Consider the following 57,671-nt stretch of genomic DNA (forward strand, 5'->3'; position numbering starts at 1 on the left):
GTGGTGGCGCATTATAGGGACTATTCCCGTGCTGGCAAGCGTTAATTGAAAAAACTTTACCATTCGCTTACTTTTCAGGCATAACGCTTAATTTACTGGCTTTTTGGGCGTTAACCGCGCAATTTCATGAGCGAAAACCGATACGTCTTTCCAGTCTGTATAAACAACTTCTTTACTTGTATCCGTCTCTCCGCCCGTCATTTTCATAATAAGGCGGATCATAAAACGGTCATACCATGTATAACGCGGATAGCGCAGCGCGCCTGCAAAAACAGAGCAAAAATCGGGGCGCCACGGGGAATCAAGCAAAAATTTACGCGTGTAGGCATTGGTCTGCGGTGAACGTTTCTGCGGTTTACGCGCCACAAGATTAACACTAAAAAACGCGCTCGCTCTGGCATTCAGCGCCACTGCATGCTTTTTCACAAAAGAAGCCAGCAAGGGATGAAAATGTCCGTACCGGATAGATGCGCCAATCACCACTTTATCGTAGCGCTGCCAGTCCAGGCGCTCGGTGTGATGGAGATCGAGCAGCGCCGTATCAATCCCGTTTTCCTGCAATTCTCTTGCAATGAAGGCCGCAATCTCCCGGGTTTGCCCATCCCGGGTTGAGAACAATATCAGGGTTTCCACATTCCTCTCCCTTTATTCGCGCCAGAAAGTTGGCGTAAACAGCACCAGCAGTGTGAACACCTCCAGCCGGCCAAACAGCATATTGGCAACCAGAATCCACTTCGCTATCGGGTTCATGCTGGCAAAGTTATCGGCTACCACGCCAAGACCCGGCCCAAGGTTGTTAAGCGTCGCCGCCACGGCGGCAAACGCAGAAAAATCATCAACGCCGGTCGCGATAATGGCCAGCATGCTGACAATGAACACCAGCGCATAGGCAGAGAAGAAGCCCCATACGGCTTCAAGTATGCGCTCAGGCAATGCGCGATTACCGAGTTTAATACTGTAAACAGCGTTTGGGTGAACCAGACGCTTAAGCTCCCGGTTTCCCTGCTTACACAACAACAGAATCCGAATGACTTTCAAGCCGCCGCCGGTTGAACCGGCACAGCCGCCAATAAAAGCAGAACAAAGCAATAATACCGGCAGGAATAGCGGCCAGCGGGCAATGCTGTCGGTCGTAAAGCCCGCGGTAGTGGCCATTGAGACAACCTGAAAAAACGCCTGATTCAGCGTTTGCGCCACAGATCCATAAACTTGATGAAACCAGAGTACCAGCATACAGATTACGACCAGCGAAAACTGCACCCCGATAAACATACGAAACTCCGGATCGCGCCAGTAAACACGAAGGTTACGCCCACTGAGCAAAGCAAAGTGCAGGCCGTAGTTACAGCCGGAAATCAGTAAAAATACGGCGATAATATTATTAATGGCAGGGCTGTCGAAGTATCCCACGCTGGCATCATGGGTAGAGAACCCACCGATAGCGATTGTGGAAAAACTGTGCCCAATAGCGTCAAAAGCGGGCATACCGGCGAACCACAGCGCCAGCGCGCAAGCCACCGTAAGCAGGACATAAATCAGCCACAATGTTTTCGCTGTCTCAGCGATACGTGGCCGCATTTTATTATCCTTGAGCGGACCGGGCATTTCGGCACGATAAAGCTGCAACCCGCCCACGCCAAGGATAGGGAGTATTGCCACCGCCAGCACAATGATTCCCATCCCCCCAAACCACTGCAGCATCTGGCGGTAAAATAAAATAGCATGGGGTAAGGAGTCCAGCCCGACAAGCGTTGTCGCTCCCGTCGTGGTCAATCCGGAAAAAGACTCAAAAAAGGCATCGGTAACCGAAAGATTTGGCCGCTCAGAGAAGATAAACGGCAGCGCGCCTACGCTGCCCAGCACCGTCCAGAACAGCGCAACAATCAGAAATCCTTCACGCGGTTTTAATTCATTTTTTTGATTCCGGTTCGGCCACCAGAGTATCAGACCGATAACAACGGCCACAAAAAACGTTTGAGTAAACGCGCGCCCTGCGCCATCGCGATAGATAAGCGCCACCAGCCCGGGAATAAACATCGTACCGGAAAAAAGGATAACCAACAGGCCCACAATTCGGGTTATGGCGCGAAAATGCATCTCAGCCGCTTCCTTTGAAGTCGAAAAATGTGAGGGAGGGATTATTATTCAACGGGCGATAAATACAATACGCCCCGACTCATATCCGCAAGCCGCGCTGAAAAATCCGCCGTCTGGTTGCGCGGCATCGCGACACGCAGGACGACCTCTACGCCAAAATGACTTCGCACAATCAGCCCCTCAAACTGTTTGAGCAACGCTTCAATGCCGGCCAGTAACGCATAATCACAGCGCAGGGTATATTCCGTCAGCGGCACTTTACGGCAGGTCGTCAACTGGCCTATCGCCTGCTGTACGCCGCCGCCGTATGCTTTAACCAGGCCGCCCGTACCCAGCCTGATACCGCCGTAATAGCGTACCACCACTGCGGTGATTTCTCCCACGCCGCTGCCCATCAGTTGCGCCAGTATCGGTTTTCCGGCGGTGCCGGCAGGCTCGCCATCGTCAGAAAACCCCAGTTTCTGAGAATCATCCGGCGCACCCGCCACCCACGCCCAGCAATGATGACGTGCGTCAGGATGATTAGCGCGCGCCCGGTCAACAAAGGCCTTCGCCGCTTCCAGGCCGTCGGTATGCGCCAATAGCGTAATAAAACGGCTTTTCTTGATTTCTTCCGTTACGCTTACCGGCGCCGCCGGTATCAGCCAACTATCCATCAGTCCAGCTTCAAATCCCGCGTCATATTTTCAACGCCGTTTTCATGAATAATAACGTTATCTTCTATGCGAATACCGCCGTATGGTTTCAGGGCATCGATCTTTCGCCAGTTGAAGTGCTTGCTATACTGGCCCTCACGCCACGGCCTAAGCAACGATTCGATAAAATAGATGCCAGGCTCAATTGTTAACACCATACCGGGCGCCAGTACGCGAGTGCAGCGCAGATAGGGATATTTCGCCGGAGCAGCCAGGTGGGCGCCGCTGTCATCCTGCATAAAACCGGCTACATCATGCACCTGCAACCCCAGCGGGTGCCCAATGCCGTGCGGCATAAACGGCCCTGTAATATTCGTTTCCACCAGGGCCTCTTCGCTCATACCAGAAACTATATCGTGGCGCAGCAGCAGCTTTGCGATACGCTGATGAAACTGCTCATGATACTCGGTATAGCGCACGCCAGCCTTCATCGTCGCGATGAGGGCCTGCTGCTCATCATTAACGTCTTTAATCAGCTTTGCAAAACCACTGTCGCCCTGCGCCGCCCAGGTGCGGGTCAAATCGGCGGCATAACCATTGTATTGCGCGCCAGCATCCAGCAGGAAACTGCGCATCTCAGCCGGCGCTTTGTGATCGAGGCGGGTATAGTGCAGCACGGCCGCATGTTCATTGAGCGCGACAATATTACTGTAAGGCACGTCGGTATCACGGTGGCCGGTTGCGGTCAAATAGGCCTGATTAATATCGAATTCACTCATGCCGGACAAAAACGCCTCATGCGCAGCGCGGTGGCCTGCCACCGCCGTTTTCTGCGCCTCGCGCATACAGCTCAGCTCATAATGGGTTTTATAAGCGCGATAATAGTGCAGATAATCAATCACGCCCTGCGGGTTAATATTTTTCGCAGAAATCCCAAGCTGTAGCGCGCGTTCAGGCACCGGGCCAATATAGGCGATATTGCCGCGCGAGGCAGGCAGCAAGCTGCCGATGCCGTCCGCTTTTGGCAACGCCGCCAGTTCAACGTCATCTGTCCAGAAACTTTTCGGCAGCGGTTCTACGTTGTGCCAGTAATCAACCGGCAGGTAAAACCACAGTTTCGGTTTGCTTACGCCATCTACCAGCAGCCAGCAGTTGGGTACCTGTGTAACCGGCACCCAGGCTTTGAATTGCGGGTTCACGTTGAAAGGATAAGGATGGTCGTCAAGAAAAACATTAAACAGCTCACCTGAATGAATCAGTAGTGCGTCAAGGTTAAAGCGCGCAAGCACGTTGCGAGTCCGTTCCTGTAGCGTTGCCAGATGTGCTTTGTACTGTTCAGTCAACGAATCCATAATCCACCCTTCTGTTTTTACCTGTAAGCTCCCCGCATCTTAGCACAGCCAACGTGGCGCAGAGTGATTTCAACTATACGTGATCGCCACTACAAATAATCAAACTTAAATTTGCATTTTTTTAACAAAAAAACCACACTCCGTTTCATCTGGTAAGACCAGATCTCATTGCTGGTTTCAGGAGACTGACATGCTCTATCAAGGCGAAACGCTGCACCTCAACTGGCTGGAAGACGGCATTGCCGAACTGGTCTTCGATGCTCCCGGCTCGGTAAACAAGCTCGATACCGCTACCATCGCAAGCCTGTCTCAGGCGCTTGATGTACTTGAAAATCAAACCGGTCTGCGCGGCCTGTTGCTGCGTTCTGCCAAAGCCGCGTTTATCGTCGGCGCAGATATCACCGAATTTCTCGGGCTGTTCCAGGCGCCTGCCGCTCAGTTTGCCGAGTGGTTACGCTTTGCCAACGGCGTTTTCTGCCGCCTGGAAGATCTGCCGGTACCCACGCTTTGCGCCATGAACGGCTATGCGCTGGGCGGCGGTTGTGAATGCGCGCTGGCTACAGACTACCGCATCGCTACTGCGGATGTCCGAATCGGCCTGCCGGAAACGAAACTCGGCATCATGCCGGGGTTTGGCGGTTGCGTGCGTCTGCCGCGGCTACTGGGCGCCGACAGCGCGCTGGAAATCATCGCCGCAGGTAAAAATATTAATGCCGCCGATGCGCTCAAGCGCGGCCTGGTGGATGCCGTAGTCACGCCCGAAAATATGTACGCCGCCGCGCTCGGCATGCTGCGCCAGGCTATCGCAGGCGATCTTGACTGGCAGACCAGGCGCGCGCCCAAATACCAACCGTTAACGCTAAGCAATATCGAGGCGGCCATGTGCTTCTCCACCGCCAAAGCAATGGTGATGCAAGTTGCAGGCAAGCACTACCCCGCGCCAATAACCGCAGTAAAAACTATAGAAGCCGCTGCGGGACTGGGGCGTGATGATGCGCTGGAGCTGGAGAATAAAAACTTTGTGCCTCTGGCGCGCTCTGATGAAGCGCGCGCGCTGGTAGGTATATTCCTTAACGATCAATATCTCAAAGGGCTGGCGAAAAAGTTAACCCATAATGTGGAACCACCACACCGGGCCGCCGTATTGGGCGCTGGCATTATGGGCGGCGGCATCGCTTATCAGTGCGCGTGGAAAGGCGTACCCGTGCTGATGAAAGATATCAGCGATAAGGCGCTGGCGCTCGGCATGCGCGAGGCCAGTAAGCTACTTAACAGGCAGCTTGAACGCGGCAACATCGACGGCCTGAAGCTGGCGAATGTGATTACAACTATCCAACCAACGCTGGACTACAGCGGCTTTGAACATGTTGACGCGGTTGTGGAAGCCGTAGTGGAAAACCCGCAAGTGAAAAAGACGGCACTGGCCGAACTGGAAGGAAAAGTCAGGCCGGACACGATTATCGCCTCTAACACCTCAACGATTCCTGTCAGCGAGCTGGCAAGCGTACTGCAGCGCCCGGAAAACTTTTGCGGCATGCATTTCTTCAACCCAGTGCATCGCATGCCGTTGGTTGAAGTTGTTCGCGGTGAAAAAACCTCGCAGGCGACTATCGCCCGCGTTATTGCCTGGGCCAGCAAAATGGGCAAAACACCGGTCGTTGTTAACGACTGCCCCGGATTTTTTGTTAACCGCGTGCTGTTCCCTTACTTCGCCGGATTTAGTCAGCTTTTGCGTGATGGCGCAGATTTCCGCCAGATTGACGAGGTGATGGAGAAAAAATTCGGCTGGCCGATGGGGCCGGCGCAGTTGCTGGATGTCGTCGGCATTGATACAGCGCACCATGCGCAGGCGGTCATGGCAGCTGGTTTTCCGCAGCGTATGAATAAAAATTACCGCGACGTTATCGATGCAATGTTTGATGCCGGACGCTACGGCCAGAAAAACGCTAAGGGCTTCTGGCGCTATGAAGACGATAAAAAAGGCAAACCGCGCCGTGTGGAAGATGCGGATACCGACGCGCTGCTGGCCGGCATTTCACAGCCGCGCCGCCGCTTCAGCGATGAAGAGATTATTGCTCGGATGATGATTCCGATGGTTAACGAAGTGGTCCGCTGCCTTGAAGAGGGCATTATTGACAGCCCGGCAGAAGCAGATATGGCCCTGGTTTACGGTCTCGGTTTTCCACCTTTCCACGGCGGCGCTTTCCGCTGGCTGGATACCCTGGGCTGCGCGCGCTTTCTGGATATGGCCCAGCAGTATCGCCAGTTGGGCGCGCTCTATGACGTAACCGACGGACTACGCGACAAAGCGCAGCGCCACGATACATATTATCCCCCCGTCGCTCCGGCACAGCCGGTCAGCGCAGCGAAACAGGCCTGAGGAGCGAGCTATGGAAAAGGTTGTCATTGTTGATGCAATACGCACCCCGATGGGCCGTTCAAAAGAGGGCGCATTTCGTCACATGCGGGCGGAGGATCTCTCTGCTCATCTGATGCGCGGCCTGCTGGCGCGTAACCCAGCGCTGGATGCACATACGCTTGACGATATTTACTGGGGCTGTGTACAGCAAACGCTGGAGCAGGGTTTCAATATCGCGCGTAATGCGGCGCTGCTCGCCGACATTCCTGTTACCGTACCCGCCGTGACGGTAAATCGTCTGTGCGGTTCCTCTATGCAGGCGTTACACGATGCGGCGCGCGCCATCATGACCGGCGACGCGCAAATCTGCCTTGTGGGCGGCGTGGAGCATATGGGCCACGTGCCGATGCATCACGGCGTCGATTTTCATCCCGGGTTGGGACGAACTGTGGCAAAAGCAGCGGCCATGATGGGCCTGACGGCGGAAATGCTGGCGCGAATGCACAGCATCAGCCGTGAGATGCAGGACGCCTTCGCGGTACGTTCGCATCAGCGCGCATGGGCCGCTACGCAGGCCGGGCGTTTCAGAAATGAGATCCTGCCGACAACAGGCCACGATGCCGCTGGCGCACTGGCATCTTTTGCACGTGATGAAGTCATTCGCCCGGATACCAGCCAGCAAAGCCTTGCCTCACTGAAGCCCGCATTCGATCCCGTTAACGGTACCGTGACGGCTGGCACATCTTCCGCGCTTTCCGACGGCGCTGCCGCGCTGCTTGTCATGAGCGAATCCCGCGCAAATGCGCTGGGACTCACGCCAAAAGTAAGGATACGTTCAATGGCCGTGGTGGGCTGCGATCCGTCAACGATGGGTTACGGACCGGTACCCGCATCAAAAACGGCGTTAAAAAAGGCCGGTTTGAGCATAAATGATATCGACCTGTTTGAGATGAACGAAGCATTTGCCGCCCAGATTCTGCCGTGCATTAACGATCTGGGGCTTATGGATAAAATCGATGAGAAGGTAAACCTGAACGGCGGCGCAATTGCGCTTGGTCATCCGCTGGGCTGCTCGGGCGCGCGTATTACCACGACATTGATTCATCAGATGCTGCGCCAGGACGTGCAGTTTGGGCTTGCGACGATGTGTATCGGACTGGGCCAGGGGATTGCAACCGTCTTTGAGCGCGCCTGAAGCGCGCCGGTTATTCAGGCTGAAGTACCGTTTTTCCCGCCTCCCGGAGGCGGGCTTTTTACCGCTTCAGATAAATGAAAAAGCGTCACCGAACATACGGTCTTCACGCGCGTCGCGTTCTTCGCAGAATAGCTCGCGCGCAATTTTCGCCATTTCAAAACGCCCGGCAATATAGATATCGCACTCCGCCAGCGAACCGTAATCCTGCATCACAGCGCTGACTACTGTGCCAGTTCGCCCACGCCAGCCTTCTTCCGGCTGCTCCACTACAGCTTCAATACGCAGCCCCGGATGGACCAGAGATAGCGCTTCCAGTTCGCCCAGATCGTAGAGGTGCTTACTCTGACGCCCCCCCCAGTAAAGCGCAATTTGGCGCTGTGGGTTGCGCTCCAGCGCGCTGAGCAAAATAGAGCGTACATAAGAAAACCCGGTGCCGCCGGCAACCAGCACCAGAGGACGTTCTTCTTCCTCACGAAGCCAGGCGTCGCCGTGTGGGATATCGACTTCGATTTCCTGACACGCCAGTATGCGCTCCATCACCGCCATCGCGTACAAATTCAGTTCAGACGCACCGATATGCAGCTCGATAAACTGGTGCTCTGATGGCGTGGACGCCATTGAAAATGGGCGCTTATCGCGCTCGTCCATTACGACCATCAGATACTGACCTGCGCGAAAAGAGACGGCGCTTTCTGGCTTCAGGCGAACCCGATAGACAGTATCGGTAATCGCATCCACCGATGCCACTTTACAGCTTAAGATTGTCATGCGCTCCCTCTGTCAGATCGTCAAAATAGAACCCCGGAGCGAAGCGGCCTGCTCCGCAGCCGTTACTTAAAAATCGCCAGCTCATCCCAGAGCGCATCAACGCGCGCCGTTACCTGCGGATCTTTCCTGATAGGTTGGCCCCATTCACGGTTCGTTTCACCCGGCCACTTGTTGGTCGCATCCAGCCCCATCTTCGACCCCAGACCGGAAACCGGCGAAGCGAAATCCAGATAATCAATTGGCGTATTCTCAACCAATACCGTATCACGCGCCGGATCCATGCGCGTGGTCATTGCCCAGATTACGTCGTTCCAGTCACGTGCGTTGATGTCCTCATCGCACACAATCACAAATTTGGTGTACATAAACTGGCGCAAAAAAGACCATACGCCCATCATTACCCGCTTAGCGTGTCCCGCATACTGCTTTTTCATCGTAACGACGGCCAGACGGTATGAGCACCCTTCCGGCGGCAGGTAGAAATCAACAATTTCCGGGAACTGCTTTTGAAGAATAGGCACAAACACTTCATTGAGCGCCACGCCGAGCACCGCAGGCTCATCCGGCGGCCGCCCGGTGTAGGTAGAATGATAGATGGCGTCGTGACGGCGCGTAACGTGAGTGACGGTAAATACCGGGAAGCTATCCACTTCGTTATAGTAGCCTGTGTGGTCGCCATATGGCCCTTCCGGCGCCGTTTCACCCGGTTCAATGTAACCTTCGAGAATAATTTCCGCGCTGGCCGGCACTTCAAGATCGTTAGAAAGGCATTTCACGACCTCGCTCTTCGTACCACGCAGCAACCCGGCAAACGCATATTCCGATAGCGTATCCGGCACGGGCGTCACCGCGCCGAGAAGAGTCGCCGGATCGGCGCCCAGTGCGACAGAAACAGGGAAACGTTCGCCCGGATGGGCTGCACACCACTCCTGAAAATCCAGCGCGCCGCCGCGGTGAGACAGCCAGCGCATAATCAGCCGGTTCTTACCCAACAACTGCTGGCGATAGATCGCCAGATTTTGCCGCTCTTTTTGCGGCCCACGCGTCACCACCAGGCCCCACGTAATCAGCGGCGCAGCGTCCTGCGGCCAACATTGCATAATGGGAATTTGAGTCAGATCAACCTCGTCTCCCTGCTGAACCTGCTCCTGGCACGGCGCGCTGCGCAGCCGCTTCGTCGGCATATTCAACACTTGCTTATATTGCGGAAGCTTATCAAAAAGATCCCGAAACCCTTTAGGCGGTTCAGGCTCTTTCAGGAACGCCAGCAATTTACCTACCTCACGCAGCGCAGCGACGTCATCCTGCCCCATCCCCATCGCCACGCGTTTTGGCGTTCCAAATAAATTACACAGCACCGGCATATCGTAGCCAACCGGATTTTCAAAGAGCAGCGCCGGCCCCCCCGCGCGCAGCGTGCGGTCAGCAATTTCTGTCATTTCCAGATGAGGATCGACGGGCAACGTGATGCGCTTTAGTTCGCCCTGTTGCTCAAGCAGCGCAAGAAACTCGCGTAAATCATGATATTTCATATGTGATATAAGCCTTTGGTTGATCGCGCCATTATACGGCCTTCGGCGCGCGGGTGCTGTAATTTTGTTAAAGCGACGTAAAATCGCAGCGCCGCCGCGTCGCGCCTGTTCTGCCATAAGCCAATGCGCTCTATCGCTTCGCAGGGCGTTTTGTTATGCTTTCGCGCCTGATTCTTCGATAGTGGGCCACTATGCAAACCTGGTATTTGCTGTACTGCAAACGGGGCCAGTTGCTGCGTGCTAAAGAGCACCTGGAACGACAGTCCGTAAATTGCCTGACGCCGATGATCACGCTGGAGAAAATCGTGCGTGGAAAGCGTACAGCCGTTAGCGAACCTTTGTTTCCAAACTATCTGTTTGTCGAATTCGATCCTGAAGAAATTCATACTACTACGATCAATTCCACTCGCGGCGTCAGCCATTTTGTGCGTTTTGGCATGCACCCTGCGATCGTTCCTGATACGGTAATTTACGATCTTATACATTACCAGCCGCTGAGCGTCGACGATCCGCAAACCCCCTGGCCCGGCGATAGCGTGATGATTACAGAGGGAACATTTGAAGGATTTGAAGCCATCTTTACCGAACCAGACGGCGAAACACGCTCTGTATTGCTGCTAAATTTACTCAACCGCAAGGTTCTGCAATCCATTAAAAACACCGACTTTCGAAAGCTTTAGTCCCTTTTTCAAAAAACTACGCCGAACAGTCGCCGCACATTCTCATCAATGGTTTGTTCCAGCCACGCTTTATCCTCACCACGCCAGCCTGCCACTTGTGTCAAAATGTGCGCAAGAAACGCAGGCTCATTACGTCGCGAAACGGGTTTTGGTTTTATATCGCGCGCAAGCAGCCAGGGCGCATCCGTTTCCAGCATCAAACGTTGCGCCGGGATTGTCGGCAGCAGCGCGCGCAGCCCCAGGCCTCGCCGCTCGTCGCACACCCAGCCGGTAATTCCCAGAAACAGACCACGTTCCAGACATGCCCGCGCCTCTTCAGACGTACCGGTAAAACAGTGTAATACTGCGCCCGGCAGCTTATCCAGCCACGGATCGAGCAGCTTAATAAAATGAGAATGCGCTTCCCGACAGTGCAGGAAAACCGGCATCGATAGCTCAGCCGCCAGCGCCAATTGCGCGCTGAATGCGCGTTTCTGCGCCTGTGGCGTGGAATAATTGCGGTTGTAATCCAGCCCACATTCGCCAATCGCTACAACTCGCGGATGGGCTGCGAGCTGACGCAGCCGCTGCTCGCCTTCATCGCTCCAGCGGCTGGCATCATGCGGATGCACGCCCGCTGTACTCCAACAGGAGGGATAACGCAACGCCAGCGCCAGCGCCGCTTCGCTCTCCGCTACGCTTGTGCCGGTCAGCAGCATACCATTGACGCCCGCCTCCCTGGCGCGAAGCAAGACCGCATCGCGATCCTGATCAAACCGCGAACTGGTCAGGTTAACGCCAATATCGAACATATATTTTTCCTGTAAAAAACCGCCCCGTAGGGCGGTTCCAGCGTATTGACAAAGAAGGAAAAAACGGGGTTTTTCCTTCTTCGTGGTAAGCAGGCGAAAATCAATACATTGATTTTCCTTATTTTTTATTGTGTCCATCTATCCTGTTTGAGACAGGATGGGGTTTGTCAGCAGCCTCAAACCGCCCTGCGGGGCGGTTCTTAGTATTACTCTTTCGGCGCAACGGCGGTTTCTTTTTCCTCGTCTTCTTCCTGTACAGGCCGACGCTTGCCGGTATAAAAACGAGAAAAGAAAATACCGATTTCAAACAGGCAATACATCGGTATCGCCAGCAGCGTTTGCGAAAACACATCTGGCGGCGTCAACAGCATTCCAATAACAAACGCGCCGACTAAAATATAAGGACGTTTTTTCTTCAGGTCTTCCGGCGTGGTGACACCCAGCCAACACAGCAGTACGATAGCCACCGGCACCTCAAAAGAGACGCCAAAAGCCATGAACAGCGCCATGACGAAGTCAAGATAGTTAGCAATATCCGTCGAGACGACGACGCCTGCCGGCGCTGTTTTCGTCAGGAAGCCAAACGCCAGTGGAAAAACCACAAAGTAGGCAAACGCCATCCCGATATAAAACAACAGCGTGCTCGAAACCAGTAGCGGCACGACCAGACGACGTTCATGCTTATACAGCGCAGGCGCAATAAATGCCCAGACCTGATAAAGAATGACCGGTGCCGACAGGATAATTGACACCATAATAGTCAGCTTAATGGGCGTAAAAAACGGCGAAGCCACGTCGGTGGCGATCATCGTCGAGCCCTGAGGCAATTGCGCGATTAGCGGCGCGGCAACCAACTGATAAATATCATTAGCAAAGTAAACCAGCGCCAGGAAAATCACCAGTATTGCGATGATGCTGTTTAGCAGCCGCTTGCGCAGCTCAATGAGGTGAGTAATTAACGGTTGAGTATCTTCGACGGCCATGTTCAGGACTTATCATTCTGGGATTGGGAAGAAACGCCGCTGTCTGTCGTCGCTTCCTGCACGGGCGCTTTGTGCGCCATCGCAACATCCGACGCGACGCAGGATGCCTGCGGTTTCGCAGCAGGCGCATCAGGCGCTTGCTGAGGGGCGCCAGCCTGATGCGCCGCTGCCGCTGGCGTGGCGCCTTCATGACTGTCCGGAGCATTTTTTACCTGCGGATTATGGATAGTATGAGCTTCATCGCTCGCTTTTTCCAAATCATCCACAGAGTAAGAACGCTTCATCGCTTCCGCCGCCTGGCGTAATTCATTCATGGACGCCTTCAGTTCGGGCGTCAGGTTATCCATACTCGCTTTTTCTACCTTTTTCAGGCTGTCCTGTAGCTCCTGGAGCTTAAGCTCCTGGCTGAGCTCATTTTGTACCGTTGTCGCCAGAGAGCGCAGTGCGCGAATCCAGCCCGCAACGGTTTTCACCGCGACCGGTAGACGCTGCGGCCCCAACACAATCAGGCCGATAATAAATACCAGGACCAGTTCGCCAAAGCCTATATCAAACACGAATTACACCCGGTCTTTGTCGTGGTTTTTTGCTTCTTCCTTACTTACGCTCTCCTGCGATTTCTCAGATAGAGATTTCGCTGAGAAATCAGCATCTTCACCCTGCTGCTGCGTGGAGTTAGATTTACCCTCGTCGTCGCTCATCGCTTTCTTGAAGCCTTTGATTGACGCACCCAGATCGGAGCCGAGCGACCCCAGCTTTTTAGTGCCGAACAGCAGCACAACGATAACGGCAATGATAATCAACTGCCAGATACTGATTCCACCCATATGATTCCTCAGAGATGCTTATAACGCTGCGGGCCTTCAGCGCGCAGACGGACTGTAAAGACGTTAATCAGGTAGTACGCACCCAGCCAATCAGCCACGCAAAGCCGCCGCCGGCTACAAACCAGGCAGGGAACCATCCCCACTCAGGCTTGTTGATTAACAATAAGGTACCGCTCAATATCAGCGTCGCCCCAATGCCCAGCAGATAACGTGCCTGTCCCTGCCGGTTGCGGCTAACCTGAATTTCCTGGGCGATTTTATCAACACTGTGCTGCAATTGCTTGCCCTGGCGCAAACTGTCGTACACCAGTTCAGGTAACTGAGGCATTTTTTCCACCCAGAACGGCGCTTTTTCCTTCAGCGAGCGTAACAACGCCGGGATCCCGACCTGATCCTTAATCCAGGTCTCCAGGAATGGCTTCGCCGTTTTCCATAAATCCAGTTGCGGGTAAAGCTGGCGGCCCACGCCTTCCACATAAAGTAACGTTTTCTGCAACAGCACCAGTTGCGGCTGCACTTCCATATTAAAGCGGCGCGCGGTGTTAAACAGATTCAGCAGGACGTGTCCAAAGGAAATTTCCGACAGCGGCTTTTCAAATATAGGTTCGCAGACAGTACGGATGGCAAACTCAAACTCTTCCACGTTCGTGTCAGAAGGCACCCAGCCGGAATCCACGTGCAGTTCCGCCACTTTACGGTAATCACGGTTAAAAAACGCAATAAAATTTTCCGCCAGATAACGTTTATCGTCTTTGTTAAGCGACCCGACGATGCCGCAGTCAATACCGATATACTGCGGATTTTCAGGATGTTCGTAGCTAACAAAAATATTACCCGGGTGCATATCGGCATGAAAAAAGCTGTCACGAAACACCTGCGTAAAAAACACCTGCACGCCACGCTCGGCCAGAAGCTGCATATTCGTGCCGTTTTTTTCAAGCATTGCGACATCCGAAACCGGAATGCCGTAAATACGTTCCATCACCATCATGCCCTGGCTACAGTAGTCGGAATAGACTTCGGGCACGTAGAGCAGCGGGCTGTTGTCAAAATTTCTACGCAACTGGATAGCATTTGCTGACTCTCGCAGCAGATTTAACTCATCAATCAGCGTTTTTTCATATTCACGCACGACTTCCAGCGGACGCAGGCGACGCCCATCCGGCAGCAGGCGCGGCACCCAGCCGGCCAGACGATAGATTAGCCGCATATCGGCCTTAATAACCGGCAGGATATCGGGGCGGATAACTTTGATAACGACGTCTTTACCGTTTTCTTTCAGACGCGCGGTATGCACCTGGGCAATAGAAGCGGACGCCAGTGGGTTGATATCAAAATCATCGAACCAGCTTTCCACGCAAACATCGCCCATAGCCTTTTCAATTTGCTTTTTCGCCAGCCTGCCGTCAAACGGCGCTACGCGATCCTGCAACATAGCCAGTTGATCGGCAATTTGCGGCGGGAACAGATCGCGACGCGTAGACAGCATTTGCCCGAATTTAATCCATACCGGCCCCAAATGCTGCAGCGCCAGACGTAAACGTTCGCCAGCTGGCTTATCTTTATGGCGATTCGGTAACCAGAACAGCATTCGCCGCCAGATTCGCAACGCCAGCGTAATGCGCGTTTTCGGGATAAGTTCATCAAGCCCATAGGTTAAAAAGGTCCTGATGATGAAATAGAGGCGCCGTAATTCTCCTGGCGTCATTTATCCTCCAGACAATCCAGCCGTTCTATCAGTGCCTCAACGTCGCGCGCCAGCGCATCGGTTTCTTCAACAAACCACGCCACCTCAAGCGGCCCGGGTGCCAGGCGCCACTCTTCCGTCAGCGCCTCAGCCAGATAGCGTTGATTACGGGCAACACGCTTTTTTAAAAAGCGGCCGCCGCCGCGCAACAGCTTACCGATACCTTCTGCGGCGATATCACCCACCCAGGGCGCGAGCAATTCAGCCGGATCCAGCTCCGCCATATCAATCAGCGCAACAAGGTTTTGCACAACCTGAAGATCGCCGTCAACTTCCAGTTCGCCGCTTTTGATAAGCTGGGCCAGTTGCTGCCTGTCGCGCAGTTTCGCCAGCGTCGAGAGTCTTGTAATGACAACACAATCCGCATCCCCTTCCCAGTTGCCGGACACATCAATCTGCTGTTCGCTAAACACCAGCGCCAGCGGAGCGCCGGACTCTCTTAAAGAGAGTTTTAATACTTTTCCCTTAAGGCGCTGACGGGGTGATTTAAGCGCATCGTCGCGCCACAAAAAGACGTTCAGTAGCTTTTCTGCCGTCGCGGTAATCAGAGGAGGCGTTACTGGCACGGTACGCTCTCCTTAGAATTTAAAGCCGCGATGCAGGGCAACGATGCCTGCCGTCAGGTTGTAGTAAGACGTATTTTCAAAGCCAGCCTCTTCCATCATAGCCTTCAGAGCGTCCTGATCGGGATGCATACGGATAGACTCCGCCAGATAGCGATAGCTGTCAGCATCCTGAGCGACCACTTCGCCAATGCGCGGGAGGATATGGAAAGAGTAAGCGTCGTAGGCTTTACTGAGTGGTTCGATAATCGGTTTGGAAAACTCCAGCACCAGCAGGCGGCCGCCGGGCTTAAGCACGCGAAACATTGAACGCAGCGCCTTTTCTTTATCGGTGACGTTACGCAGGCCAAAAGATATCGTAATGCAGTCAAAGGCATTATCGGGAAACGGGAGCGTTTCAGCGTTAGCCTGTACATAATTTACATTACCCACCACGCCCAGATTGCGCAGCTTTTCACGGCCCATTTTCAGCATTGAGGCATTGATATCCGCCAGCACGACTTCACCGGTTTCACCCACCAGGCGAGAAAATTTTGCGGTTAAATCCCCGGTACCGCCAGCCAAATCAAGCACACGCTGGCCGCGACGCACGCCGCTGCAATCAATAGTGAAGCGTTTCCATAAACGATGAATGCCAAACGACATCAGATCGTTCATAACGTCATATTTTGCCGCCACAGAGTGAAACACCTGCGCAACCATATCGGCTTTCTGCTCCCGGGCAACGGTTTTAAAGCCAAAATGCGTCGTTTCCTGCGAGTCTTCAACCATCTCAGTGCCTGCTCAGTAATCATTTGATTGATGAAGTGTAACAGATTGGGCTTAATTGCCCTACGGTTCGCCCTGCCTGGCGCATGCGGCAATATATGGAAATATGCCGAGTGTAATGAATGCCGTTAGTCGCCATTCAGCCCTCGTTTACCCGCTGCGGCACGTCGTATGCGCCCTGCGGTAGCGGCGTTGCGTCATTGTGACTCTGACGGGCGCCGGCGGCAACGCCCGGGTCGATTTCACGCTTTACTTCCACGCCAAGCTCGCGGAACGCTTCTGCCTGCGCCAGCATATTACCACGCCCGCTCGCCAGCTTTTTCATCGCCTGCCGGTAATTATCCTGCGCCCGTTCCAGCCCCTGGCCGACGGCAGACATATCGTCAACAAAGAGCCGCATCTTGTCATAAAGCCGCCCGGCACGTTCAGCAATTTGTTGCGCATTACGGCTTTGGTGTTCATAACGCCACAAATTGGCGATGGTACGCAGCGCCACCAGCAGCGTCGTTGGGCTGACTAACATAATATTACGCTGCAACGCCTCGCTGACAAGCTCCGGCTGACGGTCGATAGCCGCAAGAAAAGCGGGTTCAACAGGAATAAACATCAGAACATAGTCCAGCGATCGCAGCCCCGGTAGCTGCTGATAATCTTTACGACCCAGCGTTCTTATGTGATTACGCACCGAGGCGATATGCTCATTAAGCGCGGCTTCACGTACACAATCCTCTTCAGCGTTGAAATAGCGCTCCCAGGCCACCAGCGTCATTTTGGCGTCAATGACCACATCTTTGCCCTGCGGCAGGCGCACGATAACGTCCGGTTGCATGCGGCTACGGTCGTCAAGCTGGATATTCACCTGCGTTTGGTACTCATGACCCTCGCGCAATCCTGATGCTTCCAGCACCTTCGCCAGCACCACTTCGCCCCAGTTCCCCTGGGTTTTGTTGTCGCCTTTGAGCGCCCGCGTGAGGTTTACCGCTTCCTGGGCCATCTGAGCATTCAGTTGCTGAAGCTGGCGAATTTCATGGGCCAGCGTGTGACGCTCCCGCGCCTCCTGCCCGAAGCTATCCTGCACCTGGCGACGAAACCCATCAAGCTGTTCGCGCAACGGCGACAATACCGCATGCAGGCTAAGGCGGTTCTGTTCGTCTACCCGACGATTGCTCTGTTCAAAAATGCGGTTAGCAAGATTTTCAAACTGCTCGCTCAGGCGCTGCTCGCTGTTTAACATTTGCCGCACTTTCTCTTCGGCATTCATGCGCGTCTCCTCCAGCCGCGTGGTGATTTCACGCAGATCGGCCTCCTGTACGCGGTTGATTTCCATCTGATGACGCAGCTCGTTATTCAGTTGCGCGCACTCGTCACGCCAGCGTTCGCCCAGGGCTAACTGCTGGCGCGTCGCCATAAGCTCGCCGTAGATATCGCGCTGCTCTTCCTGCACCAGCGCCAGGCGCTGCGCTGCGCGCAGACTCGCGCCAAGCCAGCCGATTCCGACGCCCGCCAGGGCCACTGCCGCAATAAGAACCAGGGAGAAATCCAAAACGCCTCCAGAGCGCGTGATTAACGTTAAGCGTGTATATGAGCGGTAAAATAAAAGCGGGCTGTATAGATGTCCAGATAAAAAGCTACAAATGCGGCATGCCGCGCAGGCTATAAAGGCGCTTAAACATAACGTCGCGCCATGCTGCGACGCAGCGCGCAATTAATTCTCATACAATGAAAAACGCCCGATGGAACATCAGGCGTTTTATCACAGTAAAAAATGCGCCGTTACGCCAGGTCAGTTATCAATCAGTCGGGTTTTAATGGCGCCGTCACGCACGCCCTCGGCAATAAAGAATGGCACCCCTAACCTCCACTGCCCTGCCTTCACGCCCGCGTCATAACGGTACTCATTGTCCTCCATTATCAGTATAACCGGCTGCGTCGCGCCATCGGGCAGCGCCGATATGCCGCCCAGCGCGGAATACCCCGCATTGCTGCCTACATGGAACGTATCAGCAGGCCAGCGCACCGTTTCGTGCGCAGGCCAGGGCTGCGCATCAGCGAAACCAAACAATTCATCATGGCTTAGCAAGCTTTGCTTTACTGTTGACCACAGTACGCTTCTGAGAAAATATTGATCGGTAAAGCGCGCGCTGCCCTGATACTGCGCGATAAATCCGCGCATCAGGCCGTCAATATCCGGGATAACGCCTGTGCATCCACCCCACATCCCCGCCAGCAGCAGTTCAGTGTGGGTAAAATAGTCGCGCATATGGTGAAAAAAGTAAGTCGAGGACTGCCACGCCTCGACCGCAGCCTGTTCGCGCTCGGAGAGTAGCGAATCAGCGTCACGCACAATAAAGCGATCGATGTTCGGATCGCTTGCTGCCAGAAAACGCCACAGCGTGGGAAACAGACTATTTTCCGCGCTCATGTCCACCAGTTGCGCCCCATGCTCACGCAAACGCCGCCACACGTGCTCCGGCACGGAGTTGTCAAGGTAGACGCGGCACGTCCAGTGAGGAAACAGTTCGCGCGCTACTTGCGCATTTTTGACCATCGTTTCACAGTAGCGCGGCTGCGCGCCGTATAAGCTAAAGGAAATGATGTTTTTTTGCGGATGCCGGGCATCAAATGGTTTCGGCGCCGTTTCGGGCAGTGGTATTGCGGGCGTCTGGCTGAAGCGGGCGTCGGCCAGATTCAGCGACTCACAGCCGTAACGGCGCACTTCATCGAATTTATTCAGCCAGCCACAGGCTTCCGTGAAACCATCCAGCCAGGTTTCCGATGCCGTATCGCGCTGCGGTGACTGATAGATACGACGGTACGTTTTATAGGCCTTGTCGTATTCCTGCAACCGCATCAAACAGAGCGCGTAATCACTTCTGATTTGCAGATTATTCGGCATTTCAGCCAACACGCTTTCACAGCAGCGCGCGGCTTGCGCATAATCCTGCTGTGCCATAGCCGAGCGAAAGCGCGCCGCCATGTTATTAAGTCTGTCCTGCGCTTTGGCGTTGTTTTGCGTATTGCGCGCCCCTGCGGCGCGGCGCTGTGGAAAAGTAGAACGCATCCCTGGAACCTTTTTTTGTTTATCTGATAAATCCGCATTCCGCGCATTCAAAATACGCCCATACGTTATATCAGACGGCGTGCGGCCTCCACTACGATTTTCACCGCGTGGCTTTCGGTCTGCTTCATGGTTGCGGCATCCGGTATTTCCTGCTGGGTGCGGTTGACGATAACACCCGCGATCATCCCGGCCCTTAACCCCTGGCTGGCGCACTGAGTGAGCAGCGTGGCAGACTCCATTTCATAGTTCATCACTCCCATCTGCTGCCATTCTTCCATTGATCCCTGAAAACGGCGCACTACACGGCCTGAGAACGTATCGTAACGCTCCTGGCCTGGATAAAACGTATCCGAAGACGCGGTAACGCCTACATGTGTACTGACGCCCACGGTTTTTGCCGCCTCAACCAGCGCAGTCGTACAGGCAAAATCCGCCACCGCCGGATATTCCACCGGTGCGAAATGGAGACTGGCGCCGTCCAGGCGAACAGACGCCGTAGTCACCAGCACATCGCCAACATGGATGTGCGGCTGAATAGCCCCGGTAGTTCCCACGCGCAGGAAGGTGCGAATGCCCAGTTGCGCCAGTTCTTCAACCACAATTGACGTTGAGGGGCCGCCAATGCCCGTGGAACAAACAATCACTGTCTTGCCGCTCAGCTCCGCGCGCCAGGTCGTAAATTCACGGTGCGCAGCCAGCTTTACCGGGTTACTCATCAGCGCCGCTATCTTTTCCACACGTTCAGGATCGCCGGGCACTATAGCCAGCGTCGCGCCCTGTAAAGCGCTTTTGGTAAGGCCAAGATGAAAAACGTCAGACACAGACATGACAGGCTCCTTGTAGGATCGGTAAATAAAGGGCAAAAAGAATACTGTAGCGAAGCGGCAGACAATGTTTCGTGACCTGTCCCACTATGAATGAAACACATTACAGTATAGTGGCTATTAATCGCGATTTTGTTCACAAATCTGACCGTACAATGCCTGTTCTCACGGCGTTATATCGTCTTTTGTCGCACTTCCGTTGTGCTCTGCCCAGACTATAGTTAACAAAGCGCGCTAAAAAACCGGTATGGAGGGTTCCATGACAGTTAACACAACGCAAAATAAACCGGGTGAACGTTTCGCTCCAGCGGCATCACCAACCTGCCCTACCGCTATTCATACGCCCGACGATACGCTGCTCGTGGCAGAAACCACGATACCGACCCAGGGCGACAGTATGCCCGCCTGTTTTGCCCGCCCGAAGGAAGAAACGCGCGATTTGCCAATCGTTATCGTGGTGCAGGAAATTTTTGGCGTACACGAACATATACGCGACATCTGCCGCCGCCTGGCGCTGCAGGGCTACCTGGCCATCGCTCCGGAACTCTATTTTCGCCAGGGCGATCCGAACGACTATGATGATATCCCTACACTGTTCAATGAACTGGTTACAAAGGTGCCGGACGCACAGGTAATGGCTGACCTCGATCACGTTGCCTGCTGGGCTGCCCGCCACGGCGGCGATGCAAATCGCCTGCTGTTGACCGGCTTTTGCTGGGGCGGGCGCATTGCCTGGCTTTATGCAGCGCACAATCCCCAGCTTAAGGCCGCGGTCGCGTGGTACGGTAGGCTAAATGGCGATAAGACGCTGAATTCTCCAAAGCACCCGCTGGATATCGCGGTTGATTTGAGCGCGCCGGTACTTGGCCTGTATGGCGCTAAAGATACGGGCATTCCGCTGGAATCAGTCGAAAGCATGCGTCAGGCGCTGCGCGCTGCCAACGCCAGAGCGGAGATTGTGGTCTATCCGGACGCCGGACACGCGTTTAACGCCGATTACCGTCCCAGCTACCATCAGCAGAGCGCCAAAGACGGCTGGCAACGTATGCTGGCATGGTTTGCGCAGTATGGCGGCCAAAAGCCTTAAGCGCCCGGTATTTCATTGCCCGGAAGTGGCCGATAGCTGGCGTTACCGCCCGATTTGGCTGAATACAAAACGCAAGCGAGACATATCTGTGCGCAAACAGGGCCTGCAACCGACCCGCTCGCCATCGGAAAAAAGTGGCTTCAGGTCTTTTTTGTTTTTCAGATAACGCACGGATTGCAATCCTCAACAGGCAGCGCAAATTAACGCAGCGATAGCTAAACGTCCGTACAACAATCAATGCGCCGCTCAGGACGCAAGCCGCACTATGCCCCGCAACACTTCTTGTATTTTTTACCACTGCCGCACGGACAAGGATCGTTACGGGAGGCCGTGGCAGGCGCTTTGCGCTCTTTGTTTGCCAGCCATGACATAATCGCCGAAGCCGGGTAGCCGCTTTTCACAAGTTGCTGGCAGACATTCATGCAGGGCGCAACGTGTTGAAAAAAATGTTTATAACCCGCGCACAGGTAGTTGTGCCCCGGCTGGCCGCCAGGCGAGATCGCAAAACGGTGTTTCGGGCATCCCCCCTGGCAGGCAAAACGAAAATCACAGCGACGGCAATCCGCCGTCAGCCGCGTTTTTTTCGCCTGACCAAAAGCTACTGCCTGCTCGCTATTGTTGAGCGCGCGGATACTCGACTGATAAATATTCCCCAGCTTATGTTCCGGATACACATAGTGATCGCAGTTGTACAGATCGCCATTAGATTCCAGCGCGAAGGCATGCCCACAGGTTTCAGAATGAACGCACAGCACCGGAGGTTGCCCTAGCCATGCGGCCAGCGCCACCTCAAACATCTGCACATAAACATTGTTGACATCCCGGCGCACCCATACATCAAAAATTTGGCAGAGGAATTCGCCAAATTGCCATGAAGGCACCGTCCACGGCGCCAGTTGAGCCGCGCTTTCCCCAGGCATAACCAGTTGCAGGAGAGACGACGCATCGCTGCTGATGCGCTCAACCAGCGGAATAAACTGAATGTAGCGAGAGCCTGCGGCGAGCAAGAAATCATAAACTTCACGCGCATGGTCCACATTGTGTTTACCCACCACAGTCAGTGTATTAAACGCAACGCGGTGCACCTTTAGCAGCGCTATTGCCGCCATCACTTTCTCGTGAGTTCCCTTACCGGCGCGATTAACGCGGTACTGGTTGTGCAAATGCGCAGGGCCATCAATCGAGACGCCTACCAGGAAGTGATGCTCGGCAAAAAAACGCGCCCACTCGTCATTAAGCAGGATGCCGTTAGTCTGAAGGGCGTGTTCTATTTTCTTACCACCGGCATATTTCGCGCTTAACTCAACCACCCGGCGAAAAAAAGGCAGCCCCATCATTGTGGGCTCGCCGCCCTGCCAGGCGAAGGTCACAACGTGTCCGTCCTGGGCTTCGATATACTGGCGGATATAACGCTCAAGCGTTTCATCCGACATGCGCCAGTCTTTATTACGTTCCGGGTATAGCGCTTCTTTCTCCAGATAAAAACAGTAGGAGCAATCAATATTACACACCGAACCTGTCGGCTTGGCCATAACATGGCAACCGGCTAACGCCATCTTAAACTCATCCTTCCTGTAGCGGACTAAAAGTTACCGGCATCGCCAGCGGGAGCGCATCAAGCCTGGCAGCCGCTTAACCCGTGAGACTTTCACGCCGCCCCTTCGCAACGCCCTGACGGCCACGTTTGCGCAATCGCCAGATAAAAACGCTAAACGAGCGCTTTGCGCGGGGCCCGCCCTTTCACCGGCTATTCTCCACAACGTACTGATAACTACTGGCGATATGCCTGGCGATGCCAAACTCCACCAGCTCTGCGCGAGCGTTATAACCTTTACGCGTTTTTACCAGCATCGGCTCGGCAGAACAAATATTCAGAATACGACAATCCTCTTGCGTTGGCAGCTCGGCGGTTATCACATCCTGAAAGCTTTCGATATTTTCACCATACTTTTCCAGCATGTTATAAAGCCCCTCGCTGAGCGACGCCAGGGAGAGGTTATGCAGGCGCGACGTCAGCCAGATGTAATTCACCTGCGCTGGCTGCGTATTTTGCCGGTAAATCGTTCTGGTCAAAAGAAACAGCGGGGTTTTATCGTCAAGCCCGAAGGCTTTGGCAACGTCCGGAGGCGGCAGCCGCTGCTCAAGCCGCAGATTTTTACGCTCGATGGGGTGCTGCTGCTGGCCATCAACCAACTGCACTCTGGCTTTCACTTCCTGTTTTTCCAAAGCGCTGATAACCATCGTGCCAATACCCGCCTGGCGTTTCACCAGCCCCTTTGCGGCAAGTTCAGCAAGCGCACGACGCGCCGTGATGCGGCTGACGCCAAAGATCTCCTCAAACTCCGCCTCCGTGGGCAGCACATCATTCTTTTTGTATTCGCCTGTTTTCAGCTTTCCCAGCAAAATATCATACAGTTGCGCATACAAGGGTTTAGCGCCGCGCGAATAATCAAGCTCTTCTTTCATTAACGTCGTACTCCTTTTCCCCAGCCCAGGCCCGGGAGACTACTTAATCAAGCCGCATTTCTAACGCCATTTTATAATACACCCCCTGATGCTGCGCCTGCGCCACCTCGTTGTGCACGAAGGCCCATAAATTCTCTTGCGTCCAGTCCGGCTTACTCGCCGATAGCAGCGCTTCTGCCAGCGCGTGCTGTCCGCTACTTTCAAGATGTTGTAGCAGAGCGAACAAGCCGTAACGCACCTGCGGATCGAAAGCGGCCAGCTCGGGAAGCAGATGGGGATCGTGTCCCAGTAATGGGCTTTGCGTGTTGTCCAGGCCATAACGCGGATAAAGCTCAGCGGGCGCGTCGCTTTCACGCATCATTGCGATAAGGTTATCACACAGCCGCCGCGCCGCCGATTCCTCATGGCTTTGCGTTTTCTGCATGGGATCGGCCGCCAAATCATAAAGACGATGGCCGAAGCGATCGACATCGCACGTCATAATGGATTGCGCAGGGATCTTCATCACATGACAGCCTTTGGTAAAGCGAAACGGCGGATGGAGCGTCATCCCCTGTAATTCATTCGGCGTAAAGCGTCGGTTGATGCGGGTTGGCATCAGGGTATATTCATACAGATCATCGATTCCCTGCACGACGGGCGCTCGCATATAGACATATCGACCATCGGTAATGTTGATATGGCAGCCGTGGTATCCAAACAGGGCATAATCACGCACCGGCGTATCGTCACGCAGCGCGGGCAATAGCGACACGCCCTGCATATCTTCAGGTTTCTCCAGCCCGAAGCTGTCCAGCAATGTCGCGGGGATATCCACCGTCTGGGCCAGCGCCTGGCGCGACTCGCCTGCACAACCGTATTGCGGGTGCCAGATAAAACAGGGGATATTCGCCACTTCGTTATACAGCGGCATAATATTTTTTCCCCACCACTCGTGCTCGCCGAGCAGAAAACCATGATCTGTGTTGACGATAAGCAAGGTATCCTGCCAGAGATCGTACCGATCCATGTAATCAAGCACCTTACCCACATAGGCATCCACCATTGTTAACAGCGCCATATAGTATTTCTGAATCAGCGCCTTACGTTCAGCGCTCTCAGTCACTAAATAATAAGGCGGCCAGCCGTCAAACAAAGAAGGATCTTCGATGCCATACATTTTCAAATACTTTTCCGGCACAAAAAACGGCTCGTGGGGATCAAAGCACTCCAGTTGCAAAAACCAGTTGTCGCTGGCGTGGTTGGTATCAATAAACGCCAGCCCTTTATTGATTGTCCGCGCCAGATGGTGATCGTCTTCATTCTTCATATACTGCACATTAATCTGGTGCTGTACCCGGCTGGTAATGCGTCGTTGTTTAATCTCTTCCGGCTCGCCGGACGTATAGCAATAAGTCGGTTTCGCCACTACGCCTTTCCAGGCGTCCCCCTCCTGGCCACGAATAAATTCGTAGGTGCTGTAACGGGAATGGTAGGTGGCTCCCCCGTCGCGCCAGTAATGTTTATGGTCAGTCACCAGATGCGTATGAATGCCGTTTTTCTTAAGTATTTCGGGAACGGAGTCATCGAACGGTTCCAGCGGAGACCAACCGCGATGGAGGAAGTTGTAGCGCCCGGTATGCAGCTCTCTACGGGCAGGCATACAGGGCATGCTCCCCACGTAAAAGTTATCAAAGCGTACGGTGCGCTCCTTTAAACGCTGGAAATTCGGCGTGATGGCGCGATCGCTGCCATAAGCCGACAGCAAACGTTTATTGAGCGAATCAAACATCAACATAATGGCTTTCATATTTTTTCCTTTCCTTCACACCGTTTCTTTATCGTAGCCACGCACTTTGCCGACAATATACGTTAGCGTAAAAGCCGCCGCGCACCCTACCAGCCATGCCAGGATATATTGCAGATATTTACCGTCGGAGATGAGCGGTAACGCGGAAAGACCTGCTGCGCCAACGCCATTGGTAGAAATACCGAGCAGGACAACCATCACACCGCCAAACCCTGCGCCGATCGATCCGGTGATAAAGGCGAAACCTGCCGGAATATTGACGCCAAAGATGGTGGGTTCCCCTACGGCCAGAATAGAAGTGGGAATCGCTCCCTTCGCAATTTTTTTCATCATCGGGTCGCGCGTCAGTAACAGCACCGCCGTCGCAGCGCCAACCATCCCGGCGTTAGACATAATCTGGATAGCGAACAGCGGCGCGTGTCCGGTTGCATTAATCATCTCCAGATGCACAGGAAACAGACCATGATGCAATCCCAGCGAAATCAGAAACGGAAACAGCGCTGAAAGGACAAACCCTGCGGCAATACCGCCATGCACCAGTAAGCCGTTCAGGCCATGCAAGATACCATCAGAAACAACGCCTGCGGCAGGCATGATAACGAAGAGCTGCGCTGCGGCCATCACAAGCAAAACAATTGTCGGCGTTACCACCACATCAACCATATCCGGCACAAACCGCCGCACCTGTTTTTCCAGCAAACACATTAGCCAGACGGTAAAAATAACGCCAATGAGCCCGCCCTGGCCGGGAAACAGGCCCAGTTCTTTAACCTGGGGCATAATGGTAATCGCCCCCAGCAAGCCGCCCAGAATCAGGTTACCATCAAATTCACGCGCCGAGGTCACGCCCGCGTAAATAGCCAGAAAACCAAACAGCGCTTTTGAGATAATTTCCAGGAACTGGCTAATGCCCAGCAGATGTCGCTGCTCAAGGACAACCTGCGCAGGCGTAAGGTCGCCGACGGCAGAAACTGCATGGCTTAGCGCCCAGGACGCAGCGGAGTTGACTATGACATTATTCAACCCCATCAGAATCCCTGCGGCGATCAGCGCCGGTAATATAGGGACAAAAACGTTCGCAATGTGTTTAAGGATAATTTTTGTGCGGGTCTGCTTTTTCGCTCTTTCGCGTGCCAGCTTCGCCTTTTGTTCTACGCTGACAGAGGGTTTTCCCTCAGTCTTATCTCCTTTCAGCAGGCCATTTATCACCGTAGCAACTTTTGAGGATTTACCGGGGCCGACGATAACCTGCAAGGTATCGTCCTCCACCACGCCCAACACGCCCTCAATGCCCTTAAGCGAAGCCATATCAACCAAAGCGGGATCGGCAATCGTCATCCGAACGCGCGTCATACAGTTTGTGACATGAATAAAGTTCGTCGGCCCGCCACAATGTTTCATAATGGCGTTACCCACCCGATCGTAGTGCATACAGAGCGTCCTTTTTTGTTATGATGTTTATTTGTTATAACAATATAATGTTATTATATTTGTGAGCGCATTCATAAAGTCAGTTCGCAGCGAGGAAGGCCGTCGCTCAAATATGACAAACATCACGATCAAGGGGGGCGGATGGCGGGCAGAGAAATGAAGGCAGCCGAAAACAGTCACTGCCGCTCCCTTACAAACAGGCGGCCTGACCCACACCAGAAAAACAAACGCCGGCAATTTACCGGCGTGAGACTGCTGTCAAACCCCATCCTGTCGCAGACAGGATGGATGAAGGTCAATAAAAAAATAAGGAAAATCAACGTATTGATTTTCGCCTGCTTACTACAAAGAAGGAAAAACCCCGTTTTTTCCTTCTTTGTCAACAATCTGACGCCGGCAATTTACCGGCGTATTTTACGCATAAATTACGCCCTTCGCAGATTCTGCGCGGCCTGCACCATGTTCGCCAGCGCGGCGCGGGTCTCCGGCCAGCCGCGGGTTTTCAGACCGCAGTCTGGATTGACCCACAGACGCTGCGCCGGAATACGCTGCGCCGCCTTTTTCAGCAGCGCTTCAATCCATTCCACACTCGGCACGTTTGGCGAATGGATATCATACACGCCAGGCCCGATTTCGTTCGGGTACTCGAAAGCTTCAAACGATTCAAGCAGCTCCATGTCGGAACGCGAGGTTTCAATGGTAATCACATCAGCATCCAGCGCGGCGATGGAATCCATAATGTCATTAAATTCGCAGTAGCACATATGGGTGTGGATCTGAGTTTCATCCCGCGCCACCGCCGCGCTGAGGCGAAACGCCTCCACCGCCCATTCCAGGTACGCCTTCCAGTCGCTGCGCTTAAGCGGCAGGCCTTCACGCAGCGCTGGCTCGTCTATCTGAATAATGCCAATGCCGGCCGCTTCCAGATCCGCCACTTCGTCACGCAGCGCCAGCGCAATTTGCTTTGCGATGGTTTCACGGCTGACATCTTCACGCGGAAACGACCAGCAAAGAATGGTCACCGGCCCGGTCAGCATGCCCTTAACGGGTTTGTCGGTCAGGGATTGTGCATATTTTGCCCACTCAACGGTTATCGGTTTTGGGCGACTCACGTCGCCTGTTACGACCGGCGGCTTCACGCAGCGCGAACCATAACTCTGCACCCAGCCGTTTTGCGTGAAAACGAAACCGTCCAGATGCTCACCGAAATACTCCACCATATCATTACGCTCGGCTTCGCCGTGCACCAGTACATCCAGCCCTAGTCGCTCCTGCTCCTGCACCGCCTGCTTAATATGTTCTGCGATACCGGTGCGATAGTTGCCGGCATCCAGGATGCCTTTTTTGAAATCAAGACGCAGGCTGCGAATTTCCGTCGTTTGCGGAAAAGAACCGATAGTCGTCGTCGGCCACGCCGGCAGCCGAAAGCGCGCTCGCTGGGTTTCGGCACGCGCAGGGTACGGGCTGGCGCGCTGGCTGTCCTGCGCTGAGATTGCCGCCAGGCGCTTTTCCACCGCAGGATTATGCACGCGGCTGGAGTCACGGCGGGCCTGTATCGGCACGCTCCAGGCGGCAATTTTTGCGATATCGCCGCTGTTGAGCGCATCACGCAGTAACGTCAACTCTTCACACTTTTGCAGCGCAAATGCAAACCAGCTTTTAATTTCTTCATCCAGTCGCGTTTCCACAGTCAGGTCGATAGGGCTGTGCAGCAGCGAACATGATGAGCCCACCCACAGCGCGCGCTGGCCCACCAGCGCATTAACCTGCGCGTATTTTTCCGTGAGATCGGCACGCCAGACGTTGCGGCCATTAATAAGCCCGGCGGAAAGCAGCCAGTCCGCAGGCAGGCGGCGATGCAGCACATTGATGTCATCCCGGCCATGCACCAGATCCACATGCAGGCCCTGCACAGGCAGCGCGGTAATGGCGTCAAGATTATGGGTAACGCCTTCAAAATAGGTGGTAAGCAAAAGCTTAACGCGGCCGGTCAGCGCGTTATAGGCTGGTTTAAAGGCCTCCAGCCACGCCTGCGGCAGCGCCAGCACAAGGGCAGGTTCATCAATCTGTACCCATTCCACGCCGCGCTTCGCCAGTTCAGCCAGCACCTGCTGGTACACCGGCAGAATGTCATTGAGCAGCGTCAGACGATCGAACCGTTCGCCCTTCACCTTGCCAAGCCACAGGTAAGTTACAGGCCCCAGCAGCACCGGCTTGACGTTGTATCCTGACGCTAACGCCTCATCAACTTCTTCCAGCAACTGCGTCCATGTCAGGGTGAAACGCTGGCCTTTAGAAAACTCCGGCACGATGTAGTGATAGTTGGTGTTAAACCATTTAGTCATTTCCGCCGCGGCGGCAGGTTCGCCAGTGGGCGCACGGCCCCGGCCAATACGAAACAACGTGTCAATATCAACCCGGCCATCCAGGTTTTGATGGCGCGCCGGCACGTTGCCCAGCATCAGGCTGGTAGTTAGCACATGATCGTACCAGGCAAAATCACCTACCGGCAGCAGATCAATGCCCGCCTCTTTCTGCTGGCGCCAGTGGCGCGCGCGCAGCTCACGGCCAACGGCCAGCAGTTCATCACGCGAACTATGGCCGGCCCAGTAGCGCTCCTGCGCTTTTTTCAGTTCGCGGCGCAGACCGATGCGAGGGAAACCAAGGGTGTGGTTGCGGATAGTCATTTGTTTGGCCTCATATTCAGTGAAACCTCAGGCTTTCGGCATCAGGAAGGCGGCAGGTTCACAATTTGTCGGGAACTGACTTAAGGCCGTTCCCGGCGTGAGTAAACGCAGCCAACGCGTCATGTAGACGAAAGACGAAGGATTTGGACGTCTGGATGTTTACACATCCATATTTGCCAGATACTGTATATTCCTCAAGCGCAAATTGTTCATAGCGAAGTGAAGGACTTTCATGATTGAAATAAAACATCTGCGAACCCTGCAAGCGCTGCACGCCAGCGGCTCTCTGGCGGGCGCGGCGACAACCCTGCATCAAACGCAATCCGCGCTGTCGCATCAGTTCAGCGAACTTGAGCAGCGTCTCGGTTTTCGGCTCTTTGTGCGTAAAAGCCAACCGCTACGGTTTACGCCACAGGGTGAAATCCTGCTACGGCTGGCCGGGCAGGTGTTGCCGCAAATCAACCGCGCGCTCCAGGCCTGCAATGAACCACAGCAGGCACGGCTGCGCCTTGCCATTGAGTGTCACAGTTGTATCCAGTGGCTGACGCCTGCGCTGGAGGCATTTCGCAAGCAGTGGCCGCAGGTAGAAATGGATTTTCATTCCGGCGTCACCTTCGATCCGCAGCCAGCCTTGCAGCGGGGCGAACTGGATATCGTGCTGACATCCGACATCCTGCCGCGCAGCGGCCTGCATTATTCACCGTTGTTTGATTATGAAGTGCGGCTGGTGTTGGCCAACGACCATCCGCTGGCGAGTAAAGCGCATATCACGCCAGGCGATTTGGAAAATGAAACGTTATTAATTTACCCGGTGCAGCGCGATCGACTCGATATCTGGCGTCGCTTCCTGCAACCGGCAGGCGTGTGCCCGACCCTGAAAAGCGTGGATAATACCCTACTGCTGATTCAAATGGTGTCAGCGCGGATGGGTATCGCCGCGCTGCCGCATTGGGTGGTGGAAAGCGTTGAACGCCAGGGGTTAATCGTCACCAAAACGCCTGGCGACGGCCTGTGGAGCCGGCTGTACGCCGCCGTGCGCGACGGCGAACAGCGCCAACCGGCAACGGACGCGTTTATTCGCTCAGCGCGCAATCACGCCTGCGAGCGTCTGCCGTTTGTGCGCAGCGCGGAGCAACCCAGCGTCGGTGTACCCACAGGGAAGCCAGTATTACCGCTCCCCCCGTGAGAAAACTCGGCCAGTGAGGCTGCTGCTGCCAGATAGCAAGGTTAACCAGCAAGCCTGCCGGAACATGAACGTTGTTCATAATGCCAAGCGTACCCGCATCCACCTGGGTGGCGCCGTAGTTCCACATAAAATATCCAAGCCCGGACGCAACCACGCCCAGCCAGATCAGAATGCCCCACTGAACGCCGGTAGTCGGCAGCTTCTGCGCATCGCCCAGCGCAAACCAGGCTGCAAGCGCCACAATAAACGCCCCAAGGTAGAACCAGGAAAAGGCGCAGCGCTGCGGCACGGGGTGTACCTCCATCAGTCGCTTGTAGCCCACCATTCCAATCGCAAAGCTGATATTCGCCAGTTGAACCAACATCAGCCCCATCCAGAAATGATCGCTTATGCGGTCATAGCGGATAATCGCCGCGCCCAGTACCGCCAGCAACGCGCTTAAGGCATAGCCCCAGCGCAGCCTTCGCCCGCTGATAAGATCGTAAATCAGCGTGATATAGAGCGGCGTCAGCACAGTAAAAAGTAAAAACTCAGAAACGGACAGATAAAGATAGGCCCGGAAGCTCAGCAGATACATGATACCCAACTGCAGCGCGCCGACCAGCATATACAGGATGAGCGTTTTGATCGAATAGCCGCGTACACGCAAAAACGGCAGGAATACCAGCGCTGCCAGCCCCACGCGCATCAATACCGAAAAATAGCTGTCAACGTATCCGGCCAGGTACTCGCCTATCAGGCTGAACGAAAATGCCCATAAAATGGTAGTAATGATAAGTAACGCCACGTAATGCTCCGCTTCAGGCGGCGGCTCTGGTGCGACCAAACTCTATCGCGCCTGTTTCCAGAGTCAAACGCCCCGAATCATAATGAAAAAATTCCAGTGTAGGGGAAGCATTGTAGCGAACAATAAGGTTGACGAATGGTCAGAGAACAGCCATTCGTCAGACAGGCCGTCACACCGTATCCAGAAACAGGCGGCGCAGATAGCGCGCAACAGCATTTTCACCGTTGGTGCCTATCACTTCCAGCTCCGGCAGCAGATCTTTCAAACGCTGGTGGGCATTGCCCATAATGCACCCTTTTCCTGCCATTGAGAGCATTTCTTTGTCATTCATACCGTCGCCAAAAGCGATGCAGGCTTTCAGTTCATAGCCCATTGCTTTGGCCACCGCCTCCAGCGCATGGCCTTTGGATACCCCACCCGCCATGACTTCAAGGCAGGTAAGAGTAGAGAAACTGACATTAACCCGGTCGCCCCAGCGCGCGTTGATGGCCTGCTCCAGCGTGAGCAGCCTGTTGTGGTCGTCGCAGGTGAAAAACACCTTGCTGATGCCGTTCGTGTCCAGCAGACCCGGTTCAAACAACTGATAACTAAACTCAGCTTCCTGATAATATTCCATCACTTCCGGGCGATGTTGGCTGATGAACCAGTCGTCATTACGGTATACATTGGTAACGATATGCGGATCGCTGTACACAACGCCAAACAGATCGGCGGCGATATCACCGTCCAGATCGTGTGTGAAAACCAGGTTTCCGTCAGTATCATGTACGCGCGCGCCGTTGGAAGTAATCATGTAAGCGCGAATTTCCAGACTATCGCGAATCTGCGCCACGTCAATATGGTGACGACCGGTAGCGAAAACAAAGTGTATGTCGCAAGCGGTGAGCAGCTTCAGCGTTTCTTTAGCGTAAGGTGAAAGCGTGTGGTCAGGCGACAGCAGCGTGCCATCCAAATCAGATGCAACAACCTGGTATATCGGTTTCATTTTACCTCTGGTGTTAGTCATTCAGTTGTAGCGGTCAAAAAAATCGACGATAGCGTTCAGCGCCCTGGCGCGCATTTTGTCCTTTTCAAACAGAACTTCATGGAACGCACCGCGAATAACCAGGGGCTTTCCCCCGTCGCAGGGGTGCCCGGCCGCTGTACGCAGGCTACAGAAGCGGTCGTGCATGCGGTTATCCACCACGCGGTCGTCTTCGGCCTGTATCAACAACATCGGCGTGATGGTTTGCTGCGCATGGGCAATCACCTGTTCACCCGCGAGTATGCCTTCGCGCACCCAGTGATAGGTCGGCCCGCCTACCCTGAGGCCGGGTTCATCGGCATAGTAACGCAAGTTACGGCGGTAACGCTCGCGGCTGTGGGTTAATACATTGAGGCTAAACGGCAGCGCGCGCCAGCGCCCGGTGCCAATGGCATAATTTTCGCGAACCCGCGGGCGCCCTTCAGCCCAGTCGAGAATATGGCGCACCATCCATTCCGGTAGATGCAGAACAATACCAAACATCGGCGCGCATAGCGCTATGGCGTCAAATGCCTGCGGATTACGCTGTAAAAACAGCGTGGTAATAGCACCGCCCATTGAGTGCGCCAGCGCATAGCGTTTGCGCCACTTTCCTGCGGCGATTTCGCGCTGCCACAGCAGCTCAAGATCGTCCACATAGTCGCTAAAGCGCACAACATGCCCACGATGGGTATCAGACAACATGCGCCCGGAACGCCCCTGGCCGCGATGATCAATAATCAGCACGTCATAGCCGCAGTAGAACAGATCCCAGGCCAGTTCCGCATACTTCACATAAGTTTCAATCCGCCCGGGCGAAATCAGGATCACCCGTTGATGCTGCGGCGACACAAAGCGCACAAAGCGCAGCACAACGCCATCAACGCCCGTCAGTTCACACTCTTCTCTCTGTCGCCAGAAATCCGTCAGCGGCCCTGTGGTAAAGGCCGCAAAAGCCTGTTCTCTGTTTTGCCAGCTTTTTCTGTGCCGGGTTTCGGACATTTTTGCCGCCTCCGCGCGTGAAATATCGCCGTTTTTCGCAGTTGAAGCACCATCGCAATCAACGCCGTATTGTGACATAAAACGGCTTTTTATCGGGAGTTTCTCGTGCGTTTTGGACAGGCCAGGCAGGGTTAATACGGCAACTGCGGCCAACGCGGCAATCTTCACCGCTGAATTTCACTTAACTTACGCAGCGTTCTTAGCAAGGGATGGATATACGGGCGCGCGCCCGGCACAAACGTTAGCGCGAAATGATCAGATGAAGGCCAAACCCGGCGAACAGCGCTCCGGCGACGCCATCTATCCACTTCGCCAGACGCTGATAGCCGCGGCGCATGGCAGGCAGCGCGAACAGGCTGGCGACCAGAGTGAACCACGCCAGCGTTTCCAGAGCAATCAAAGCAAAGATACCCCAGCGCTCAGACGCGCCGATATTGTCGCTCACAAACAGTGAAAACACGCTGCCAAAATAGATAATCGCTTTCGGGTTTGCCAGATTGGTCAGCAGCCCTTTCACAAAACTGCGCCCGCCGCGCGCCAGTTCAACCTGCGGCGCCGGCGCCATAACGTCAGTTTTTTTCTTCAACGCGCCACGCAGCATCTGATAGCCCATCCAGCACAGATAAAGGCCGCCGCCGACGATAATGATATTGTGTAACCACGCCATTTTTTCCAGAATTAAATGCAGGCCGAGCAGCGCAACGCCTGCCCAGACCATCACGCCGCAGGTAATGCCTGTCACGCCCATCATCGCCTCTTTGCGGGAACGGCTGACGGCAGTCTGGGAAACGAAGAAGAAGTCGGGGCCTGGGCTCATCAGTGCGACGATATGCACTAACGCCACAGTAAGAAACAGCATCAACATAGTTACGCTCAGGATGAAAAAAATGTGCGTTCATCCTGGCACGATTCTATAAGGCTGGCTACAGGTTACTCATCAACGCCATCCACATGCTCTCGAATCAGCGACATAAACGTCATACCAAAACGCTCCAGCTTTCGCGTGCCCACGCCGTTAACGCTTAGCATTTCCCCGGGGCTAAGCGGCATTTGTTCGGCCATTTCGATGAGAGTGGCATCGTTGAACACCACATAAGGCGGAATATTTTCTTCATCCGCAATCGCTTTGCGCAGCTTACGCAGTTTAGCAAACAGCTTACGATCGTAATTGCCGACCGCCGCACGCGAATTGACGCGCGGCTTGAGCACCTGTACGCGCGGCACGGCCAGCATCAGCGGCGTTTCGCCACGCAGCAGCGGGCGTGCGGCTTCCGTCAGTTGCAACGCCGAGTGCCGGGCAATGTTTTGCGTCACAACGCCAAGGTGAATAAGCTGGCGAATCACGCTCACCCAATGTTCCTGGCTCTGATCGCGACCAATGCCGTATACCGGTAGTTTATCATGCTGAAAATCGCGGATACGCTGGTTGTTCGCGCCACGTAACACCTCCACGATATAACCCATCCCAAAGCGCTGATTCACACGATAAATAGTCGAAAGCGCTTTTTGCGCATCCACCAGCCCATCGTAGCGGCGCGGCGGATCGAGGCAAATATCGCAGTTACCGCACGGTTGCTGACGCCCTTCGCCGAAGTAATTAAGCAGCACCAGGCGACGGCAGGTCTGCGCTTCGGCAAATGCCCCCATCGCGTTGAGCTTGTGGCGCTCAATATCCTGAAGCTGGCCGGCGGGCTTCTCCTCCAGGCAGCGGCGCAGCCACGCCATATCCGCCGGATCGTAAAACAGCATCGCTTCCGCAGGCAGGCCGTCTCGCCCGGCGCGACCGGTTTCCTGATAGTAAGATTCAATATTGCGCGGGATATCAAAGTGCGCCACAAAGCGCACATTAGGCTTATTAATGCCCATGCCAAAGGCCACGGTCGCCACCACAATTTGCAGGTCATCGCGCTGAAACTTCTCCTGCACGCTTGCACGTATTTCGTTATCCAGGCCGGCATGATAGACGCCGGCGCTGATGCCGCGGGCCTGCAGGCGCGCTGCGGTATCTTCCACTTTTGAGCGGCTGTTGCAGTAAATAATGCCCGATTTGCCGCGCTGCTCCTGCACGTAGCGCAATAGCTGATCCATCGGCCTGAATTTTTCCATCAACATGTAACGGATATTAGGCCGGTCAAAGCTGCTGACCTGGATTAACGGTTCGTGAAGACCAAGCAGACGCACAATATCAAGGCGCGTGGTTTCATCGGCGGTAGCGGTCAGCGCAACAAACGGCACCTGCGCAAGGCGAACGCGCAACTGCCCCAACAGCGCGTACTCCGGACGAAAGTCGTGTCCCCACTGAGAAATACAGTGCGCTTCATCCACCGCAAGCAGCGACAGGTTCCACTGCGACAGCCGATCGATAAAGTTATCCATCATCAACCGCTCAGGCGCGATGTAGAGCAGACGCACCCGGCCGCTGCGACAGCCATCCAGCACCGCCATTTGCTCTTCGCGGCTCTGGGTTGAGTTAAGGCAGGCGGCAACCACGCCGTTTGCCAGCAACTGATCGACCTGGTCTTTCATCAGCGAGATAAGCGGAGAAACCACAACCGTGAGACCGCTAAACACCAGCGCAGGTATCTGATAACAGAGCGACTTACCGCCGCCGGTGGGCATAACGACCAGACAGTCCCGACCGCTCAGCACCGTATTGATGATGGTCTCCTGGCCCGGGCGGAACTGCTGATAGCCGAAGGTTTCCTGTAAAACCTGCTTTGCCAGCAACTCCTGGTTCAATACTTCCGCCTGCGCCACGCTCACCCCATTTGTTTAAAAAGAAACAGGCGTTATTTTCAGCGCCTGCGAGAGAAACTGCAATGCCTCAGAGTATATCGTTGAGCATGATTCCCAAACCGATACGCGTCTGATTGAAATTGTAGTCAATTAAGGACTCCCCGTACCCGCTGTAAATCTGGCCGTAAAGCCGCATATGCTGCGTAATAGGGTAGCTTGCGCCCAGCTCCGCGCCTCCATAACCGGTATTCCAGTTGTACTGGCCTTTCAGGCTGAGCGTTGTATCGCCCAGCGCGTAAGCCATTTTTAACTGATAGTAGCCGGTATAGCGGGTAATATCGGGGTTGTCATTTACATTGCCCACAACAAACCAGGGGCGGACCTCTACCAGCCAGTTGCCGTTTTTCGCCCTCAGGCGAGTATAAGCGCGGTTCCAGCTACGCGAGGTCGGCTCGGCGCGACCGTTGGACTGGTGATCGAAACCGACTTCCACATCATTGAGCGTCCAGTCGCCTAACCGATAATCCGTAGCAAAGCCGAGAAACAACTGCGGCTCGTAGTTGGTTTCACGAAACGGCGCCGACTGGCTGCGGTTAGTTAACTGCCACCACGAACGTTGGGTATACGAGGCGGCCAGTACGGAATTATCGCCAAGTATGCCGCGCCAGAAAGGGAAAGCGACGCTGAACTGAAATGCCACCTCATCGCGGCGCGCATCACGGCCCCAGTCATACGTTTCAATGCTCTTTTTATTAATATGATCGGTAAAGGTATAGAGTAAATAATTACTGTCGTAAGGGTGGAGCGTCAGAAAATCTCCATTGTCCTGAAGCAGGTTAGCGGTGATGCCGCCGCGCTCAGCTGTATTACCGTTCGGCTTCGCAACGCCGTCGGCAAACGCCGCAAGCGGCAATAACGCTGCGGCCAACACGCCCCCCAAAATTTTGTGCATTGTTCCTGCTCTCCTTTACAAAATAAGAAATCCTGAATAATTTTTTGTTGGCGACATATTACATGTGCATTGACCGGCTGAATTGTCACCGTTTATCTCAAAATTGGAAAGGGACTTTAACGGAACATAGCCGTAATACACCGCAACTTTATCGCGAAAATATCACCGGAGAGCCGTATGTCAGGCAACCTGCTTACCCGCGAAACCGTGCTGAAACTGGTCGGCGAAGTGTTTGTTTACCAGATGCCGTTTAACCAGGCGCTTGGGCTGGCGCTGGAGCGTTATGAACCCACATTCGCTCAGATAGCATTCAGCCATCAGGCCATGCTTGTGGGCAACCATGCGCAGGGCATCCTGCACGGCGGGGCCATTGCTGCTGCGCTGGATGTAGCGGCCGGGCTGGTATGCGTAGGCAGCACGCTGACGCGTCATGAAACCATTGCGCAAGAGGAGCTACGCCAGCGCCTGGCGCGCATGGGAACTATCGATTTACGCGTGGATTACCTGCGGCCAGGGCGCGGCGAGCGCTTCACCGCCACCAGCAGCCTGCTGCGCGCAGGCAATAAAGTTGCCGTGGCGAGGGTAGAGCTGCATAACGAAACGCAGCTCCATATCGCCAGCGCGACGGCAACATATATGGTGGGTTAACTACAGCTTTGTTACACTGGCCCCCCCATTTGTAAACAAAAGTCAATTCATGGACGCTAAGCAAACGCGCCAGGGCGTGCTCCTTGCTCTGACCGCCTATTTTATCTGGGGTATCGCCCCGGCGTATTTCAAGCTGATTCATTATGTCCCCGCCGACGAAATCCTGACGCATCGCGTTATCTGGTCGTTTTTCTTTATGGTGGCGCTGGTGTCGCTGGGCCGCCAGTGGACGAAGGTACGCCAGATTCTCAACACGCCGAAGAAAGCGTTCGGGCTTGGGCTGTCGGCGGTATTGATAGGCGGCAACTGGCTTTTATTTATCTGGGCGGTAAACAACCATCACATGCTGGAAGCAAGTCTGGGCTATTTTATTAATCCGCTGGTAAACGTGCTGCTGGGTATGGTTTTCCTCGGCGAACGTTTTCGCCGCATGCAGTGGCTTGCCGTACTGCTGGCAATATGCGGCGTGCTGGTGCAACTGTGGACTTTCGGCTCCGTACCGTTAATTGCGCTGGGCCTGGCGTTCAGTTTCGCCTTTTACGGCCTGATTCGCAAACGCGTAGCTGTGGATGCCGGCAGCGGTATGCTAATTGAAACGCTGTGGCTGTTGCCGGTGGCGGCCATTTATCTGTTTGGTATTGCCGACAGCGCGACCAGCCATATGGGCCAGAACCCGCTCAGCCTGAATCTGCTGCTGATTGCAGCAGGCATCGTAACGACCGTGCCGCTGCTGTGTTTTACCGGCGCCGCAAACCGCCTGCGCCTGTCGACGCTGGGCTTTTTCCAGTATATTGGCCCAACGTTAATGTTCCTGCTGGCGGTCATGTTCTACGGCGAAGCGCCAGGCCACGACAAAATGGCGACCTTCGGCTTTATCTGGGCCGCGCTGGCGCTGTTTATTATGGATGCCGTCTACACCCAGCACCGCACCCGCCGCAGTCTGTAACGCAGACCGGCTTTCTTCAGGCATCAGGAAAGCCGGTTATTGCTTTGTCCTTCGCCCTTGCCTTTATTTCAGCCTTACAGCGACAAAGGAAAAATGCGTATTCCCACGGGCTGTCAGTTCCGGCTGAAAAACGCCGAAGCGTTCACGCCCGGCCGGAGCGGACCGCAGGGACGCGGCGATTGAGCGCTCCTTTACCCGTTCACGTATGCCGGTATCTCTGTGAGAACGCTGATGCGGATGTGAACGGAACGCTCCAGAAAACAGAACCACTAAAAAATAACAAACCAGCCTCCGGTTCCCCAAACGCTGGTTCTTAGCCTGACTAAAGTAAAACGCAGCCTTGCGACCCGCCCTTACAACCAGTTCTTTCGCTTAAAATACAAATACGGCGCAAGCCCTGCCAGCATCATCAAGACAATTGCCGCCGGATACCCAAAATTCCAGTGAAGCTCCGGCATAAACTCAAAGTTCATCCCGTAGCTGGAAGCCACCAGCGTCGGCGGCAGGAAAACCACAGATACCACCGAAAAGATTTTAATAATGCGGTTCTGTTCAATGTTAATAAAGCCCATCGCCGCCTGCATAAGGAAGTTCACCTTCTGGAACAGCGATTCATTATGCGGCAGCAGGGATTCGATATCGCGCAGGATCTCGCGCGCCTGCTCCAGTTGGCTCCCCGGCAGGCGCGCCTTACGTACCAGGAAGTTCAGCGCGCGCTGGGTATCCATCAGACACAGGCGCACCTTCCAGCCCACATCTTCCAGCTCCGCCAGCGTGGAAAGCGCCTGGTCATATTCGTCACCCTGCTGACCTTCCATAATAACGCGGCTGAGTTTTTCCAGATCGCTGTAGATATTTTCTATTTCATCCGCCAGTTGCTCAATTTTGGTTTCGAACAGGTCAAGCAGCAGCTCAAAGGCGTTGCCGTCTACCAGCGTCTGGCCACGGGCGCGCATGCGGTACAGGCGAAACGCGGGCAGTTCACGTTCGCGCAGGGTATAAAGCCGCCCATCGCGAATGGTGAACGCCACCGTCGAGTTGCCGGCGTGGTCTTCCGCATCTTCAAAAAAGAAAAAGGAGTGGATGTGCAGGCCGTCTTCGTCTTCAAAAAAACGCGCAGACGCTTCTATGTCTTCCAGTTCAGGACGCGTCGCCAGACTCTGGCCCAGCTCGGTTTGTACGCGGCTTCGTTCTTCGTCGTCTGGTTCTATCAAATCGACCCAAACGGAATTTTCCAGCAACTCGCCCTCGTCCAGCTCAAGCCGGGAAAGACGGTTATTATCCAGTTGAAATGCGCTCAGCATGACCGGGACTCCCAATAAAGTTAACGGGGCAGCTCGCGAAACACACAGCGTCCGGGAAGACCAGACCGTTCAACAGACTGGCTCATGCGACAGAAGAAATATACGGTCGCTGACAACCGCTAAGGCCATCAGCATAAGAGGAAAGCCTTAGGAGTTGTACCTGCGTAACAGGTTAATGAGCCAGCATCGACTGGGTGTGTCCAAGGCGAATGTCCTCTTAGTGTAATGGTGCGCGCATGTTACGCCAGCCTCAATAAAGCGTCAACACGCGACAGAAATACCTGAAATTTTACGCCAGCCTAAACTGTTTCCAGCCTGGCGTAGGCGGCGACCAACCATTTAATTCCCTGCCCCTGAAACGCCACCTGCAGGCGGCTGTGCTCGCCGCTGCCTTCCAGGTTCACAATTGTGCCTTCGCCAAATTTAGGATGACGAACGCGCTGGCCCAGTTTATAGCCGCAGTCGCTTTCAGTAAGCGCCCTGGTTGTGCGCTGCGCCGGGCTGACCGGGCGGCTGACCGTGGCGCGCAGGCGTACTTCCTCAATGCACTCCGCCGGCAGCTCGCCGATAAAACGCGAGGGGCGATGGTAGACTTCTTTACCATACAGGCGGCGCGTTTCGGCGTAGGTAATGGTCAGTTTCTGCATAGCGCGAGTGACGCCCACATAAGCAAGGCGGCGTTCCTCCTCCAGCCGCCCGCTCTCATCAAGCGACATCTGGCCTGGAAACATGCCCTCCTCCATACCCACGATAAACACCTGCGCAAACTCCAGCCCTTTTGCTGAGTGTAGCGTCATGAGCTGCACCGCGTCCTGCCAGGTGTCTGCCTGCCCCTCTCCCGCCTCCAGCGCGGCATGAGACAAAAATGCCTGTAGCGGCATCAGATCTTCATCTTCATCGTTGTAGCTAAACTGACGCGTCGCCGTGACCAGCTCCTCAAGGTTTTCAATGCGGGTCTGCCCTTTTTCGCCTTTTTCCTGTTCATACATCATAAACAGGCCGGAATCTTTAATAACCCGATCGGTTTGCACGTGCAGCGGCATCTCAGCGGTTTCGTGCGCCAGCGCGTCAACTAATTCAAGAAAGCGTTGCAGCGCCGACGCCGCGCGACCGGCCAGCGATTTATCCTGTAATAAGCGGCGGCAGGCCTGCCACAAAGTAAGCTGGCTGTCGCGCGCGGTTTGGCGCACCACATCCAGCGTGCGATCGCCAATGCCGCGCGTCGGCGTGTTGACCACGCGCTCAAACGCGGCATCATCGTTGCGGTTGGCAATCAGGCGCAGGTAAGAGAGCGCGTCTTTAATTTCCTGACGCTCGAAGAAGCGCATGCCGCCGTAAATGCGGTACGGCATGCTGCCCTGCAGCAGCGCCTCTTCCAGCACGCGCGACTGCGCGTTGTTGCGGTAGAGAATGGCGCACTGGCTGAGCGCGCCGCCGTTCTCCTGCCACGCTTTAATACGATTAACCACAAAACGCGCCTCATCAAGCTCGTTAAAGGCGCAGTAAAGCGAAATCGGCTCGCCGTCGCTGCCGTCCGTCCACAGGTTTTTGCCCAGGCGGCCAGCATTGTGGGCAATCAGCGCATTCGCCGCGCTGAGAATATTACTGGTGGAGCGATAATTCTGTTCCAGGCGAATAGTCTGCGCGCCGGGGAAATCGTTCAGAAAACGCTGAATATTTTCCACCTGCGCGCCGCGCCAGCCGTAGATGGACTGGTCGTCGTCGCCAACAATCATAACTTTACCGGTATCGCCCGCCAGCAGGCGCACCCAGGCATACTGGATGCTGTTGGTATCCTGGAATTCATCCACCAGAATATTAGTAAAGCGCTCGCGATAGTGGTTAAGGATGTGCGGCTTGTTAAGCCAAAGCTCATGGGCGCGCAGCAGCAGCTCGGCAAAATCCACCAGGCCCGCACGATCGCAGGCTTCCTGATAGGCCTGATAGACCTTCTGCCAGGTCTGTTCCACCGGATTGCCGTAGCTCTCAATGTGCTGCGGGCGCAGCCCTTCGTCCTTTTTGCCGTTGATATACCACATCGCCTGACGCGGCGGCCACTGCTTCTCGTCAAGGTTCATCGCCTTAATCAGGCGTCTGAGCAGGCGCAACTGGTCTTCGCTGTCAAGAATCTGAAAATCCTGCGGCAGGTTGGCATCCATGTGATGCGCGCGCAGCAGGCGGTGCGCCAGCCCGTGGAAAGTCCCGACCCACATACCGCCCTGGCTGGTACCGAGTAGTTCACCAATGCGGTGGCGCATTTCCGCCGCCGCTTTGTTGGTAAAGGTTACGGCCATGATGGAATACACAGAACAGTTCTCAACCGTTAGCAGCCAGGCGATACGGTGCACCAGCACGCGCGTCTTGCCGCTGCCCGCCCCAGCCAGCACCAGCATATTGCTACGCGAGGCCGCGACGGCTTCGCGCTGTTTATCATTAAGGCTGTCGAGCAGGTAAGAGACGTCCATTGGCACCGCCGCAAGTGGTTAAGGGGCCGGCGCCCCCTGGAAATTTATACAGAGAGGCTGGGATTATATCAGCGCAGTAAGCGATGCCAACCGTGAAATTGCCAGATGCGGCAACAGCCGCGCGTCACGGGCCTGCATCAGATTATCGTCGCGCGACATAATCCAGCAGGCCTGCATACCGCAGCGGATCGCGCCGGCCACATCTGTGGTTAAATCATCGCCCACGTGCAGCACCTGCGCATGAGGAACGCCAAGCTGACGCGCCGCCAGCGCATACATATCGCCGTAAGGCTTAGCGCGCCCGTGCGGCCCGGCGCGCAGCACAAACCGGAAATACTGGCTCAGGCCGAAAAGCTGCGGATCGGCATTACCATTGGTCACCGCCACCAGCGGCCACTTTTCAGCCAGCCTTGCCAGCGTAACGTGGGTTTGCGCAGGAACGTCGATCCGGCTGCGCCATTTAGCAAAATTAGCCATTGCCGCTGCAGAACCTATGTCCGCTTCCTCCGGCGACAAACCGGCCTCCAGCATAGCGCGTTCGACCGCGCGCCGGCGCCACTCGGTAACGTCGTGATAAATATCCGGCTCTTCAAGGCGAAGCTGCTGACGCAGGCGTTGAAAATCCGGCGACTGAAATTCATTCAACCTGGGATGGTACTGTTGAACAAAACTCAGCGTCTCACGCTCGGTGCGGGTGATTACCGGCCCGTTATCGTAAAGCGTATCATCCAAATCGAACGTTAGCGCGGCCACCGGCCCCAGCGGACGGTAAAAATACATTAGCTTTTCCCCCGTTTAGCGCGTGGATGCGCAGCATCATACACCGACGCTAAATGTTGAAAGTCAAGGTGGGTATAAATTTGCGTGGTGGAAAGGTTGGCATGGCCGAGCAACTCCTGCACGGCACGCAAATCACCGCTCGATTCCAGCATATGCGTGGCGAAGGAATGACGCAATTTATGGGGGTGTACGTGGCTATTCAACCCCTGCAGAATCCCCCATTCAGCAAAGCGCTTTTGAACGTTGCGCGCTGATATACGCCTGCCGGTCTTCGCCAGAAACAGCGCATCGTCAGCAGGCCCAAACAACTCGCGTAAACCAAGCCAGCGTTCAGTCCAGATAACCGCCGTGCGGCCAACCGGTAAACGGCGCTCCTTGCTGCCTTTTCCCATCACCCACGCCTCGCCGCTGGCAAGATCGAGGTGTTTACAGTCGAGATTGACCAGCTCAGACAAGCGCAGCCCGGCGCCGTACATCACTTCCAGCATCGCCCGGTCGCGCACCGCCAGCGGGTCGTTGATATCGATATCCAGCAGGCGACTAACATCGTCAACGTCAATATTCTTCGGCAAATGGCGCGGCGCTTTTGGCGCGCGAACGCCTTTAGCTGGGTTGGCGCTCAATGCGCCCTGGCTTACCAGCCAGTCGAAAAAGCTACGTAGCGCCGACAGCCGCAGCGCGAGGCTTGCCGCCTGCAGGCCGCCGCGTCGGCTGCGCACAACCAGCGCTCGCACTGTCTGGGCGTCACAGCGCGCCCAGTCGCTGATTTTCATTTCAGCAAGCATTGCCATTAGCATATCAAGCTGGCGGCGGTAGTTTTCCAGGGTCAATGGGCTAAGCTGGCGCTCCACCTTCAGGTGGCGCAAAAAGGCTTGCACTGGCGGGCGTAGCGGATTGTCGCTCACTGGCGTTCAATCCAGCGTTCCAGCAACGTAGGAAGCATCTGCGCCAGTTGCTCCAATAACTGTGTACCCTGTTCCGGCTGATAGTGCTGGGGGTCGCGGCTGGTAAAAATCAGTACTCCCAGATCGCCGTGCGCTCCCAGCAGCGACATCGCCACTGAGCGTATCGCTTTCGCCTGGGGCAGCAGCAGCAGCAACTCGGGGCCATGCAGCGGGCCAAGATAGTGGCGCGCGTTGCCAAAGCGCTGAATGCGCAGCGGTTCAAAGGTCTGCCGATGCAAAGCCAGTTGGGTAAAGCCAGACGGCGCGCCAAGGCGCCAGCGCTCTGCAAACAGCCGCAGATGCGCTCCCGCCAGCCCCAGCTCGCGCGCCCAGCGGTGCAGACGATTGAGCATATCCTGAAGGCTTTGCGCCGCCGCAAGGCGTAACTGAAGCTTAAGCAGGCTGGAAAACAGCGCTTCGTTAATGCTGGCCTGCTCCATCAGCAGGGACATATCGCCTTCCAGCGTCCGAATTTGGTTACGCGCGCGCGCCATATGCCATTCAACCAGCGATACAGAACCGCGCACCGGGTGCGGGATCTGAATCTGCTCCACCAGGCGGGCGTTACGGATAAAAAATTCAGGATGACGCAACAAATAGCGGCATACCGCTCTGTCATCCAGCTCTGCGAGACTTTCCTGCTGCTGCTCGGCGTTTTTCATAACTGTATAAATCCATCATAAACATGCGCCGCCGGGCCGGTCATAAACAGCGGCTGTCCCGGCCCTTTCCAGGCGATATCAAGCCGCCCGCCGGGCAGGTCTACACGCACCTGCCCTTCCAGCAACCCCTGTTGTATGCCCACAGCCACCGCCCCGCAGGCGCCGCTGCCGCAGGCCTGGGTTTCGCCAGCCCCGCGCTCAAACACGCGCAGGCGGATATGCTGGCGGCTTACGACCTGCATAAAACCAATATTGGCGCGCTCGGGAAAACGTTCGTGGTTTTCCATCAGCGGACCAAGCGTTTCAACCGCCGCCAGGTCGATATCGTCCACCTGTATGACGGCATGGGGGTTGCCCATAGAGACCACGCCGCACAGCACGGTTTCGCCGCCTGCGCGCATAATGTAGGTTTTTTCCGCTTTATTGGCGCGAAACGGCACCTCGCCCGGCTCAAACTTCGGTTCTCCCATATTGACCTTTACCCGCTCGTTTTCCGTCACGCTCAGCACCATACGTCCGCTGGCCGTGCTGACGTGAATGTCGCGTTTATTGGTCAACCCCCGCAACCGAACAAAGCGGGCAAAACAGCGCGCGCCGTTGCCGCACTGTGATACTTCACTGCCGTCAGCGTTAAAAATACGGTAATGAAAATCAAGCTCCGGATCGTAAGGGGGTTCAACAACCAGTAATTGATCAAACCCGACGCCAAGGTGCCTGTCTGCCAGGCGGCGAATCGTCTCGGGAGAAAAAAAGACGTTCTGCGTTACCGCGTCGACAACCATAAAGTCGTTGCCAAGGCCATGCATCTTAGAGAACTGCATTTTGTGCTCCATATTCCGCGGCGACCTTGTGTTTGTTAATAGTTAACCTGGGTCGGCCCATCGCCTTGCGCGCGATCGTTGCGATCGGGAACGGTGGACTGGATAGTCGAATCCTGCGCTTGCTGCGTGGTCGGCTGCGCATTTTTATTTGCGGGCGGGAAATAGAGCGGCCCTTTAAGCCCGCAGCCGGTGAGGGCCATCAGCGCCAGCCCAGCCACCAGCGGACAGAAAATCTTCTTCATTTTCGGTTGCCTGTTATCTAAACGTTCTGGCGTCTATCATCGCAGGTGAACAATGAAAAGCAATATCTTTTGCCCGGTCGCCGCAATAGCAGACAGTTCCTTTGCTCCGGCATTGCTTCTATACTGCCGCCACAACCTGCAACAGGAAACCTGATATGAATGACAGTGAATTTCACCGCCTGGCCGACGGCCTGTGGTTAACTATTGAAGAACGTCTGGACAACCGGGACGGCGACAGTGATATCGACTGCGAAATTAACGGCGGCGTACTAACGCTTAGCTTCGAAAATGGCAGCAAAATCATTATCAACCGCCAGGAACCTCTACACCAGGTGTGGCTGGCAACCAAAAGCGGCGGTTATCATTTCAAACTCAAAGGCGACGAATGGGTCTGCGACCGTTCAGGGGAAACATTCTGGAACCTTCTGGAATCGTCGTGCTCTCAGCAGGCCGGCGAACCGGTCAGCTTTCGTTAATCAGGGCAGATATTGCTGCGCCAGTTGCGACTGCGCAATATCGCCATCAACCGGCATTTGCGCAGCCATCGGGCGCAGCGGCTGGGTGCGAAACGGAATGACCTGCTGGCGCCCGTCAACGTTCACAATTTGGTAAAACTGCGGCAGATTAAAGTTCACAAAGCTGGTGCCCCAGGTAAAACGATCGTGCGACGAGGAATAAAAGCGGCTCACGTCACGCACCAGCTCCTCTTTACTGCCCTCACAATGGTGATAAGCCTCAGCGCGGTTGCTTTCATCAAGGATGTAAATATTGAAGCCTTGCAGGTCGCTTATCTCCTCAAAGAAGAATTGAATAATTCCTTCACTGGCAAAGCCGTCTACAACCGCAGGAAGCTGTACGTGATGCGTTTCCACCTGCACAGACAGACCGTGCAGTTTGTTGTTGGAAATGGCGCCGTAGAATTCAACCGCATTTTCCAGCTTCTGCACCGATACGTTAAGACGCTCGAAGAACAGGCCCCACGTTTGCCCGGCGACGCGCAGCGCTTTAAACCGCCCGGCGTCCTGGCGCGTGCTGGACAGGCGCAGTTCAATACACTCTGACACCAGTTGCTGCACGCGGGTACGCATCAGGTCGCGCAGGTGCTGGCTATAACAGAACACTTCCACGCTATCCGGCGGCGCGGCATCCTGGTGCATTTTGCCCAGAATGGTCTTCAACGCCTCAATTATCGCCTGCTCGCCATTAAAATGCAGGGTGCGCACTTCATTCCATGAGTTGCGATACAGGAGATCGACGCTGCCAATCAGACATTGTTGCTGCTCGCCAAAGCTGAAAACATCAAGCTTGCGGAAATCGAAATGCACCACCTGATTGCGAAATGCCGCCGTCGGGTCATATTCAAGGTTGACGATGATCGCCAGATGGCGGATTTCACACGGGCTGTAGAGCGCTTTTGGCGTGGGAGCCGGCAGGCGCAGCGGAAAGTGGTTGGAAACGTCCGCCACCATTTCCTGCAATTTCGGCAAGTCGCATACGTCGTTGCCTTTAATAAACAGGCGCGTGCGTGACGTCAGCAGGCCGTTAAACCACGCCCAGGCCACCAGTTTGTTGAGATAACGGTTATACTCCAGCGGCTGGTGGCTGATAATCGAATCCATGCTCGGCGAGCAGTTGTAAAGGTACCAACCGCTACGATTGGCGCGCCCGGGCGGAACATAGATAAAGGTGAGGTTCGGCTCGGAGAGATCGGGGGAAATTTGCGGGTTAACCAGCGTAACTTTCCCGGGAAGCGCTTCAAACGCGGCGTAAAGTTTGCGGGTTAAAACACCGATGTCCTGCGGACTGGCGCTGACGCTCAGATTATTGCGGCGCGCAAAACGAATCAGATTGCGATAGCTCTGCATCATCGCATCCAGCAGTTCGTTATGGGCTTCGCGCACGCGGTCAATCTTCCAGTTGGCCCGATTATCCAGAATCGCCAGCCGCTCGTCGTCCCAGCCCCAGCTACGCACCAGTTGTGTTAATATTTCACGCCGCCAGCCCACGCAGGCGCGCTCGCGCGACAGCTTTTCGCACACTTTCAGATAAAAGCAGCGGCGCACCAAATCGAGGCGCGCAGTATCTTCAATCTGCGTCAAATAATGGGTAACGCGCTCCAGCATCATGCAGTAAGGATCGAGGCCATAAGAGACTATCTCGCCGTCATGCAGGCATTGTTTAATATCTTCAGCCAACAGCCGGGTATGTGGATATTCCCAGGAATAGGCCTCCAGCAATAGCGTTTTCAGCACCGCTTTATAGGGGGAGTCGATACTTTTATAAAGCTGCCACAGACTGGCGCCGAAGTACTCCTCCGCCGACAGCGCGCCAAGACCGCCCAGATCCAGCCATTCGTTCGGCGTTAACACGCCCTGCGCATAAAGCGACATAACGTAATCGTCGTATTGCGCTTCTTCGTTCACCGGCACCATATTCCACAGGATACGTTTCCCGGCCATGCGTACCGCCGAACGATAAAATTCATCAAGCAGCAAAATATGCTGAGTGGAACCGCAATCTTCACCGCCAAGGCTGCCGCTTTCATTATGGCGAAAGCGATTCTCGTCAATCAGAAAAAAACTCACTTCCACGCCAAGCGATGCCGCCCAGCTTTCCAGCAGGCTACATTTACGTTGCAACATCTGGCGTTCGGCGCTATCGAGCCACGACTGATGGCAAACCCAGATGTCCAGGTCAGACGAACAGCTTTGCCCCACGGACGACGTGCTGCCCATAGAATAAACGCCGGTAATCGGCAATTCGCCGGGCGGGGCCTTCAGCGGCGGCAGGCCGCGAAGTTGTTCCAGTTCCTGTAAATAATGGTTTTGGGTTTCATCGGGCGTATAAAGGCATATGCCGGAGGGGACGTTGCCGTCAAGGTAACCGGGCAGGAAAGGATGATGGTAATGCAACAGCACGGGCAGCAAACTATAGACCTGCTGGAAGGCAGGCCCCATAGCGGCCAGTGCGCGATCCACGCGAAGCTGATTGATGGCATCCAGCCTCTGTTTCAGAGTCTCAATATAGAGGTACAAGACGTATCGCCTGATGGTTTAAATATATCGGAAAACCCGTTTCCTTACGCCGCCGTTGATGTTTATCGTAATTTGGCTGGCAATTGCTGGAAACGTGATCAATTTAACACCTTGCCGATTGACCGTAAAGAAAGATGCGCTACACACAGTGTAGCATCGATCCGGCAACATTATCTCCTTATGCCGTCGCCTTGCGTCTTGTTTCAACCGTCCAGCGTCCGATGAAACTGACAGCCTGGCGGGAACCATGTAGGATGGTCGAGAAACGGTTATTACGGTAATTAGCATGTCAGACAAAGTATTACGAATTGCCACACGCCAGAGTCCGCTGGCGCTATGGCAGGCGCACTACGTCAGAGATTGCCTGCTGGCGCGCCACCCGACGCTGCGCGTTGAACTGGTGCCAATGGTGACGCGCGGCGATGTCTTGCTGGACGCGCCGCTTGCAAAAGTCGGCGGCAAAGGGTTATTTGTTAAAGAGCTTGAGCAAGCCATGCTTGAGGACCGCGCCGATATCGCCGTGCATTCGATGAAAGACGTGCCTGTCGAGTTCCCCCAGGGGCTGGGGCTTGCGACGATTTGCGAGCGCGAGGATCCGCGGGATGCGTTTGTCTCTCATCATTACGCATCTCTTAACGATTTGCCGCCAGGCAGTATCGTCGGCACCTCCAGCCTGCGCCGCCAGTGTCAGCTCCTCTGCGCGCGTCCCGATCTGCAAATTCACACGCTGCGCGGTAACCTCGGCACCCGCCTGGGCAAGCTCGACGCCGGGGATTATGACGCCATTATTCTTGCCGTTGCCGGGCTTAAGCGGCTGAAAATGGAAGACAGGATCCGTCAGACGCTGGCGCCTGAGGTTTTACTGCCGGCCGTCGGCCAGGGCGCGGTAGGTATTGAATGCCGCCTGGATGATGCGTGGACCCGCGCGCTGCTGGCGCCGCTTAATCATCCGCAAACCGCGCTGCGCGTGCGCGCCGAACGCGCAATGAATACGCGTCTTGAAGGCGGTTGTCAGGTGCCTATCGGCAGTTATGCCGAACTGGCCGACGGCGAGCTATGGCTGCGTGGGCTGGTCGGCGCGCCGGACGGCTCAAAGATAATAAGCGCAGAACGTCGCGGCAGGCCGGAAGATGCCGAAGCCCTGGGCATTTCTCTGGCGCAAGAGCTGCTGAATAACGGCGCTCGCGCAATCCTTGCCGATGTCTACAATGGAAACGCACCCGCATGAGCATCCTGGTCACCCGCCCTTCCCCGGCTGGAGACGATCTGGTCAGACGCCTGCGCGCGCTGGGCCGGGAGGCCTGGAGTCTTCCTTTAATTGAATTCTCACCGGGGCGCGAGTTGCAGAAGCTACCGGCGTACTTACACTCACTGGACGAAGGCGATCTTGCTTTTGTGCTGTCGCAGCACGTGGTGGAGTATGCCAGCGCCGCGCTGGCGCGCGAATCGCTACGCTGGCCGGCTCAGGCAAACTGGTTTGCCATTGGCCGAACCAGCGCGCTGGCATTTCATCAGGCAAGCAACCTGCCAATAATTTACCCACGCGATCGGGAAAGCAGCGAAAACTTGCTACAATTCGCACAATTACAAGCCATTAGCGGCCGCAAAGCGCTCATACTGCGCGGCAACGGCGGTCGGGAATTACTGGGCGAAACGCTAAGTCAGCGAGGCGCAACAGTGACATACTGCGAATGCTATCAGCGTTGTAAAAAGCACTACGATGGCGCAGAAGAAGCCCATCGCTGGCAGAGTCGGGGGGTAAAAACTCTTGTCGTCACCAGCGCAGAAATGCTTTCACAGCTTTGGGCAATGGTACCTGAATGGTATCGTAACACCTGGTTATTACGCTGTCGGTTGTTTGTCGTCAGCGAGCGTTTGGCAACCCAGGCCAGGGAAGCAGGCTGGCAGGATGTCAGGATCGCAGATAACGCAGATAACGACGCGCTGCTGCGCGCGCTACAACAACATGAAATATGGGATGAATAATGACGGAACCAAAAGAATCCTCCGCCATGCCGGAAGAAACCCCTGCAACGGTAGAAACCGTATCGCAGCCGGTCTCGACTGAACCTGCGGTAAAGAAAAACCGCGGCGGCGCAGCGAGCATCACGCTAAGCGTCATTGCTATCGCTATCGCGCTGGCTGCAGGCGCTGGCGCTTATACCTGGGGCAAAAAGCAAAACGAAAGCCAGCAGACAGAAAGCAAAGCGTTAATCGCCCGGCTTAGCGCCCTACAGCAACAGCAAAACCAGCAGAACAGCGCACTGGAAGCGCTGGTAAAGGAGCAGGCCGCGCGCCTCAATGACGCGCAGGCACGCCAGGCGGCCATGGCAAAAGCGCTTGAAGAAACGCGCGAGAAAATCGCCGCTATTTCCAGCAACGACGCGAAAACCTGGCAGTTGGCGCAGGCCGACTTTCTGGTGAAGCTTGCCGGCCGCAAGCTGTGGAGCGATCGGGACGTCACTACCGCCGTGGCGCTGCTGAAAAGCGCCGATGAAAGCCTGGCGCAGTTGAACGATCCTGGGCTCATTAACGTACGCCGCACGCTTACCGCGGATATTTCCGGGCTTGCAGGCATTGCGCAGGTGGATTTTGACGGCATTATTCTCAAGCTCAATCAGCTATCAAACCAGGTTGACGATCTGCGCCTGAGCGACAATGACGACGATGCCGCCCCGATGGACGCCGACAGCCCTGAAGTTTCAGGTTCGCTGAAAGAATGGCGCAAAAATCTGACGAAAAGCTGGCGTAACTTCATGGAGAATTTCATTACCGTGCGCCGCCGCGACACCAGCGACGTACCACTGCTCGCGCCGAATCAGGATATTTATCTGCGCGAAAATATACGTTCCCGCCTGCTGATTGCCGCCCAGGCGGTTCCCCGCCATCAGAGCGAAACGTACAAACAGTCTATTGATACTGTAGCCACCTGGGTACGCGCTTACTACGATACCAACGATGCCAATACCAAAGCGTATCTGGATGACCTGGATAACCTGAGCCAACAAAGCATAGAGATGGATCTGCCTGATTCGCTGAAAAGCCAGCCTGTGCTGGAGCAGTTAATGCGCAACCGAATGCATGCGACGGCCGCACCTCAGCCTGCACAGCCGTCAACTGAGCCGCAGCCGGCGCAGCCGAAAGCCGCGCCGCAGGGAGAATAATTATGTTAAAAGTTCTCCTGCTTTTTCTTTTGCTGATTGCCGGAATTGTGCTTGGGCCTGTGCTGGCCGGCCATCAGGGTTATGTGCTTATACAGACCAATAGCTGGAATATCGAAACCAGTATTACCGCGTTGGGTATTATACTGGCGCTCCTGATTCTGGCGCTGTTCGCCATTGAATGGTTGCTGCGTCGACTGTTACATACCGGTTCACGCACCCGCGGCTGGTTTGTGGGACGTAAACGCCGCCGTGCCAGCAAGCAAACCAACCTTGCGCTCATTAAACTGGCGGAAGGCGACTACCAGCAGGTGGAAAAGCTGCTTTCTAAAAATGCCGACCATGCTGAACAGCCAGTCGTGAACTACTTGCTGGCCGCTGAGGCGGCACAGCAGCGGGGCGACGATATTCGCGCTAACCAGCACCTGGCCCGCGCTTGCGAAATGTCGAGCGGCGATCCTATTCCTGTTGAAATTACTCGCGTACGTTTACAACTGGCGCGCAATGAAAACCACGCCGCGCGTCACGGCGTTGACAGGTTGCTGGAAGTTGCGCCACGTCATCCGGAAGTGCTGCGACTTGCCGAACAGGCCTATATTCGCACCGGTGCGTGGAGCTCATTGCTTGATATTCTGCATTCTATGGAAAAAGCGCAGGTAGGCGATGAAGCGCATCGCGCAGCGCTGGAGCAACAGGCATGGATTGGCCTGATGGATCAGGCGCGCGCAGATCAGGGCAGCGAAGGGCTGAAAGCCTGGTGGAAAAACCAGAGTCGTAAAACGCGCCAACAACCGGCGCTGCAGGTTGCAATGGCTGAGCACCTCATTGAGTGTGATGATAGCGAAACGGCGCAGCAAATCATTCTCGATGGCCTGAAACGCGAATATAACGACTCGCTGGCGATGCTCATTCCACGCCTGCAAACCACCAACCCCGAGCAGATTGAAAAGGCGCTTCGCCAGTTAATTAAAACGCATGGCGATCGCCCGTTGTTGTGGAGCACGCTGGGGCAAATGCTGATGAAGCACGCTGAATGGCGTGAAGCCAGCTTCGCTTTCCGCGCTGCGCTAAAACAGCGTCCGGATGCCTACGATTACGCCTGGCTTGCCGACACGCTCGATAAACTCAAGCAGCCGGAAGAGGCCGCCGCAATGCGCCATGATGGCCTGTTATTAACGCTAAAGAATAACCCAGGAAGCTAAGCGCGTCTGGTGTATAACGTCGGCCTGCCGACGAATTCCGATAACGCGGGTGTAAAAGGGTCCATGTATTTACATGGACCCTTTTCAGATTGTTGACAAAGAAGGTAAAAACGGGGTTTTTCCTTCTTTGTGGTAAGCAGGCGACAATCAATGCATTGATTTTCATTGTCTTTTCTTGTAATTCATCCATCCTGTCTGTGACAGGATGGGGTTTGTCAGCAGCCTCCTTTTTTAAATAGCGCTTTCAGGCCCTGACGCTATTCACCTTACCGTTTCTGGTGTTGCTCAACCCTCCCGGTACACCTTTACTGGACACAGGCAAAAAGCATTTCCTCCGCCACTGGCAGCCTGGGTGAGCGCGCGCAGCGTACCTGCGGCGTGAAGGATGAAGTCCGCTTTGCCCAAAATAATTCGGGTTGCGAGAAGGCGGCAAGCGGGCGAATTCCCGGGAGTTTACACCGGTAAGTGACCGGGGCGCGCGCGGCCAGCGCACCTGTGGCGCGCAGGATGAAGGGCAAAAAAATACCCGCCAAAATTTGACGGGCAACAAACAGGTCTGTGTGACAACTTAATAGTGCTTCACTCAACGTGGTGTCCGTATTGTCTGATGAGGCGAACAGGCCGCGACATCTGTTAGTGGACGATAAGCACTGTAAAAGGCTCTGCATCATTCCTGGGTTTATGAAGCCAGGGGCAAACATAAGAGATGGAATGAGCATCTACCACTATACTAATGCATTTAACATGCCAGGTTTGTAATCTTAATAAATATCAGTGCGTTAGCTTGTCCTGGTAATTGGTTAGCAACAAAACTTATCTACAATGTCGTCACAAGGAAACACAAATCTACGTATAAAATAAAACAAATATAAATCAATACATTAAACGTCTCAAAACAGCGACAAATAATCCCGGGTTGTCGCCAATCGCAGACATACCCTCGCCTGACGGGTTGATAAAAAAGTAACGAACAAAATAGATGTGAAAAACCTGCTTTTCCTCCGGCAACAACATGCCGCAAAGAAAACCAGCGGGAAAATTTTCTTATTCCTGACGGCATTAGAGGGTAGCTGAATTTAAAAAGGATCTGCCTGAAGCCTTTTTTCACGCATCATTCAGGTATGTTTTCTGTGTCATTTTACCGGGAAGCGACCCGCAGGGATGGAATACAGGTAATAGCCATATTCCAGAAGGTAAGGCCCCTTACCGGGGGGCTGAAATAATCGGTTAATAACGATTAGCGGAATAGTCACTCTCGCCAGGTTACAGGTTCCGTCGTTATATCTTGGATGTATAACCAAACTATCTGGCCGTAAAAGTAACAGGCCAAACCACAGGGCGAAAAAAAGCCACAACTTCCAGGAAGTTGTGGCTTTTTTTCATTTCTGGCCCGGACTGAACCAGGCCATACTGTAATTTGGTCGGCGAGAGAGGATTCGAACCTCCGACCCACTGGTCCCAAACCAGTTGCGCTACCAGGCTGCGCTACTCGCCGAATACTGCTCTATATCTTGCTTTACTAAAGGTTGTGGTGCGAGGGGGGGGACTTGAACCCCCACGTCCGTAAGGACACTAACACCTGAAGCTAGCGCGTCTACCAATTCCGCCACCTTCGCATACCACTAAATAATGGGGTGGCTAATGGGACTCGAACCCACGACAACTGGAATCACAATCCAGGGCTCTACCAACTGAGCTATAGCCACCATTGTCTATTTTCACGCGATACTACTTGTTCGTACCACCGCAGCTCCAGCGCCTGTAAACAATGGCGCGCCCGACAGGATTCGAACCTGAGACCTCTGCCTCCGGAGGGCAGCGCTCTATCCAGCTGAGCTACGGGCGCGTAGCGCCGTTGCGGAGGGGGATACTACGGACTTCGCGCCCTGCTGTCTAGTGCTTTTTTTCATAAAATGCGCGTTTGGTTATGCTTTGCGCACTCCATGTATCAACGGCTCTGCTTTACCGATTCTACGTGTTTTCCCAATCCTAAAAACTTATAGGCCACCGCCACCCCGGCAAGGAACAGTCCCCCCACAACCAGCGACATACGCGTGTCAACATTGATGCCCATTCCCACCAGCACACAAATTAAAAACGCTATTGTCAGCCAGTTTGCCCAGGGAAACATCAGCGAGCGAAACGGATGGCTGACAATCGCATCGCGGTGCGCTTTACGAAAGCGCAGTTGGCTAATCAGAATGACAAACCACGGCACCATCCCCGGCAATACGCTGGCGCTGTAAACATAAACAAACACCGCCTGCGGGTTAGGAATAATATAGTTAAGGCAGGAGCCCGCCAGCAATATCAGTACGGAAACCGCCACGCCGGCTACAGGAACGCCGTTTTTCGCTACTTTCCCCAACGCCGCCGGGAGCTGGCGGTTATTAGCCAGTGCGTAGAGCATGCGCCCACAGCTATACATACCGCTATTACAGCCGGACAGCGCAGCCGTAAGCACCACAAAGTTAATAATGCCCGCAGCGGCAGTAATGCCAATTTTGGCAAAAGTCAGTACAAAGGGACTGCCGTTAGCGCCGATGTCATTCCACGCAAAGAGCGTAACAATAACAAAAATCGCGCCCACGTAGAAAATCAGGATACGCCACAGCACCTTCCCTACCGCGCTGCGTAAAGTCACCTGCGGATTTTTCGCTTCACCGGCGGTAATACCGATAAGCTCCACGCCCTGGTAGGACGCCACCACAATACACAGCGCCGTCAGAAAGCCTTTCCAGCCGCCGGCAAAGAAGCCGCCATGTTCCGTCAGGTTGCTAAAGCCTGTCGGGCTACCGCCGTTACCAAAGCCAAAGAAAATAACGCCAAGGCCTACCACAATCATCACAATAATAGTGGTAACTTTAATCATGGCGAACCAGAATTCAATTTCGCCATACAGGCGCACCGCCGCAAGATTCGCCAGCGCGACCAGGCCTACAGCAATAAGAGCGGGTATCCACTGCGCTATATCAGGAAACCAGTACTGCACATAAACCCCGATAGCCGTGATCTCGGAGATACCTACCGCCATCCACATAAACCAGTAGGACCAGGCCGTAAGGTAGCCAAAGAAGGGGCTCATATAACGGTGAGCATAAACGGCAAAAGAGCCGGCAACCGGCTCAATAAACAGCATTTCGCCCATTGAGCGCATAATAAAAAACACAAACAGCCCGGCTACAATATAAGCCAGTAGCACAGAAGGACCGGCCCACTTCAGCGTACTGGCGGCTCCCATAAACAGGCCTACTCCAATCGTTCCGCCAAGGGCGATTAATTCGATATGCCGCGCTTCCAGCCCGCGCTGAAGCTCAGATTTATTTTTTGCCATACAGCCCTCTTAAAACGCCTCACAACGCCGTGCGGTTTAGCCGGTAACTATGGTGATAAGTAAGTTGTAACCCGCAAACCCGGACCGCTGCCGGACGACGGCAATGGTTTCGTATTGTCAACGGCGCAGAAAAAAAATTCAGAGAAAACGGGGCGGAAAAAGGCCGCCCTGCGGGCTACAGCCTACCGGTGTAATGCCAGGCGAGATAGCGCAATAGCCGCAACTGGCGCGTAATGCGGCTCGGCTGCGTCAGCAGACGATAAAGCCACTCCAGCCCAAGCTTCTGCCAGCGTTGCGGCGCGCGCTTAACGTGGCCGGTAAAGACATCATACGTGCCGCCAACACCCATATATAACGCGTGAGGATAAACTGTTCGGCAGTCGCTTATCAGGATCTCCTGGCGCGGCGACCCCATCGCCACCGTCACCAGTCGGGCGCCGCTGTCGCGAATGCGGGCAAACAACGCATCACGCTCCTGCGGCGAAAAATAGCCGTCCTGGCTGCCGACTATATTGACGTTCCACCGGTTACGCAGCATCTGTTCAGTCTGCGTCAACACGGCTGGACGCCCGCCAACCAGAAACACCGGCGTGCCCTCGCGCCCGGCACGCAACATAAGCGCCTCCCACAGATCGGCCCCCGCCACCCGGGAGACCTGCGCCTGCGGATATTTTTTACGAATTGAGCGCACCAGGCTGATGCCGTCGGCGTATTTATATTCCGCAGCCTCGATCAGTTGGCGCATCCGGGCAGAGCTTTCCGCCGTCAGCACCTTTTCAGCGTTGATCGCCACCAGCGTACCCTGCTTCAGTTTGCCGC

Annotated in this window: 49 protein-coding genes and 4 tRNA genes (1 of these 53 running past the window's edge); 12 read left to right on the plus strand and 41 right to left on the minus strand. The window is 54.9% G+C overall.

Translation table 11 applies throughout. The features are described 5' to 3' along the window. Nucleotides 1–87: 87 nt before the first annotated feature. Genes hemG through pepQ form a run of 4 tightly spaced genes read right to left on the minus strand, consistent with a single transcriptional unit; the run spans nucleotide 88 to nucleotide 4,084 of the window. Nucleotides 88–633 carry a menaquinone-dependent protoporphyrinogen IX dehydrogenase gene (gene hemG / locus JJB97_RS06335; protein WP_238713188.1) on the minus strand — a complete coding sequence of 182 codons (546 nt, stop codon included), beginning with the start codon at nucleotides 631–633 and terminating at the stop codon, nucleotides 88–90. Nucleotides 634–645: 12 nt separating this feature from the next. After that, nucleotides 646–2,097 (minus strand): Trk system potassium transporter TrkH, encoded by a 1,452-nt coding sequence (gene trkH, locus JJB97_RS06340; protein ID WP_238713189.1) that lies wholly within the window; start codon nucleotides 2,095–2,097, stop codon nucleotides 646–648. A 44-nt stretch (nucleotides 2,098–2,141) separates the two neighbouring features. Continuing rightward, nucleotides 2,142–2,753, minus strand: coding sequence for an IMPACT family protein (locus tag JJB97_RS06345; RefSeq protein ID WP_238713190.1), 612 nt, complete (start codon nucleotides 2,751–2,753; stop codon nucleotides 2,142–2,144). After that, nucleotides 2,753–4,084, minus strand: coding sequence for a Xaa-Pro dipeptidase (gene pepQ, locus JJB97_RS06350; RefSeq protein WP_238713191.1), 1,332 nt, complete (start codon nucleotides 4,082–4,084; stop codon nucleotides 2,753–2,755). Before pepQ ends, JJB97_RS06345 begins: the two co-directional genes overlap by 1 nt. Before the next feature lie 190 nt (nucleotides 4,085–4,274). Between pepQ and fadB the strand changes: the two genes are divergently transcribed. Then, nucleotides 4,275–6,464 (plus strand): fatty acid oxidation complex subunit alpha FadB, encoded by a 2,190-nt coding sequence (gene fadB, locus JJB97_RS06355; RefSeq protein ID WP_238713192.1) that lies wholly within the window; start codon nucleotides 4,275–4,277, stop codon nucleotides 6,462–6,464. Between the two features lie 10 nt (nucleotides 6,465–6,474). Next, nucleotides 6,475–7,638, plus strand: a complete 1,164-nt coding sequence (gene fadA / locus JJB97_RS06360; RefSeq protein ID WP_238713193.1) for an acetyl-CoA C-acyltransferase FadA — start codon at nucleotides 6,475–6,477, stop codon at nucleotides 7,636–7,638. A gap of 66 nt (nucleotides 7,639–7,704) precedes the next feature. Here the strand turns inward: fadA and fre are convergent, their stop codons facing one another. Next, the gene (gene fre / locus JJB97_RS06365) at nucleotides 7,705–8,406 is read right to left on the minus strand and encodes an NAD(P)H-flavin reductase (protein ID WP_238713194.1); all 702 of its coding nucleotides are present in this window, start codon (nucleotides 8,404–8,406) and stop codon (nucleotides 7,705–7,707) included. 62 nt (nucleotides 8,407–8,468) lie between these two features. Continuing rightward, on the minus strand, nucleotides 8,469–9,938 hold the full coding sequence (gene ubiD, locus JJB97_RS06370) for a 4-hydroxy-3-polyprenylbenzoate decarboxylase (protein WP_238713195.1): 1,470 nt from the start codon (nucleotides 9,936–9,938) through the stop codon (nucleotides 8,469–8,471). A 191-nt stretch (nucleotides 9,939–10,129) separates the two neighbouring features. On the opposite strand from ubiD, the gene rfaH reads away from it, so the two are divergent. Next, nucleotides 10,130–10,618: a transcription/translation regulatory transformer protein RfaH gene (gene rfaH / locus JJB97_RS06375; RefSeq protein ID WP_238713196.1), complete on the plus strand. Its 489-nt coding sequence runs from the start codon at nucleotides 10,130–10,132 to the stop codon at nucleotides 10,616–10,618. A gap of 8 nt (nucleotides 10,619–10,626) precedes the next feature. Here rfaH and tatD read toward each other — a convergent pair whose 3' ends face one another. The 10 genes from tatD to udp all read right to left on the minus strand — a co-directional run bounded on the left by tatD (nucleotide 10,627) and on the right by udp (nucleotide 20,185). Beyond that, nucleotides 10,627–11,409, minus strand: a complete 783-nt coding sequence (gene tatD / locus JJB97_RS06380; RefSeq protein ID WP_238713197.1) for a 3'-5' ssDNA/RNA exonuclease TatD — start codon at nucleotides 11,407–11,409, stop codon at nucleotides 10,627–10,629. Nucleotides 11,410–11,615: 206 nt separating this feature from the next. Next, nucleotides 11,616–12,392 (minus strand): Sec-independent protein translocase subunit TatC, encoded by a 777-nt coding sequence (gene tatC, locus JJB97_RS06385; RefSeq protein ID WP_238713198.1) that lies wholly within the window; start codon nucleotides 12,390–12,392, stop codon nucleotides 11,616–11,618. Between the two features lie 2 nt (nucleotides 12,393–12,394). Beyond that, on the minus strand, nucleotides 12,395–12,949 hold the full coding sequence (gene tatB, locus JJB97_RS06390; protein ID WP_238713199.1) for a Sec-independent protein translocase protein TatB: 555 nt from the start codon (nucleotides 12,947–12,949) through the stop codon (nucleotides 12,395–12,397). A gap of 3 nt (nucleotides 12,950–12,952) precedes the next feature. Next, nucleotides 12,953–13,219 (minus strand): Sec-independent protein translocase subunit TatA, encoded by a 267-nt coding sequence (tatA, locus tag JJB97_RS06395; protein WP_238713200.1) that lies wholly within the window; start codon nucleotides 13,217–13,219, stop codon nucleotides 12,953–12,955. 67 nt (nucleotides 13,220–13,286) lie between these two features. Further along, the gene (ubiB, locus tag JJB97_RS06400; RefSeq protein ID WP_238713201.1) at nucleotides 13,287–14,927 is read right to left on the minus strand and encodes a ubiquinone biosynthesis regulatory protein kinase UbiB; all 1,641 of its coding nucleotides are present in this window, start codon (nucleotides 14,925–14,927) and stop codon (nucleotides 13,287–13,289) included. Next, nucleotides 14,924–15,532 carry a ubiquinone biosynthesis protein UbiJ gene (gene ubiJ / locus JJB97_RS06405; protein WP_238713202.1) on the minus strand — a complete coding sequence of 203 codons (609 nt, stop codon included), beginning with the start codon at nucleotides 15,530–15,532 and terminating at the stop codon, nucleotides 14,924–14,926. The genes ubiB and ubiJ overlap by 4 nt, the downstream gene beginning before the upstream one ends. 12 nt (nucleotides 15,533–15,544) lie before the next feature. After that, nucleotides 15,545–16,300 (minus strand): bifunctional demethylmenaquinone methyltransferase/2-methoxy-6-polyprenyl-1,4-benzoquinol methylase UbiE, encoded by a 756-nt coding sequence (gene ubiE / locus JJB97_RS06410; RefSeq protein ID WP_238713203.1) that lies wholly within the window; start codon nucleotides 16,298–16,300, stop codon nucleotides 15,545–15,547. A gap of 136 nt (nucleotides 16,301–16,436) precedes the next feature. Next, entirely contained in the window at nucleotides 16,437–17,840 is a 1,404-nt protein-coding gene (gene rmuC / locus JJB97_RS06415; protein ID WP_238713204.1) for a DNA recombination protein RmuC, read from the minus strand. Between the two features lie 240 nt (nucleotides 17,841–18,080). Then, entirely contained in the window at nucleotides 18,081–19,358 is a 1,278-nt protein-coding gene (locus tag JJB97_RS06420; protein WP_238713205.1) for a tetratricopeptide repeat protein, read from the minus strand. A gap of 65 nt (nucleotides 19,359–19,423) precedes the next feature. Continuing rightward, entirely contained in the window at nucleotides 19,424–20,185 is a 762-nt protein-coding gene (gene udp, locus JJB97_RS06425; RefSeq protein WP_238713206.1) for a uridine phosphorylase, read from the minus strand. 256 nt (nucleotides 20,186–20,441) lie between these two features. Here udp and JJB97_RS06430 point away from each other — a divergent pair, with 256 nt between their 5' ends. Continuing rightward, the gene (locus JJB97_RS06430; RefSeq protein ID WP_238713207.1) at nucleotides 20,442–21,269 is read left to right on the plus strand and encodes a dienelactone hydrolase family protein; all 828 of its coding nucleotides are present in this window, start codon (nucleotides 20,442–20,444) and stop codon (nucleotides 21,267–21,269) included. A gap of 263 nt (nucleotides 21,270–21,532) precedes the next feature. Here JJB97_RS06430 and JJB97_RS06435 read toward each other — a convergent pair whose 3' ends face one another. The 5 genes from JJB97_RS06435 to metE all read right to left on the minus strand — a co-directional run bounded on the left by JJB97_RS06435 (nucleotide 21,533) and on the right by metE (nucleotide 29,642). Next, nucleotides 21,533–22,825, minus strand: coding sequence for an anaerobic sulfatase maturase (locus tag JJB97_RS06435; protein ID WP_238713208.1), 1,293 nt, complete (start codon nucleotides 22,823–22,825; stop codon nucleotides 21,533–21,535). Nucleotides 22,826–23,009: 184 nt separating this feature from the next. After that, entirely contained in the window at nucleotides 23,010–23,735 is a 726-nt protein-coding gene (locus JJB97_RS06440; protein ID WP_238713209.1) for a GntR family transcriptional regulator, read from the minus strand. A 43-nt stretch (nucleotides 23,736–23,778) separates the two neighbouring features. Further along, nucleotides 23,779–25,524: a sulfatase gene (locus JJB97_RS06445; RefSeq protein ID WP_238713210.1), complete on the minus strand. Its 1,746-nt coding sequence runs from the start codon at nucleotides 25,522–25,524 to the stop codon at nucleotides 23,779–23,781. 15 nt (nucleotides 25,525–25,539) lie between these two features. Continuing rightward, nucleotides 25,540–26,955 carry a PTS transporter subunit EIIC gene (locus tag JJB97_RS06450; RefSeq protein WP_238713211.1) on the minus strand — a complete coding sequence of 472 codons (1,416 nt, stop codon included), beginning with the start codon at nucleotides 26,953–26,955 and terminating at the stop codon, nucleotides 25,540–25,542. Between the two features lie 425 nt (nucleotides 26,956–27,380). Next, nucleotides 27,381–29,642 (minus strand): 5-methyltetrahydropteroyltriglutamate--homocysteine S-methyltransferase, encoded by a 2,262-nt coding sequence (gene metE, locus JJB97_RS06455; protein ID WP_238713212.1) that lies wholly within the window; start codon nucleotides 29,640–29,642, stop codon nucleotides 27,381–27,383. A gap of 232 nt (nucleotides 29,643–29,874) precedes the next feature. Here metE and metR point away from each other — a divergent pair, with 232 nt between their 5' ends. Further along, nucleotides 29,875–30,828 (plus strand): HTH-type transcriptional regulator MetR, encoded by a 954-nt coding sequence (metR, locus tag JJB97_RS06460; protein WP_238713213.1) that lies wholly within the window; start codon nucleotides 29,875–29,877, stop codon nucleotides 30,826–30,828. On the opposite strand, the gene JJB97_RS06465 is transcribed toward metR, so the two are convergent. The 6 genes from JJB97_RS06465 to pldA all read right to left on the minus strand — a co-directional run bounded on the left by JJB97_RS06465 (nucleotide 30,716) and on the right by pldA (nucleotide 37,308). Further along, entirely contained in the window at nucleotides 30,716–31,615 is a 900-nt protein-coding gene (locus tag JJB97_RS06465) for a carboxylate/amino acid/amine transporter (protein WP_238713214.1), read from the minus strand. The genes metR and JJB97_RS06465 overlap by 113 nt on opposite strands. 169 nt (nucleotides 31,616–31,784) lie before the next feature. Next, nucleotides 31,785–32,591 carry a sugar/pyridoxal phosphate phosphatase YigL gene (yigL, locus tag JJB97_RS06470; RefSeq protein WP_238713265.1) on the minus strand — a complete coding sequence of 269 codons (807 nt, stop codon included), beginning with the start codon at nucleotides 32,589–32,591 and terminating at the stop codon, nucleotides 31,785–31,787. A 30-nt stretch (nucleotides 32,592–32,621) separates the two neighbouring features. Next, entirely contained in the window at nucleotides 32,622–33,620 is a 999-nt protein-coding gene (gene pldB / locus JJB97_RS06475) for a lysophospholipase L2 (RefSeq protein ID WP_238713215.1), read from the minus strand. 241 nt (nucleotides 33,621–33,861) lie between these two features. Then, a complete protein-coding gene (gene rhtC, locus JJB97_RS06480; protein WP_238713216.1) occupies nucleotides 33,862–34,485 on the minus strand; it encodes a threonine export protein RhtC in 624 nt (207 codons plus the stop codon). Between the two features lie 65 nt (nucleotides 34,486–34,550). After that, nucleotides 34,551–36,377 (minus strand): ATP-dependent DNA helicase RecQ, encoded by a 1,827-nt coding sequence (gene recQ, locus JJB97_RS06485; protein WP_238713217.1) that lies wholly within the window; start codon nucleotides 36,375–36,377, stop codon nucleotides 34,551–34,553. Nucleotides 36,378–36,444: 67 nt separating this feature from the next. Beyond that, complete coding sequence (pldA, locus tag JJB97_RS06490; RefSeq protein WP_238713218.1) at nucleotides 36,445–37,308, minus strand: phospholipase A; 864 nt, start codon at nucleotides 37,306–37,308, stop codon at nucleotides 36,445–36,447. Nucleotides 37,309–37,485: 177 nt separating this feature from the next. Between pldA and JJB97_RS06495 the strand changes: the two genes are divergently transcribed. Together JJB97_RS06495 and rarD are read left to right on the plus strand one after the other, a co-directional pair. Further along, nucleotides 37,486–37,956, plus strand: a complete 471-nt coding sequence (locus tag JJB97_RS06495) for a thioesterase family protein (protein WP_238713219.1) — start codon at nucleotides 37,486–37,488, stop codon at nucleotides 37,954–37,956. A gap of 49 nt (nucleotides 37,957–38,005) precedes the next feature. Beyond that, the gene (rarD, locus tag JJB97_RS06500) at nucleotides 38,006–38,902 is read left to right on the plus strand and encodes an EamA family transporter RarD (RefSeq protein ID WP_238713220.1); all 897 of its coding nucleotides are present in this window, start codon (nucleotides 38,006–38,008) and stop codon (nucleotides 38,900–38,902) included. A gap of 353 nt (nucleotides 38,903–39,255) precedes the next feature. Here the strand turns inward: rarD and corA are convergent, their stop codons facing one another. The 7 genes from corA to lptM form a co-directional block, all read right to left on the minus strand. Beyond that, nucleotides 39,256–40,206 carry a magnesium/cobalt transporter CorA gene (corA, locus tag JJB97_RS06505; RefSeq protein ID WP_238713221.1) on the minus strand — a complete coding sequence of 317 codons (951 nt, stop codon included), beginning with the start codon at nucleotides 40,204–40,206 and terminating at the stop codon, nucleotides 39,256–39,258. Nucleotides 40,207–40,505: 299 nt separating this feature from the next. Next, on the minus strand, nucleotides 40,506–42,671 hold the full coding sequence (gene uvrD / locus JJB97_RS06510; RefSeq protein WP_238713222.1) for a DNA helicase II: 2,166 nt from the start codon (nucleotides 42,669–42,671) through the stop codon (nucleotides 40,506–40,508). Between the two features lie 63 nt (nucleotides 42,672–42,734). After that, nucleotides 42,735–43,451, minus strand: a complete 717-nt coding sequence (gene yigB, locus JJB97_RS06515; RefSeq protein WP_238713223.1) for a 5-amino-6-(5-phospho-D-ribitylamino)uracil phosphatase YigB — start codon at nucleotides 43,449–43,451, stop codon at nucleotides 42,735–42,737. Next, complete coding sequence (xerC, locus tag JJB97_RS06520; protein WP_238713224.1) at nucleotides 43,451–44,356, minus strand: tyrosine recombinase XerC; 906 nt, start codon at nucleotides 44,354–44,356, stop codon at nucleotides 43,451–43,453. The genes yigB and xerC overlap by 1 nt, the downstream gene beginning before the upstream one ends. After that, a complete protein-coding gene (locus JJB97_RS06525) occupies nucleotides 44,353–45,057 on the minus strand; it encodes a DUF484 domain-containing protein (RefSeq protein ID WP_238713225.1) in 705 nt (234 codons plus the stop codon). Before JJB97_RS06525 ends, xerC begins: the two co-directional genes overlap by 4 nt. Then, entirely contained in the window at nucleotides 45,054–45,878 is an 825-nt protein-coding gene (gene dapF / locus JJB97_RS06530; protein WP_238713226.1) for a diaminopimelate epimerase, read from the minus strand. Before dapF ends, JJB97_RS06525 begins: the two co-directional genes overlap by 4 nt. Before the next feature lie 35 nt (nucleotides 45,879–45,913). Beyond that, nucleotides 45,914–46,120 carry an LPS translocon maturation chaperone LptM gene (gene lptM, locus JJB97_RS06535; protein WP_238713227.1) on the minus strand — a complete coding sequence of 69 codons (207 nt, stop codon included), beginning with the start codon at nucleotides 46,118–46,120 and terminating at the stop codon, nucleotides 45,914–45,916. A gap of 155 nt (nucleotides 46,121–46,275) precedes the next feature. Between lptM and cyaY the strand changes: the two genes are divergently transcribed. Continuing rightward, nucleotides 46,276–46,596, plus strand: coding sequence for an iron donor protein CyaY (cyaY, locus tag JJB97_RS06540; RefSeq protein WP_238713228.1), 321 nt, complete (start codon nucleotides 46,276–46,278; stop codon nucleotides 46,594–46,596). On the opposite strand, the gene cyaA is transcribed toward cyaY, so the two are convergent. Next, nucleotides 46,597–49,155, minus strand: a complete 2,559-nt coding sequence (gene cyaA / locus JJB97_RS06545; protein WP_238713229.1) for a class I adenylate cyclase — start codon at nucleotides 49,153–49,155, stop codon at nucleotides 46,597–46,599. 286 nt (nucleotides 49,156–49,441) lie between these two features. On the opposite strand from cyaA, the gene hemC reads away from it, so the two are divergent. Genes hemC through hemY form a run of 4 tightly spaced genes read left to right on the plus strand, consistent with a single transcriptional unit; the run spans nucleotide 49,442 to nucleotide 53,518 of the window. Then, nucleotides 49,442–50,383: a hydroxymethylbilane synthase gene (gene hemC / locus JJB97_RS06550; RefSeq protein ID WP_238713230.1), complete on the plus strand. Its 942-nt coding sequence runs from the start codon at nucleotides 49,442–49,444 to the stop codon at nucleotides 50,381–50,383. Next, nucleotides 50,380–51,141: a uroporphyrinogen-III synthase gene (gene hemD, locus JJB97_RS06555; protein WP_238713231.1), complete on the plus strand. Its 762-nt coding sequence runs from the start codon at nucleotides 50,380–50,382 to the stop codon at nucleotides 51,139–51,141. Before hemC ends, hemD begins: the two co-directional genes overlap by 4 nt. Continuing rightward, nucleotides 51,141–52,319 carry a uroporphyrinogen-III C-methyltransferase gene (gene hemX / locus JJB97_RS06560; protein ID WP_238713232.1) on the plus strand — a complete coding sequence of 393 codons (1,179 nt, stop codon included), beginning with the start codon at nucleotides 51,141–51,143 and terminating at the stop codon, nucleotides 52,317–52,319. The genes hemD and hemX overlap by 1 nt, the downstream gene beginning before the upstream one ends. A 2-nt stretch (nucleotides 52,320–52,321) precedes the next feature. Beyond that, complete coding sequence (hemY, locus tag JJB97_RS06565) at nucleotides 52,322–53,518, plus strand: protoheme IX biogenesis protein HemY (protein WP_238713233.1); 1,197 nt, start codon at nucleotides 52,322–52,324, stop codon at nucleotides 53,516–53,518. Between the two features lie 1,418 nt (nucleotides 53,519–54,936). Here the strand turns inward: hemY and JJB97_RS06570 are convergent. From JJB97_RS06570 to wecG, 6 genes are all read right to left on the minus strand, one after another. Next, nucleotides 54,937–55,013: transfer RNA gene (locus tag JJB97_RS06570), tRNA-Pro, on the minus strand. Nucleotides 55,014–55,047: 34 nt separating this feature from the next. Further along, a tRNA-Leu gene (locus JJB97_RS06575) sits at nucleotides 55,048–55,134 on the minus strand. Nucleotides 55,135–55,148: 14 nt separating this feature from the next. Beyond that, nucleotides 55,149–55,224: transfer RNA gene (locus tag JJB97_RS06580), tRNA-His, on the minus strand. Between the two features lie 63 nt (nucleotides 55,225–55,287). Beyond that, nucleotides 55,288–55,364 (minus strand) — tRNA-Arg (locus JJB97_RS06585). A 102-nt stretch (nucleotides 55,365–55,466) separates the two neighbouring features. Continuing rightward, nucleotides 55,467–56,852, minus strand: a complete 1,386-nt coding sequence (thrP, locus tag JJB97_RS06590) for a bifunctional threonine/serine APC transporter ThrP (protein WP_238713234.1) — start codon at nucleotides 56,850–56,852, stop codon at nucleotides 55,467–55,469. A gap of 175 nt (nucleotides 56,853–57,027) precedes the next feature. Further along, on the minus strand, nucleotides 57,028–57,671 hold the 3' portion of the coding sequence (wecG, locus tag JJB97_RS06595) for a lipopolysaccharide N-acetylmannosaminouronosyltransferase (protein ID WP_238713266.1). Its footprint extends 97 nt past the window's final position; the window shows 644 of its 741 coding nt (coding positions 98–741); the start codon falls outside the window, past its right edge; its stop codon occupies nucleotides 57,028–57,030.

Source organism: Tenebrionibacter intestinalis (assembly GCF_016632365.1).
Classification (GTDB): Bacteria; Pseudomonadota; Gammaproteobacteria; order Enterobacterales; family Enterobacteriaceae; genus Tenebrionibacter; species Tenebrionibacter intestinalis.

Bases quoted from the DNA above. Each gene is read 5' to 3' on its own strand.
- trkH (WP_238713189.1), bottom strand. From the start codon at position 2,097: ATGCATTTTCGCGCCATAACCCGAATTGTGGGCCTGTTGGTTATCCTT.
- JJB97_RS06345 (WP_238713190.1), bottom strand. From the start codon at position 2,753: ATGGATAGTTGGCTGATACCGGCGGCGCCGGTAAGCGTAACGGAAGAA.
- pepQ (WP_238713191.1), bottom strand. From the start codon at position 4,084: ATGGATTCGTTGACTGAACAGTACAAAGCACATCTGGCAACGCTACAG.
- fadB (WP_238713192.1), top strand. From the start codon at position 4,275: ATGCTCTATCAAGGCGAAACGCTGCACCTCAACTGGCTGGAAGACGGC.
- fadA (WP_238713193.1), top strand. From the start codon at position 6,475: ATGGAAAAGGTTGTCATTGTTGATGCAATACGCACCCCGATGGGCCGT.
- fre (WP_238713194.1), bottom strand. From the start codon at position 8,406: ATGACAATCTTAAGCTGTAAAGTGGCATCGGTGGATGCGATTACCGAT.
- ubiD (WP_238713195.1), bottom strand. From the start codon at position 9,938: ATGAAATATCATGATTTACGCGAGTTTCTTGCGCTGCTTGAGCAACAG.
- rfaH (WP_238713196.1), top strand. From the start codon at position 10,130: ATGCAAACCTGGTATTTGCTGTACTGCAAACGGGGCCAGTTGCTGCGT.
- tatD (WP_238713197.1), bottom strand. From the start codon at position 11,409: ATGTTCGATATTGGCGTTAACCTGACCAGTTCGCGGTTTGATCAGGAT.
- tatC (WP_238713198.1), bottom strand. From the start codon at position 12,392: ATGGCCGTCGAAGATACTCAACCGTTAATTACTCACCTCATTGAGCTG.
- tatA (WP_238713200.1), bottom strand. From the start codon at position 13,219: ATGGGTGGAATCAGTATCTGGCAGTTGATTATCATTGCCGTTATCGTT.
- ubiB (WP_238713201.1), bottom strand. From the start codon at position 14,927: ATGACGCCAGGAGAATTACGGCGCCTCTATTTCATCATCAGGACCTTT.
- ubiE (WP_238713203.1), bottom strand. From the start codon at position 16,300: ATGGTTGAAGACTCGCAGGAAACGACGCATTTTGGCTTTAAAACCGTT.
- JJB97_RS06420 (WP_238713205.1), bottom strand. From the start codon at position 19,358: ATGCGTTCTACTTTTCCACAGCGCCGCGCCGCAGGGGCGCGCAATACG.
- udp (WP_238713206.1), bottom strand. From the start codon at position 20,185: ATGTCTGTGTCTGACGTTTTTCATCTTGGCCTTACCAAAAGCGCTTTA.
- JJB97_RS06430 (WP_238713207.1), top strand. From the start codon at position 20,442: ATGACAGTTAACACAACGCAAAATAAACCGGGTGAACGTTTCGCTCCA.
- JJB97_RS06435 (WP_238713208.1), bottom strand. From the start codon at position 22,825: ATGGCGTTAGCCGGTTGCCATGTTATGGCCAAGCCGACAGGTTCGGTG.
- JJB97_RS06440 (WP_238713209.1), bottom strand. From the start codon at position 23,735: ATGAAAGAAGAGCTTGATTATTCGCGCGGCGCTAAACCCTTGTATGCG.
- JJB97_RS06445 (WP_238713210.1), bottom strand. From the start codon at position 25,524: ATGAAAGCCATTATGTTGATGTTTGATTCGCTCAATAAACGTTTGCTG.
- JJB97_RS06450 (WP_238713211.1), bottom strand. From the start codon at position 26,955: ATGCACTACGATCGGGTGGGTAACGCCATTATGAAACATTGTGGCGGG.
- metE (WP_238713212.1), bottom strand. From the start codon at position 29,642: ATGACTATCCGCAACCACACCCTTGGTTTCCCTCGCATCGGTCTGCGC.
- metR (WP_238713213.1), top strand. From the start codon at position 29,875: ATGATTGAAATAAAACATCTGCGAACCCTGCAAGCGCTGCACGCCAGC.
- pldB (WP_238713215.1), bottom strand. From the start codon at position 33,620: ATGTCCGAAACCCGGCACAGAAAAAGCTGGCAAAACAGAGAACAGGCT.
- rhtC (WP_238713216.1), bottom strand. From the start codon at position 34,485: ATGTTGATGCTGTTTCTTACTGTGGCGTTAGTGCATATCGTCGCACTG.
- pldA (WP_238713218.1), bottom strand. From the start codon at position 37,308: ATGCACAAAATTTTGGGGGGCGTGTTGGCCGCAGCGTTATTGCCGCTT.
- JJB97_RS06495 (WP_238713219.1), top strand. From the start codon at position 37,486: ATGTCAGGCAACCTGCTTACCCGCGAAACCGTGCTGAAACTGGTCGGC.
- rarD (WP_238713220.1), top strand. From the start codon at position 38,006: ATGGACGCTAAGCAAACGCGCCAGGGCGTGCTCCTTGCTCTGACCGCC.
- corA (WP_238713221.1), bottom strand. From the start codon at position 40,206: ATGCTGAGCGCATTTCAACTGGATAATAACCGTCTTTCCCGGCTTGAG.
- uvrD (WP_238713222.1), bottom strand. From the start codon at position 42,671: ATGGACGTCTCTTACCTGCTCGACAGCCTTAATGATAAACAGCGCGAA.
- yigB (WP_238713223.1), bottom strand. From the start codon at position 43,451: ATGTATTTTTACCGTCCGCTGGGGCCGGTGGCCGCGCTAACGTTCGAT.
- JJB97_RS06525 (WP_238713225.1), bottom strand. From the start codon at position 45,057: ATGAAAAACGCCGAGCAGCAGCAGGAAAGTCTCGCAGAGCTGGATGAC.
- dapF (WP_238713226.1), bottom strand. From the start codon at position 45,878: ATGCAGTTCTCTAAGATGCATGGCCTTGGCAACGACTTTATGGTTGTC.
- lptM (WP_238713227.1), bottom strand. From the start codon at position 46,120: ATGAAGAAGATTTTCTGTCCGCTGGTGGCTGGGCTGGCGCTGATGGCC.
- cyaY (WP_238713228.1), top strand. From the start codon at position 46,276: ATGAATGACAGTGAATTTCACCGCCTGGCCGACGGCCTGTGGTTAACT.
- hemC (WP_238713230.1), top strand. From the start codon at position 49,442: ATGTCAGACAAAGTATTACGAATTGCCACACGCCAGAGTCCGCTGGCG.
- hemD (WP_238713231.1), top strand. From the start codon at position 50,380: ATGAGCATCCTGGTCACCCGCCCTTCCCCGGCTGGAGACGATCTGGTC.
- hemX (WP_238713232.1), top strand. From the start codon at position 51,141: ATGACGGAACCAAAAGAATCCTCCGCCATGCCGGAAGAAACCCCTGCA.
- hemY (WP_238713233.1), top strand. From the start codon at position 52,322: ATGTTAAAAGTTCTCCTGCTTTTTCTTTTGCTGATTGCCGGAATTGTG.
- thrP (WP_238713234.1), bottom strand. From the start codon at position 56,852: ATGGCAAAAAATAAATCTGAGCTTCAGCGCGGGCTGGAAGCGCGGCAT.